General features: G+C 72.2%; 56 protein-coding genes (2 of these 56 only partly in view). 40 read left to right on the top strand and 16 right to left on the bottom strand.

What is annotated here, in order from left to right; genetic code table 11:
• The 16 genes from ACWGKT_RS22405 to ACWGKT_RS22330 all read left to right on the top strand — a co-directional run.
• Positions 1–981: the 3' portion of an MFS transporter gene (locus ACWGKT_RS22405; protein ID WP_356143895.1), read on the top strand. It extends 279 nt beyond the left edge of the window; the window shows 981 of its 1260 coding nt (coding positions 280–1260); its start codon lies beyond the left edge, outside the window; its stop codon occupies positions 979–981.
• Positions 982–990: 9 nt separating this feature from the next.
• Complete coding sequence (gene pafA, locus ACWGKT_RS22400; protein WP_453275064.1) at positions 991–2352, top strand: Pup--protein ligase; 1362 nt, start codon at positions 991–993, stop codon at positions 2350–2352.
• Between the two features lie 121 nt (positions 2353–2473).
• A complete protein-coding gene (locus ACWGKT_RS22395; protein ID WP_453275063.1) occupies positions 2474–3472 on the top strand; it encodes an FKBP-type peptidyl-prolyl cis-trans isomerase in 999 nt (332 codons plus the stop codon).
• Positions 3473–3565: 93 nt separating this feature from the next.
• A complete protein-coding gene (locus ACWGKT_RS22390) occupies positions 3566–3937 on the top strand; it encodes an FKBP-type peptidyl-prolyl cis-trans isomerase (protein WP_356143889.1) in 372 nt (123 codons plus the stop codon).
• Between the two features lie 145 nt (positions 3938–4082).
• On the top strand, positions 4083–5060 hold the full coding sequence (locus ACWGKT_RS22385) for a helix-turn-helix transcriptional regulator (protein ID WP_453275062.1): 978 nt from the start codon (positions 4083–4085) through the stop codon (positions 5058–5060).
• A 19-nt stretch (positions 5061–5079) separates the two neighbouring features.
• Entirely contained in the window at positions 5080–6135 is a 1056-nt protein-coding gene (locus ACWGKT_RS22380) for a helix-turn-helix transcriptional regulator (protein ID WP_453275061.1), read from the top strand.
• Positions 6136–6164: 29 nt separating this feature from the next.
• Positions 6165–6425 (top strand): hypothetical protein, encoded by a 261-nt coding sequence (locus ACWGKT_RS22375; RefSeq protein WP_453275090.1) that lies wholly within the window; start codon positions 6165–6167, stop codon positions 6423–6425.
• 10 nt (positions 6426–6435) lie between these two features.
• Positions 6436–6630 (top strand): hypothetical protein, encoded by a 195-nt coding sequence (locus tag ACWGKT_RS22370; RefSeq protein WP_235458138.1) that lies wholly within the window; start codon positions 6436–6438, stop codon positions 6628–6630.
• Positions 6631–6890: 260 nt separating this feature from the next.
• Positions 6891–7169: a Sec-independent protein translocase subunit TatA gene (gene tatA / locus ACWGKT_RS22365; protein ID WP_235458139.1), complete on the top strand. Its 279-nt coding sequence runs from the start codon at positions 6891–6893 to the stop codon at positions 7167–7169.
• Between the two features lie 49 nt (positions 7170–7218).
• Positions 7219–8169 (top strand): twin-arginine translocase subunit TatC, encoded by a 951-nt coding sequence (gene tatC / locus ACWGKT_RS22360; protein WP_356143880.1) that lies wholly within the window; start codon positions 7219–7221, stop codon positions 8167–8169.
• Between the two features lie 87 nt (positions 8170–8256).
• Positions 8257–11109: a DEAD/DEAH box helicase gene (locus ACWGKT_RS22355; RefSeq protein WP_356143878.1), complete on the top strand. Its 2853-nt coding sequence runs from the start codon at positions 8257–8259 to the stop codon at positions 11107–11109.
• Between the two features lie 409 nt (positions 11110–11518).
• On the top strand, positions 11519–13162 hold the full coding sequence (locus ACWGKT_RS22350) for a sensor histidine kinase (protein ID WP_453275060.1): 1644 nt from the start codon (positions 11519–11521) through the stop codon (positions 13160–13162).
• A complete protein-coding gene (locus ACWGKT_RS22345; protein WP_235458143.1) occupies positions 13159–13566 on the top strand; it encodes a roadblock/LC7 domain-containing protein in 408 nt (135 codons plus the stop codon). Before ACWGKT_RS22350 ends, ACWGKT_RS22345 begins: the two co-directional genes overlap by 4 nt.
• Positions 13563–13985, top strand: a complete 423-nt coding sequence (locus ACWGKT_RS22340; protein ID WP_453275059.1) for a DUF742 domain-containing protein — start codon at positions 13563–13565, stop codon at positions 13983–13985. Before ACWGKT_RS22345 ends, ACWGKT_RS22340 begins: the two co-directional genes overlap by 4 nt.
• Positions 13966–14586 carry a GTP-binding protein gene (locus ACWGKT_RS22335; protein WP_356143872.1) on the top strand — a complete coding sequence of 207 codons (621 nt, stop codon included), beginning with the start codon at positions 13966–13968 and terminating at the stop codon, positions 14584–14586. The genes ACWGKT_RS22340 and ACWGKT_RS22335 overlap by 20 nt, the downstream gene beginning before the upstream one ends.
• A 57-nt stretch (positions 14587–14643) precedes the next feature.
• A complete protein-coding gene (locus tag ACWGKT_RS22330; RefSeq protein ID WP_356143870.1) occupies positions 14644–16179 on the top strand; it encodes a cytochrome P450 in 1536 nt (511 codons plus the stop codon).
• Here ACWGKT_RS22330 and ACWGKT_RS22325 read toward each other — a convergent pair.
• The 3 genes from ACWGKT_RS22325 to ACWGKT_RS22315 all read right to left on the bottom strand — a co-directional run bounded on the left by ACWGKT_RS22325 (position 16173) and on the right by ACWGKT_RS22315 (position 19073).
• Positions 16173–17129 (bottom strand): RluA family pseudouridine synthase, encoded by a 957-nt coding sequence (locus tag ACWGKT_RS22325; protein WP_453275058.1) that lies wholly within the window; start codon positions 17127–17129, stop codon positions 16173–16175. The genes ACWGKT_RS22330 and ACWGKT_RS22325 overlap by 7 nt on opposite strands.
• Before the next feature lie 100 nt (positions 17130–17229).
• Positions 17230–18078, bottom strand: a complete 849-nt coding sequence (locus ACWGKT_RS22320) for a siderophore-interacting protein (protein ID WP_453275057.1) — start codon at positions 18076–18078, stop codon at positions 17230–17232.
• 74 nt (positions 18079–18152) lie between these two features.
• Entirely contained in the window at positions 18153–19073 is a 921-nt protein-coding gene (locus ACWGKT_RS22315) for a 5'-3' exonuclease (protein WP_453275056.1), read from the bottom strand.
• A 453-nt stretch (positions 19074–19526) separates the two neighbouring features.
• On the opposite strand from ACWGKT_RS22315, the gene ACWGKT_RS22310 reads away from it, so the two are divergent.
• Together ACWGKT_RS22310 and ACWGKT_RS22305 are read left to right on the top strand one after the other, a co-directional pair.
• On the top strand, positions 19527–20096 hold the full coding sequence (locus ACWGKT_RS22310) for a helix-turn-helix domain-containing protein (RefSeq protein ID WP_453275055.1): 570 nt from the start codon (positions 19527–19529) through the stop codon (positions 20094–20096).
• Positions 20096–20815: a helical backbone metal receptor gene (locus ACWGKT_RS22305; RefSeq protein WP_453275054.1), complete on the top strand. Its 720-nt coding sequence runs from the start codon at positions 20096–20098 to the stop codon at positions 20813–20815. The genes ACWGKT_RS22310 and ACWGKT_RS22305 overlap by 1 nt, the downstream gene beginning before the upstream one ends.
• Here the strand turns inward: ACWGKT_RS22305 and ACWGKT_RS22300 are convergent.
• The gene (locus ACWGKT_RS22300; protein ID WP_453275053.1) at positions 20727–21899 is read right to left on the bottom strand and encodes a TDT family transporter; all 1173 of its coding nucleotides are present in this window, start codon (positions 21897–21899) and stop codon (positions 20727–20729) included. The genes ACWGKT_RS22305 and ACWGKT_RS22300 overlap by 89 nt on opposite strands.
• Positions 21900–21969: 70 nt before the next feature.
• On the opposite strand from ACWGKT_RS22300, the gene ACWGKT_RS22295 reads away from it, so the two are divergent.
• A complete protein-coding gene (locus ACWGKT_RS22295; protein ID WP_235458152.1) occupies positions 21970–22890 on the top strand; it encodes a LysR family transcriptional regulator in 921 nt (306 codons plus the stop codon).
• A 467-nt stretch (positions 22891–23357) separates the two neighbouring features.
• Here the strand turns inward: ACWGKT_RS22295 and ACWGKT_RS22290 are convergent, their stop codons facing one another.
• Both ACWGKT_RS22290 and ACWGKT_RS22285 read right to left on the bottom strand, forming a co-directional pair.
• Positions 23358–24041 carry a gamma-glutamyl-gamma-aminobutyrate hydrolase family protein gene (locus ACWGKT_RS22290; RefSeq protein ID WP_453275052.1) on the bottom strand — a complete coding sequence of 228 codons (684 nt, stop codon included), beginning with the start codon at positions 24039–24041 and terminating at the stop codon, positions 23358–23360.
• A 52-nt stretch (positions 24042–24093) separates the two neighbouring features.
• Positions 24094–24831 carry a FadR/GntR family transcriptional regulator gene (locus tag ACWGKT_RS22285; RefSeq protein ID WP_356143856.1) on the bottom strand — a complete coding sequence of 246 codons (738 nt, stop codon included), beginning with the start codon at positions 24829–24831 and terminating at the stop codon, positions 24094–24096.
• Between the two features lie 85 nt (positions 24832–24916).
• Between ACWGKT_RS22285 and ACWGKT_RS22280 the strand changes: the two genes are divergently transcribed.
• Genes ACWGKT_RS22280 through ACWGKT_RS22265 form a run of 4 tightly spaced genes read left to right on the top strand, consistent with a single transcriptional unit; the run spans position 24917 to position 29717 of the window.
• Entirely contained in the window at positions 24917–26275 is a 1359-nt protein-coding gene (locus tag ACWGKT_RS22280; RefSeq protein ID WP_356143854.1) for a glutamine synthetase family protein, read from the top strand.
• A gap of 11 nt (positions 26276–26286) precedes the next feature.
• Complete coding sequence (locus ACWGKT_RS22275) at positions 26287–27660, top strand: aldehyde dehydrogenase family protein (protein WP_453275051.1); 1374 nt, start codon at positions 26287–26289, stop codon at positions 27658–27660.
• Complete coding sequence (locus ACWGKT_RS22270) at positions 27657–28448, top strand: 3-oxoacyl-ACP reductase (RefSeq protein WP_235458157.1); 792 nt, start codon at positions 27657–27659, stop codon at positions 28446–28448. The genes ACWGKT_RS22275 and ACWGKT_RS22270 overlap by 4 nt, the downstream gene beginning before the upstream one ends.
• Before the next feature lie 27 nt (positions 28449–28475).
• Entirely contained in the window at positions 28476–29717 is a 1242-nt protein-coding gene (locus ACWGKT_RS22265) for a haloacid dehalogenase-like hydrolase (RefSeq protein WP_453275050.1), read from the top strand.
• Between the two features lie 49 nt (positions 29718–29766).
• Here the strand turns inward: ACWGKT_RS22265 and ACWGKT_RS22260 are convergent, their stop codons facing one another.
• Positions 29767–30969 carry an amino acid deaminase/aldolase gene (locus ACWGKT_RS22260; protein ID WP_453275049.1) on the bottom strand — a complete coding sequence of 401 codons (1203 nt, stop codon included), beginning with the start codon at positions 30967–30969 and terminating at the stop codon, positions 29767–29769.
• Between the two features lie 594 nt (positions 30970–31563).
• Entirely contained in the window at positions 31564–31755 is a 192-nt protein-coding gene (locus ACWGKT_RS22255) for a hypothetical protein (protein WP_453275048.1), read from the bottom strand.
• A 967-nt stretch (positions 31756–32722) separates the two neighbouring features.
• Here ACWGKT_RS22255 and ACWGKT_RS22250 point away from each other — a divergent pair.
• Together ACWGKT_RS22250 and mycP are read left to right on the top strand one after the other, a co-directional pair.
• The gene (locus ACWGKT_RS22250; protein WP_453275089.1) at positions 32723–33535 is read left to right on the top strand and encodes a hypothetical protein; all 813 of its coding nucleotides are present in this window, start codon (positions 32723–32725) and stop codon (positions 33533–33535) included.
• Positions 33532–34695, top strand: coding sequence for a type VII secretion-associated serine protease mycosin (gene mycP / locus ACWGKT_RS22245; RefSeq protein WP_453275047.1), 1164 nt, complete (start codon positions 33532–33534; stop codon positions 34693–34695). Before ACWGKT_RS22250 ends, mycP begins: the two co-directional genes overlap by 4 nt.
• A gap of 44 nt (positions 34696–34739) precedes the next feature.
• On the opposite strand, the gene ACWGKT_RS22240 is transcribed toward mycP, so the two are convergent.
• On the bottom strand, positions 34740–35699 hold the full coding sequence (locus ACWGKT_RS22240; RefSeq protein WP_453275046.1) for a serine hydrolase: 960 nt from the start codon (positions 35697–35699) through the stop codon (positions 34740–34742).
• A gap of 169 nt (positions 35700–35868) precedes the next feature.
• On the opposite strand from ACWGKT_RS22240, the gene ACWGKT_RS22235 reads away from it, so the two are divergent.
• The gene (locus tag ACWGKT_RS22235; RefSeq protein ID WP_356143836.1) at positions 35869–36600 is read left to right on the top strand and encodes an SseB family protein; all 732 of its coding nucleotides are present in this window, start codon (positions 35869–35871) and stop codon (positions 36598–36600) included.
• A 36-nt stretch (positions 36601–36636) separates the two neighbouring features.
• Here ACWGKT_RS22235 and ACWGKT_RS22230 read toward each other — a convergent pair whose 3' ends face one another.
• Positions 36637–36993 (bottom strand): DUF1844 domain-containing protein, encoded by a 357-nt coding sequence (locus ACWGKT_RS22230; RefSeq protein WP_235460527.1) that lies wholly within the window; start codon positions 36991–36993, stop codon positions 36637–36639.
• 379 nt (positions 36994–37372) lie between these two features.
• Between ACWGKT_RS22230 and infC the strand changes: the two genes are divergently transcribed.
• From infC to ACWGKT_RS22180, 10 genes are all read left to right on the top strand, one after another.
• A complete protein-coding gene (gene infC / locus ACWGKT_RS22225; RefSeq protein WP_356143832.1) occupies positions 37373–38065 on the top strand; it encodes a translation initiation factor IF-3 in 693 nt (230 codons plus the stop codon).
• A 110-nt stretch (positions 38066–38175) separates the two neighbouring features.
• Positions 38176–38370: a 50S ribosomal protein L35 gene (gene rpmI / locus ACWGKT_RS22220; RefSeq protein ID WP_003977225.1), complete on the top strand. Its 195-nt coding sequence runs from the start codon at positions 38176–38178 to the stop codon at positions 38368–38370.
• Between the two features lie 112 nt (positions 38371–38482).
• Positions 38483–38866, top strand: coding sequence for a 50S ribosomal protein L20 (rplT, locus tag ACWGKT_RS22215; protein ID WP_055492778.1), 384 nt, complete (start codon positions 38483–38485; stop codon positions 38864–38866).
• A 98-nt stretch (positions 38867–38964) separates the two neighbouring features.
• A complete protein-coding gene (locus ACWGKT_RS22210) occupies positions 38965–39825 on the top strand; it encodes a TrmH family RNA methyltransferase (protein WP_235460529.1) in 861 nt (286 codons plus the stop codon).
• A 51-nt stretch (positions 39826–39876) separates the two neighbouring features.
• Positions 39877–41004, top strand: coding sequence for an ATP-binding protein (locus ACWGKT_RS22205; protein WP_453275045.1), 1128 nt, complete (start codon positions 39877–39879; stop codon positions 41002–41004).
• A 126-nt stretch (positions 41005–41130) separates the two neighbouring features.
• A complete protein-coding gene (gene pheS, locus ACWGKT_RS22200) occupies positions 41131–42252 on the top strand; it encodes a phenylalanine--tRNA ligase subunit alpha (protein WP_453275044.1) in 1122 nt (373 codons plus the stop codon).
• Positions 42252–44765: a phenylalanine--tRNA ligase subunit beta gene (gene pheT, locus ACWGKT_RS22195; RefSeq protein WP_453275043.1), complete on the top strand. Its 2514-nt coding sequence runs from the start codon at positions 42252–42254 to the stop codon at positions 44763–44765. Before pheS ends, pheT begins: the two co-directional genes overlap by 1 nt.
• Before the next feature lie 248 nt (positions 44766–45013).
• On the top strand, positions 45014–46123 hold the full coding sequence (locus ACWGKT_RS22190; RefSeq protein WP_453275042.1) for a PP2C family protein-serine/threonine phosphatase: 1110 nt from the start codon (positions 45014–45016) through the stop codon (positions 46121–46123).
• Positions 46124–46344: 221 nt separating this feature from the next.
• On the top strand, positions 46345–47685 hold the full coding sequence (locus ACWGKT_RS22185) for a transcriptional regulator (RefSeq protein ID WP_356143820.1): 1341 nt from the start codon (positions 46345–46347) through the stop codon (positions 47683–47685).
• Positions 47686–47752: 67 nt separating this feature from the next.
• Positions 47753–48289, top strand: a complete 537-nt coding sequence (locus ACWGKT_RS22180; protein WP_453275041.1) for an NUDIX hydrolase — start codon at positions 47753–47755, stop codon at positions 48287–48289.
• Here ACWGKT_RS22180 and ACWGKT_RS22175 read toward each other — a convergent pair.
• Positions 48286–48543: a hypothetical protein gene (locus ACWGKT_RS22175; RefSeq protein WP_356143816.1), complete on the bottom strand. Its 258-nt coding sequence runs from the start codon at positions 48541–48543 to the stop codon at positions 48286–48288. The genes ACWGKT_RS22180 and ACWGKT_RS22175 overlap by 4 nt on opposite strands.
• 192 nt (positions 48544–48735) lie before the next feature.
• Positions 48736–49611 (bottom strand): 3-hydroxybutyryl-CoA dehydrogenase, encoded by an 876-nt coding sequence (locus ACWGKT_RS22170; RefSeq protein ID WP_356143814.1) that lies wholly within the window; start codon positions 49609–49611, stop codon positions 48736–48738.
• Between the two features lie 170 nt (positions 49612–49781).
• On the opposite strand from ACWGKT_RS22170, the gene ACWGKT_RS22165 reads away from it, so the two are divergent.
• Positions 49782–51044, top strand: coding sequence for a glycoside hydrolase family 10 protein (locus ACWGKT_RS22165; RefSeq protein WP_453275040.1), 1263 nt, complete (start codon positions 49782–49784; stop codon positions 51042–51044).
• A 1-nt stretch (position 51045) separates the two neighbouring features.
• Here ACWGKT_RS22165 and ACWGKT_RS22160 read toward each other — a convergent pair whose 3' ends face one another.
• Entirely contained in the window at positions 51046–51249 is a 204-nt protein-coding gene (locus ACWGKT_RS22160; protein WP_453275039.1) for a DUF1918 domain-containing protein, read from the bottom strand.
• A 12-nt stretch (positions 51250–51261) separates the two neighbouring features.
• A complete protein-coding gene (locus tag ACWGKT_RS22155) occupies positions 51262–52179 on the bottom strand; it encodes a DMT family transporter (RefSeq protein ID WP_453275038.1) in 918 nt (305 codons plus the stop codon).
• On the opposite strand from ACWGKT_RS22155, the gene ACWGKT_RS22150 reads away from it, so the two are divergent.
• The 3 genes from ACWGKT_RS22150 (at position 52178) to ACWGKT_RS22140 (ending at position 54864) form a co-directional block, all read left to right on the top strand.
• Complete coding sequence (locus tag ACWGKT_RS22150) at positions 52178–53620, top strand: aminotransferase-like domain-containing protein (RefSeq protein WP_453275037.1); 1443 nt, start codon at positions 52178–52180, stop codon at positions 53618–53620. The two genes, ACWGKT_RS22155 and ACWGKT_RS22150, sit on opposite strands and share 2 nt — an antisense overlap.
• Before the next feature lie 75 nt (positions 53621–53695).
• Positions 53696–54133: a GNAT family N-acetyltransferase gene (locus tag ACWGKT_RS22145; RefSeq protein ID WP_453275036.1), complete on the top strand. Its 438-nt coding sequence runs from the start codon at positions 53696–53698 to the stop codon at positions 54131–54133.
• A 137-nt stretch (positions 54134–54270) separates the two neighbouring features.
• Positions 54271–54864: a histidine phosphatase family protein gene (locus ACWGKT_RS22140; RefSeq protein ID WP_453275035.1), complete on the top strand. Its 594-nt coding sequence runs from the start codon at positions 54271–54273 to the stop codon at positions 54862–54864.
• Positions 54865–54876: 12 nt separating this feature from the next.
• Here the strand turns inward: ACWGKT_RS22140 and ACWGKT_RS22135 are convergent, their stop codons facing one another.
• Together ACWGKT_RS22135 and ACWGKT_RS22130 are read right to left on the bottom strand one after the other, a co-directional pair.
• Complete coding sequence (locus tag ACWGKT_RS22135) at positions 54877–55320, bottom strand: DUF6314 family protein (RefSeq protein WP_453275034.1); 444 nt, start codon at positions 55318–55320, stop codon at positions 54877–54879.
• A 77-nt stretch (positions 55321–55397) separates the two neighbouring features.
• Positions 55398–55795, bottom strand: partial view of a carboxymuconolactone decarboxylase family protein gene (locus tag ACWGKT_RS22130; protein WP_453275033.1) — the 3' portion only. Its footprint extends 43 nt past the window's final position; 398 of the gene's 441 nt are visible here — the last part of the coding sequence; its start codon lies off the right edge, out of view; its stop codon occupies positions 55398–55400.

The following is a 55795-nucleotide window of genomic DNA, read 5'->3' as shown; positions in this document are numbered from 1 at the left end:
TTCGCCTTCGCCGGCACCGACCCGCTGCCCCTCGCCTACGCCGCTGTCGCGGCCGCCGGGCTGTTCGCCCCGCCCCTGGAGGGCGGCCTGCGCGCCCTGTGGTCGAGCGTCCTGCGCCGGGAGGAGCAGGTCCACACCGCGTACGCCATGGACGCCGTGGCGCAGGAAGTCATGTTCACCGTGGGCCCGTTGCTGGTGACCCTGTGCGCGTCGCTGTGGTCGGAGCGGGCGGCGCTGCTCGTGCTCAACGCCCTGGGCGTGCTCGGCGCACTCTCCGTGGTCGTGTCGGCGCCCTCGCGCGCGTGGCGTTCGGCGCCCCGTGAGGCCCACTGGCTGGGCGCGCTGAGGTCGCCCGGACTGCTGGCACTGCTCGCCTCGTTCTTCTTCGTGGGCACCGCGCTGGGCTCCATCACCGTGGCCTCGGTGCCGTACGCCGACGAGCACGGCGGCGACGCGGTGTACGGCTGGCTGATGGCGGCCCTGGGGCTCGGCGCGCTGCTGGGCGGGACCGTGTACGGGGCGCGGCAGTGGAGTGGTGTGCCGGAGCGGCGACTGAGGGTGCTGGTGGGCCTTCTGGCGGTGTGTTACCTGCCGCTGATGCTGATGCCGGGTGCGGTGGCCATGGTGCTGCTCACGGCGCTCGCCGGGGTGTTCCTGGCGCCCGCCATCGCCTGCGCCTTCGTCATCGTCGACCGGCACGCGCCGAGCGGGACGGTCACCGAGGCGTTCTCCTGGCTCGTGACGACGTTCACCGTGGGCGCGTCCGTGGGAACGGGCCTGGCGGGCCCCGTGGTCCAGGAGGGTGGCGCGCTGTGGGGCTTCGCCGTGCCCGGTGTGGCGGGCGCCGTGTCGTTGCTGGTTCTCATGGCCACCGGACGGGTCCTCGCAGCTCCCGCGGGGAGCGGGGTTGTTGCGGCTTCATCGGAAACTGATCCAAATCGTGCTGCCGAACCCCGTTTCAGCTCAGGGGATCGGGCGTAATGTTCAGTCATGGACCGCCGCATTTTCGGGCTGGAGAACGAGTACGGCGTCACGTGCACGTTCAGGGGACAGCGCCGCCTGTCGCCTGACGAGGTGGCGCGGTACCTCTTCCGCCGTGTCGTGTCATGGGGTCGTAGCAGCAATGTCTTTCTGCGGAACGGCGCCCGGCTCTATCTCGACGTGGGCTCACATCCGGAATACGCGACACCCGAATGTGACAATGTGATCGAACTGGTCACCCACGACAAGGCCGGAGAGCGCATTCTCGAAGGGCTTCTGGTGGACGCGGAACGACGCCTGCACGAGGAGGGAATCGCGGGCGACGTCTACCTCTTCAAGAACAACACCGACTCGGCGGGCAACTCCTACGGCTGCCACGAGAACTATCTGGTGGCACGGCACGGGGAGTTCTCCCGGCTCGCCGACATCCTCATTCCGTTCCTGGTGACCCGGCAGCTGCTGTGCGGCGCGGGCAAGGTGCTGCAGACACCGCGTGGTGCCGTGTACTGCGTCAGCCAGCGCGCGGAGCACATCTGGGAGGGCGTCTCCTCGGCGACGACCCGCTCCCGGCCCATCATCAACACGCGCGACGAGCCGCACGCGGACGCGGAGCGCTACCGCCGCCTCCACGTCATCGTCGGCGACTCGAACATGTCCGAGACGACGATGCTGCTCAAGGTCGGCGCCACCGACCTGGTGCTGCGCATGATCGAGGCGGGCACGGTGATGCGGGACCTGACCCTGGAGAACCCGATCCGGGCCATCCGCGAGGTCAGCCACGACATCACGGGCCGGCGCAAGGTGCGCCTGGCCAGCGGCCGGGAGGCCTCCGCCCTTGAGGTGCAGCGCGAGTACTACGAGAAGGCCGTGGACTTCTGCGACCGCCGCGGCATCCGCACCGGCACGGTCGAGCAGGTCCTGGAGCTGTGGGGCCGCACGCTGGACGCGATCGAGGCCGAGGACCTCGACCGCATCGGCACCGAGATCGACTGGGTGATGAAGTACAAGCTCATCGAGCGGTACCGGGCCAAGCACAACATGACGATGTCGCATCCGCGGGTCGCGCAGATAGACCTCGCCTACCACGACATCCACCGCCGTCGTGGCCTGTACTACCTGCTGGAGAAGAAGGGCCAAGCCACCCGGATCTGCAACGACTTGAAGATCTTCGAGGGCAAGTCGGTTCCGCCGCAGACCACTCGGGCCCGGCTGCGCGGCGACTTCATCCGGCGGGCACAGGAACAGCGCCGTGACTTCACGGTCGACTGGGTGCACCTGAAGCTCAACGACCAGGCACAGCGCACCGTGTTGTGCAAGGACCCGTTCCGTTCCGTGGACGACCGGGTGGAAAAGCTGATCGCCGGAATGTGATCCCGCCGTTCCGCCCAGGAACGCCACACGGGCGCCGTACGTTTCCCGTACGGCGCCCTTCTCACGCCGTAGAGTTGCGCGCACGCCATTCACAAGATCGATTGATTACGAGGCCCCCACCGTGCGCCGACGCTCACTCCTTCTAGCCGCCGTGCCCGCAGGACTCGCCACGATCGCCGGATGCGGCGACGACGACAAGTCCGCCTCCAGCAAGGCGAGCGCGTCGCCGTCGGTGTCCGCCGCGCCACCGCCGAAGATCGTGGAGGGCCCGCTGCCGGCCATCACGGCGGGCACGAAGTTCAACGAGAAGCCGACGGTCGCCAAGGGGACCGGGCAGCCGGCCGAGAACCTCGCGGTGAAAACGGTGATCGCGGGCAGCGGTCGCACGGTCGCCGAGAACGACTTCGTCCAGGCGAACTACCTGGGCCAGATCTGGGCCACGGGGAAGGTCTTCGACCAGTCCTACGACCGCAGCCCGCTGGTCCTGCAGCTCGCCAAGGGCAGTGTCATCGACGGCTGGCGCTACGCCCTGACGGGCAAGAAGGTCGGCAGCCGCGTCGAGATGGCGGTGCCGCCGACCTGGGGTTACGGCAAGGCGGGCAACGCGCAGGCGGGCATCAAGGGCACGGACACGCTCGTCTTCGTCGTCGACCTGCTGAACGCCTTCAATTCGAAGAGCTCGGCCACGGGCAAGCCCGTCCCGCAGACCGACACCGCGCTGCCGAAGGTGGGCACCAACACCGACGGCAAGGCCCCGTCCATCGACGTCCCCAAGGCCGACCCGCCGAAGAAGCTGGTGTCGAACTACGTCCTGGAGGGCGACGGCGCCGCCCTCAAGGCGGACCAGGCGATCCTGTGCCAGTTCAAGGGCGTGGTCTGGGACAGCGGCAAGCCGTTCGAGCAGACGTACACCACCGGGCGGCTGAGCCAGTTCTCGCTGGAGCAGATGCAGCAGATCGTCAAGGGACTGTCCCAGGGCCTCGTCGGCAAGAAGGTGGGCAGCCGGGTCATGATCGTCGTACCCCCGGAGCTCGGGTACGGGGACACCCCGCCGAGCGGCGGCGTCATCAAGAAGGGCTCCACGCTGGTCTTCTCCGTGGACATCCTGGCGGCGATGTAGCCGCGCCGCGCTGGCCGCCCGCGGCCTGCGAGAGTGCGGTGGGGATGAAAGACTGTCCGCGTTCCGTGTCGTACACAAGCAGGAGCTAGAGACGTGAGCATCGACAAGCCCGAGATCGACTTCCCGGGCGGCGAGCCCCCGGCGGACCTTGAGATCAAGGACATCTGGGAGGGCGACGGCCCGGTGGCGAAGGCGGGCGACACCGTCTCCGTGCACTACGTGGGCGTGGCCTTCTCCACGGGCGAGGAGTTCGACGCGTCCTGGAACCGCGGCACGCCGCTGCAGTTCCAGCTGGGTGTCGGCCAGGTCATCGCCGGCTGGGACCAGGGCGTGCAGGGCATGAAGGTCGGCGGCCGTCGTCAGCTGACCATCCCGGCGCACCTGGCCTACGGCGACCGTGGCGCCGGCGGCCGTATCAAGCCCGGTGAGACGCTGATCTTCGTCTGCGACCTGGTCGCCGTCTGATCGTCGGTCCGACCGCCGAAGGCTGATCGGATCCGATCATCCGGGGCCCATGCCTGTTCGGGCATGGGCCCTCGGCTTTTGCCGTGGTGCGGGGGAGCGGTACGGTCATCGATCGTAAGCACCATAAGGAAGGCGAAGGGCGTCGATGGCCATTGCCAAGGCCGAGCGGCTGATGAACCTGGCGCTGTGTCTGCTGGGGACACGGCGGCCGCTCAGCAAGCGCGAGCTGCGCGAGTCCATTGAGGCTTACGTCGAGGCCTTCGGCCCGGACCGGGGCGCGGCCGGTTCCGACGACTCCTTCAACCGGATGTTCGAGCGGGACAAGGACGACCTGCGCGAGCTGGGCCTGGTCATCGAGACCGTCGAGAACCTCGACGGCGAGGTCGGCTACCTGGCCCGCCGCGACAGCAACCGTCTCCCGCCGATCACCCTGGACGCCGAGGAGGCCGCGGCCCTGGGCCTGGCCGCCAAGGTGTGGCAGCAGGCCCGCCTCGCGGGCGCGGCCAGCGGCGCCCTGCAGAAGCTGCGTGCCGCCGGGCTGCCCGAGGACGTCGACCCGTACGAGGCGCACGGCGCCCTGGAACCGCGCATCCCGGTGCACGAGGCCGCGTTCGAGCCGCTGATGCTGGCCTGCCGCGACCGCCGCCCGGTCCTGTTCGACTACCGCAAGGCCTCCGCCGCCCGCCCCGAGCCCCGGCACGTGGAGCCGTGGGCGCTGGAGTGCTGGCGCGGTCACTGGTACCTCGCGGGCTGGGACCGCGACCGGGGCGCCGAGCGCGTCTTCAGGCTGTCCCGGATCACCGGCAAGGTCCGCTCGCGGGGCAGCGGCTTCACCGCCCAGGTGCCCGACGTCGTCACCGTGCGCGAGACCGTCGCGAGCTGGGCCGGCGAGATCGCCGACCGTACGGCGCTGATCCGGCTGCGTACCGGTTCTGGGTACCCCCTTCGGGCGAAGGCCACCTCGGTGCGGGAACTCGGCGACGGCTGGGACGAGTTGGAGATTCCGTACGGGCACGGCCTGGACGCGTGGCTGGTGGAGTTCGGGCCGGACGTGGTGGTCCTGGAGCCGGCCGAGCTGCGGTCGGACATGGTGGACCGGCTGCGTGCCGTGGCCAAGGGCTGAGGGGGAGCGGAGCAAGACAGTGGCAGGCAAACCGGTCAGGCCCGTGAACGCCATCGACCAGACCCGGCGGATGCTCTCCCTGGTGACGTATCTGCGCGAGCGCCCCGGCGCCCGGATCGCCGACGTCGCGCGCGCCTTCGGCATCACCGAGGAAGAGCTGGTCTCCGACCTCGACGTGCTGCCCATGTGCGGCACCAGCTTCCGTGGCGGCGATCTGCTCGACATCGACACCGACGGCGAGCGCATCTGGTGGCACAACCCCGCCGCCCTCGGGGCAGAGTCCGCCGCGCCGCTCAGGCTGGCCGCCGACGAGGCGACCGCGCTGCTGGTGGCCGCGCGGGCCGTGTCGACCCTGCCGGGCCTGCGCGAGGGCGACCGGCAGGCGCTGCTGCGGGCCACCGCCAAGGTCGAGGCCGCGGCCGGTGAGACGGCGGGGGCCAGTTCCCGGCTGTCGGTGACCTTCGAGTCCGAGGGCGGCGTCTTCGCCGACGTCGACCGGGCCATCTCCGAGCGCCGCCGCCTGTGGATCCGCTACTACTCGCCCGCCCGTGACGAGGTCACCGAGCGCGAGATCGACCCGATCCGCCTGGTCAGCGTCGGCCACACCTATGTGGAGGCCTGGTGCCGCCGCTCCGAGGCGCGCCGCACCTTCCGGCTCGACCGGGTCGCCGAGATCAAGATCCTCGACGAGCCGGCCGCGCCGCCGGAGATCGAGCTGCGGGACCTGTCCGAGGCGCTGGTGCAGCCGGCCGCCGAGGACCCGGAGGTGGTCGTCGAGGTCGGCCCGGGGGGCCGCTGGGTCGCCGAGTACTACCCGCACGACAGCGCGGATGAGCTTCCCGACGGCGGGCTGCGTATTACTCTGCGCACCCCCGATCCGGCGTCGCTGCGGCGCCTGGCGCTGCGGCTCGGCCGCGACGGGCGGATCGTCTCGCCGCCCGAGCTCGCCGACAGCGCCCGGCAGGCGGCCCGCGAGGCGCTGGAGGCCTACGACGGCGTCGCGCGGACGCCGGACGCACCGCAGGGTGCCGATGAGGTGCACGGCGTTCACGACAGGCAGGAGCGAGGGCTTTGAGCGAGTCCGCGGGTTCCGGTGCGAGGGAAATGACGGTGGCGGCCGCTTTCGCGGGGATGAAGAGAGTGGTCCCCGTGGTGTTCAAGGCCGGCTGCCCGGACTGCCGAGGCCGTTTCGAGCTCTCCGCGAGCGCCCTGCGGCTCGCCATCGGTGCCACGAGCCGGACGACGTTCTACTCCTTCACCTGCCCCGAGTGCGGCGCCGCCGTCCGCAAGCCCGCGGGCGAACGCATCGTCGAGCTGCTGAGCGGGGGCGGGGTCAGGACCTTGAGGCTGCACTCCACCGTCTAGGCTCGGCGGCATGTTCTGGGCGATGTTCGCGGTGGCGGTGGGTTTTCTGGGGCTTGTCGTCCTGGGTGTGCTGGGTGTCCGGGTCTTCGTGGAGGCGCAGCGGCTGGGCCGCCAGGTCTCGGACTCCGCCCGGCGCATCAACAGGGCGGCCGAGGATCTGGAGCGCGCCTCGGTGAGCGCGGCGAGGGCCGCGGACTCCCTGTGAGGCGTGCTGTGGGTGCCCGCTGATGAGGGCTTCTCAAGCGTTTTGCGTCACTTCGCCCTGTCACCTCGACCGTCCCGGCAGGTACGCTGCTGGTCACGGTGCGAAGAACGAGGCGCGTACCGATGACCGGGAGTACGTACGGGGATTGCCTCTCGTTTACCCCTGAGCGTTACGATCGCTGTCAGCACGATCAGTGGGACATATGTCCGACTGATCCGACGGCACCCCAACCAATAGCCTCGGTGAGAAGGTAAAGACTTATGTTCGGAAGGCTCGGCGCCCCCGAGATCATTCTCATCCTCGTCGTCATCATCCTGCTGTTCGGCGCGAAGAAGCTTCCGGACATGGCCCGCTCGCTCGGCAAGTCCGCGCGCATCCTCAAGAGCGAGGCCAAGGCGATGAAGGAAGAGAGCAACGCCCCCGCCCCGGCGCCCTCCTCCAACGAGCAGCCCCCGGCGCAGCGCACCATCCAGGCGTCCCCCGGCGACGTGACCAGCTCGCGCCCGGTCAACGAGCCGACGGACACCACCCAGCGCTGACGCAAGGCCGGACTGACCCCCGGCCTGCCGCACGAGATGAGGACGTGGGTTGCTTAAGTCTGCCCGCAAGCAGGAGAGGGATCCCGAGGGGCGCATGCCGCTCGCGGATCATCTTCGCGAGCTCCGCAACCGGCTCGCGAAGGCGATGTTGGCCATCGTCGTCGTGACGTGTGTGGCCGCCTTCTTCTACAACGACATCGTCAACTTCATCACCAAGCCGGTGCTGGACTCGGTCGGCTGCGCCCAGACCTTCGAACAGCTGGCGAAGTCGCACGACAAGACCCAGCAGTGCGCGCAGATCACGATCAACGGTCTGCTCACGCCGTTCACGCTGGCGCTGAAGGTGTCGCTGATGGCCGGTGTCGTGCTGGCCTCCCCGGTGTGGTTGTACCAGCTGTGGGCCTTCGTGGCCCCCGGCCTGCACCGCCACGAGAAGAAGTACGCCTACGGCTTCGTCGGGACGGGCGTCCCGCTCTTCCTCGGTGGCGCCTACTTCGCCTACAAGGTGCTGCCCACCACGGCGAAGGTCCTGATCGGGTTCACGCCCCACGGCGTGAACAACCTGCTCCCGCTCGACGACCTGCTGGATCTGGTCACCCGCATGGTGATCGTCTTCGGTCTGTCCTTCGAGCTGCCGCTGCTGCTGATCATGCTGAACCTGACCGGTGCCCTCACCGGTCGGCGCATGCTCGGCTGGTGGCGGGCCATGATCCTCGGCATCACCGTGTTCGCGGCCGTCGCGACCCCGAGCACGGACCCGCTGACGATGCTGGCGCTCGCCGGACCGATCTGGGTGCTGTACTTCGGAGCGGTGCTCTTCTCGATCCTCAACGACCGGCGCAAGCGCCGCCGCGATCTGGCAGGCCCCGCCGACGACGAGGCCTCGGACCTGGACCTCACCCCCGAGGACATCGGGGCGGTCGAGACGGTGTCCGCCAGCCGGTCGCTGCCCGAGCAGTCGAGCACGGACCGGGTCAACGGCTACGACGACGTGACCTGACCGGTCTTCCCGCCGTGAGAGGTGCCCGCGCCCCCAGGGGACGCGGGCACCTCTCGTTTCGTCGAGGGGCGTCCCATCTTCCGGTTAATGATCGTCCTGTTGTCAGTGCGGCCCGGTACGCTCGAAAGCACGATGACAGAGGACCTCTCACCGGCCGAGCGGTATGCGGCAGCCCGCAGGCGGGCAGCCGAGCAGGCCACCGCGCTCGCCTCCTTCCGCGAGATGTACGACTTCGGCCTCGACCCCTTCCAGATCGAGGCCTGCCAGGCGCTCGAAGCGGGGAAGGGCGTGCTGGTGGCCGCCCCCACCGGCTCCGGCAAGACGATCGTGGGCGAGTTCGCCGTCCACCTCGCCCTCCAGCAGGGCAGGAAGTGCTTCTACACGACGCCCATCAAGGCGCTGTCGAACCAGAAGTACGCCGACCTGTGCCGCCGCTACGGCAACGGCATGGTCGGCCTCCTCACCGGCGACAACAGCGTCAACTCCGATGCCCCCGTGGTCGTGATGACCACCGAGGTGCTGCGGAACATGCTCTACGCCGGCTCCCAGACCCTGCTGGGCCTCGGGTACGTGGTCATGGACGAGGTGCACTACCTCTCCGACCGCTTCCGCGGCGCCGTCTGGGAGGAAGTGATCATCCACCTCCCCGAGTCGGTGACCCTGGTGTCACTGTCCGCGACCGTGTCCAACGCCGAGGAGTTCGGCGACTGGCTCGACACGGTCCGCGGCGACACCGAGGTGATCGTCTCCGAGCACCGGCCCGTGCCGCTGTTCCAGCACGTGCTCGCCGGGCGCCGGATGTACGACCTGTTCGAGGAGGGCGAAGGCCACAAGAGGGCCGTCAATCCGGATCTGACCCGGCTGGCCCGCATGGAGGCCAGCCGGCCGTCCTTCCAGGACCGCAGACGCGGCCGCAGCATGCGCGAGGCCGACCGTGAGCGCGAGCGCAGACAGCGCGCCCGCGTGTGGACGCCGGGCCGCCCCGAGGTCATCGAGCGGCTCGACTCCGAGGGCCTGCTGCCCTCCATCACGTTCATCTTCAGCCGCGCCGCCTGCGAGGCCGCCGTCCAGCAGTGCCTGCACGCGGGGCTGCGCCTCAACGACGAGGAGGCGCGGGACAAGGTGCGCGCGCTCGTCGAGGAGCGCACCGCCTCCATCCCCACCGAGGACCTGCACGTCCTCGGTTACTACGAGTGGCTGGAGGGCCTGGAGCGCGGCATCGCCGCCCACCACGCGGGCATGCTCCCGACCTTCAAGGAGGTCGTCGAGGAGCTGTTCGTCCGCGGCCTGGTGAAGGCCGTCTTCGCCACCGAGACGCTCGCGCTGGGCATCAACATGCCCGCGCGCTCGGTGGTGCTGGAGAAGCTCGTCAAGTGGAACGGCGAGCAGCACGCCGACATCACCCCCGGCGAGTACACCCAGCTGACCGGACGCGCCGGGCGCCGCGGCATCGACGTCGAGGGCCACGCGGTCGTGCTCTGGCAGCGCGGCATGAGCCCCGATCACCTGGCCGGACTCGCGGGCACCCGCACGTACCCGCTGCGCTCCAGCTTCAAGCCGTCGTACAACATGGCGGTCAACCTGGTCGAGCAGTTCGGCCGGCACCGCTCGCGCGAGCTGCTGGAGACGTCGTTCGCGCAGTTCCAGGCCGACAAGTCGGTCGTCGGGATCTCCCGGCAGGTGCAGCGCAACGAGGAGGGCCTGTCGGGCTACAAGGAGTCCATGACCTGCCACCTCGGCGACTTCGAGGAGTACGCGCGACTGCGCCGGGAGCTCAAGGACCGCGAGACCGAACTGGCCAGGCAGGGCGCCTCCGAACGCCGTGCGGAGGCCGCCGTCGCCCTGGAGAGGCTGAAGCCGGGCGATGTCATCCACGTGCCGACCGGGAAGTACGCGGGGCTGGCCCTGGTGCTGGATCCGGGGCTGCCGGCGGGGCGTTCCAACGGCCACCGCGGCTTCGAGCACCACGACGGGCCGCGCCCGCTCGTGCTGACCGCCGAACGACAGGTCAAGCGGCTGGCGTCGATGGACTTCCCGGTGCCGGTGGAGCCGTTGGAGCGGATGCGGATCCCGAAGTCCTTCAACCCCCGCTCCCCGCAGTCCCGTCGGGACCTCGCCTCCGCGCTGCGTTCCAAGGCCGGGCACATCCCGCCGGAGCGGGCCCGCAAGAAGCGGTCCCAGGCCGCCGACGACCGGGAGATCGCCCGGCTGCGCACCGAGATCCGCGCCCACCCCTGCCACGGGTGCAACGAACGTGAGGACCACGCCCGTTGGGCCGAGCGCTACCACCGGCTGCTGCGCGACACCTCGCAGCTGGAGCGCCGCATCGAGGGTCGTACGAACACGATCGCGCGCACCTTTGACCGGATCGTGGCCCTGCTGACCGAACTCGACTATCTGCGCGGCAACGAGGTCACCGAGCACGGCAAGCGGCTCGCCCGGCTGTACGGCGAACTCGACCTGCTCGCCAGCGAATGCCTGCGGGAAGGCGTCTGGGAGGGACTCGGCCCGGCCGAACTCGCCGCGTGCGTCTCCGCCTTGGTGTACGAGGCCCGGGTCGGTGACGACGCGCTCGCGCCGAAGCTGCCCTCGGGCAAGGCCAAGGCCGCGCTCGGCGAGATGGTGCGGATCTGGGGACGGCTGGACGCCCTGGAGGAGGAGTTCCGCATCACGCAGACCGAGGGCGTCGGGCAGCGCGAGCCCGACCTCGGCTTCGCCTGGGCCGCGTACATGTGGGCCAGCGGCAAGGGCCTCGACGAGGTGCTGCGCGAGGCGGAGATGCCGGCGGGCGACTTCGTGCGCTGGTGCAAGCAGGTGATCGACGTGCTGGGGCAGATCTCGGCGGCGTCCCCGGTGGAGGGCTCGACCGTGACGAAGGCCGCGCGCAAGGCCGTTGATCAGTTGCTGCGGGGTGTTGTCGCCTACTCGTCGGTGGGCTGACCGTTTCGTGTGCGGGTGCGGGTGGGCTGCGGTCGGTCGCGCGGCTCCCCGCGCCCCTTCAGGGTGCTGCCCTCTTCCGCTCGGTTCCTGAGCTCTGCGCCGCCCCCGGCGCCCGAACTCACCTGTCACGGTGAGTCGTTTTCGTGCGCCCTTTCGCCGTCACCCACCGTGTTCGAATGTGGGCTGAGCGTATAAATGGGGCCGAGCGTACTCCTGTCACACAGGTGATTTCAGGTGCTTGCCGAATATGACACGGCGATGATCCGCTCGGACTAAGCTCGCCCGCGGCGCACCGAGTTGAGGTGAATTCGTGCGCTTGTTCCCAAAGGTCACGAAGATCCTGACTGCTCCATGACTCTTCCCCCCACAGCTCCCCCAACACCCAGCCGATACTTCTCAGAGGGCATCCATGGTGAGTGTTCAATCGCCTCCCGGTGGCCGTGAACTTCCCTATGCGCGGGCGCTGTTGTTGCCCGCCATATTGATGGCCGCGGCGACCGGAGCCGCCGTCGCCCTGGTGGCGGCACCGGCCCGGACCGCCGTCGGCTGGTGCGGAGCCGTCGCCACGGTGCTGGTGTCCGCGACAGCCGCCGAAGCGGTACGACGCGGCCGCCATCTTCGGGCACTGCGGACCGAGCACGCCCGTCACACCGCGTATCTGGAAGGGCGCCTCGCAGCCCACGACGAGGAGCTCATCCGGTTCGCGACGGAGATCGTGCCGACCGCGCTGTACCGGCTGCGCCACGGTGAATCCCCCAGAGAGGTGATTCACGCGGTCCTCGACTCCGACCCCGAACTGCGGCACATCCCCGAGGCGCAGCGCGACGTGCTGCGCACCGTGCTCAAGATCGTCGACGACGAGGAGGCCATGCGCGACTCGGTGCAGCGCTCCTTCGTCAACATCGCCCAGCGCGTCCAGGCGATCGTCCACCAGCAGGCCTCGGAACTGCGGGAGATGGAGGAGGACCACGGCCGCAACCCCGAGGTCTTCGACGACCTGCTGCGCATCGACCACGGCACCGCGCTGATCGGCCGCCTGGCCGACTCCATCTCCGTCATCGGCGGCGGCCGCCCCGGCCGCCAGTGGCCCAACCCCGTCGCCCTGTACAGCGTGTTGCGCGGCGCGATGTCGCGCATCCTGGAGTACCGCCGCATCGACCTGTCCTCCATCGCCAAGGTCAACATCAAGGGCACCTGCGTCGAACCGGTCATCCACGCCGCAGCCGAACTCCTCGACAACGCCACCCGCTACTCGCCGCCGAACACCAAGGTGCACGTCACCGCCACCGAGGTGCAGACCGGCGTGTGCATCGAGATCGAGGACGGCGGCGTCAGCCTCAGCGAGGAGTCCCGCGCCCGCGTCGAGAACATGCTGGAGCGCGCCAAGGCCGGCGTCGACCTCCAGGACCTCGGCGAGAGCCCCCGCCTCGGCCTCGCCGTCGTGGGCCGGCTCTGCTCGGCGTACAACATGCAGGTCTCGCTGCGCGCCTCGGCCTACGGCGGCGTCCGCGCCGTCCTCATCGTGCCCAGCAACATGATGACCGGCGAGCCCTCACCCGGACTCGCCCACGGCATCGGCGCCACCGCGGTGCCGAAGGCCGAACTCGGCGCCCTGGAGGGCCCCAAGCGGCCGCCGAAGAAGCGCCGCCCCACCAGCCCGCGCATCCCCGCCGGGGTCTCCATGGAGGACGACGTCCCCGAGGTCACCGAGTGGACGGCTGGCGGACTGCCGCAGCGCCGCAGCAAGGTCAAGACCTCGCTGACCCAGCGGATCGTCGAACAGGCCGCCATCGAGCGCGCCGAACGCGAGGGCAGGCCGACCATCTGGTCGCAGCACAAGCCCGAGCCCGAGCCGGAGCCCGAAGAGGACCCCGAGCGCAAGAAGCTGAACGAGCGCGAGCCGGGAATGTGGGTCGAGGCCTTCTGGGAGGGCCTCAAGGAGGGCAACCCGGGTGTCCACCCCACCGACTTCACGCGCAACCCCACCGCATACGTGCACCTGATCGAGCAGCCGGCCCGCAGCGAGGCCGACGACGAGGGGGACCTCAAGTGATCCAGCAGCGAGCGAACTTCGATTGGATGCTCAAGGATCTCGCCGACGGCGTGCCGGGCATCGAGATGATCGTGGTGCTCTCCGCCGACGGACTGCGCATCGCCCGCTACGGTGGCGACCCCGACTCCGCCGACCGCCTGGCCGCGGCCTGCGCGGGCGTGCAGAGCCTGGCGGGTGCCGTCGCCCAGGAACTCCCGGGCAGCAACGGAGACATGAAGCTGGTCGTCATCGAGATCAACGGCGGCTACTTCTACCTGATGGCCGCCGGCGCCAACGCCTACCTGGCCGTGCTCGCCGACGTGGTCTGCGAACCCGGCCGGATGAGCAACCGCATGCGCGACCTCGTCGTCAGAATCGGCGCCCATCTGACCAGTCCGCCCCGCCGCAACGGGCAGGCCGTATGACTCCTCCGCAACGCAAACGGCGACACCCCAAGGAGTACCCCCCTCCACCGCCGCCCCCGCCCCCCGTGGCGGTGGAGGGCAAGGGCGAGGGCGAGAAGAAGAACCCCGAGCGGCTGTACGTCATCACGGGTGCCGACGGCACGCGCGCCGAGTTGGACCTGGTGACGCTGATCGTGGCGCGCGCCGATTCACCGCCGTCCGTACCACCGGAACAGGCGGCGCTGCTCCGGCTCTGTATCGCCCCCCTGTCCGTGGCCGAGCTCTCGGCCTACCTCAATCTTCCGTTCAGCGCGATGACCGTGCTGATCACCGAGCTGATCTCGGCCGGACTGGTGCAGGCGCGCGCCCCGATCGTCCGCCAGGCGCTCCCCGACCGTTCACTCCTCGAAGCGGTGATGCATGGACTTCAAAGGCTCTGACACCATCCCCGGCCCACGTACCGAGGATCATCTGCCCCAGACGGCCCAGGCGGCGGTCAAGATCGTGATCGTGGGCGGCTTCGGTGTCGGCAAGACCACCATGGTCGGCTCGGTCAGCGAGATCAGACCGCTGACCACCGAGGAGACCATGACCCAGGCCGGCATCGGCGTGGACGACAACTACGGCTCCGAGACGAAGACGGCCACCACCGTGGCCATGGACTTCGGCCGCATCAGCATCACCGAGAAGCTGGTCCTCTACCTGTTCGGCACCCCCGGCCAGGAGCGCTTCTGGTTCCTGTGGAACGGGCTGTTCGAGGGAGCCCTCGGCGCGGTCGTCCTGGTCGACACCCGGCGCCTGGAAGTCAGCTTCGACGTCATAGGGCGTCTGGAGGAGCGCGGCGTGCCCTTCGTCGTCGCCATCAACTCCTTTCCGGACGCGCCCCGTTACCCCATCGAGGAACTGCGTACGGCACTCGATCTCGTCCCGGAGATCCCCATCATCGAGTGCGACGCGCGCCGCCGCGCCTCCAGCCGCGACGTCCTGATGACCCTGATGCGCTTCCTGCACTCGCTCGCCATGTCCGGCGCGCTCACCTGACCCCTGCCCGACCGACCCCCGTTACCTCGGACTGATCTCAGTTTCGGAGCGACCACTGTGACGCCTGAACCCCACTCCCTCACCGGTACGGACGACTCCGCCCTCGACCCGCCGCCCGGCTGCCCGGCGCACGGCCTCGGACCCGGGGGGCCGGCCCGGCTGTACGGCCCCGGCGCGGACGACCTGGAGGGCCTGTACGAGAAACTGCGGGAGGAGCACGGCCCCGTGGCGCCCGTCCTGCTCCACGACGACGTGCCGATGTGGGTGGTCCTCGGGCACGCCGAGAACCTGCACATGGTGCGCACCCCTTCGCAGTACACCCGGGACAGCCGCATCTGGACCCCGCTGCTCGAAGGCCTGGTCAAGCCCGACCACCCGCTCATGCCGCACATCGCCTGGCAGCCCATCTGCTCCCACGCCGAGGGCGACGAGCACCTGCGGCTGCGGGGAGCGGTCACCGGCGCCATGTCGACCATCGACCACCGCGGCATCCGCCGCCACATCGGTCGCCACACACAGCGCCTGGTCAACGCCTTCTGCGAGAAGGGCCGGGCCGATCTGGTCTCCCAGTTCGCGGAGCATCTGCCGATGGCGGTGATGTGCGAGATCCTCGGCATGCCCGAGGAGTACGGCGACCGGATCGTGCAGGCCGCCCGCGACATGCTCAAGGGCACCGAGACCGCCATCGCCAGCAACGAGTACATCATGGGCTGCCTGATGCGGCTCACCGCGCGGCGCCGGGCCCAGCCCGAGGAGGACTTCACCAGTCACCTCGTCAACCACCCGGCGCGCCTGACCGACGACGAGATCGGCCAGCACCTCAGAGTCGTGCTCATCGCCGCCTACGAGGCCACCGCCAACCTCCTCGCCAACGCGCTGCGCATGGTCCTCACCGAACCCGGCTTCCGCGCCCAGCTCAACGGCGGCCAGATGACGGTGCCGGAGGCGGTCGAGCAGTCCCTGTGGGACGAGCCGCCGTTCAGCGCCGTCCTCGGCTACTTCGCCAAGCAGGACACGGAGCTCGGCGGCCACCGCATCCGCAAGGGCGACGGCCTGCTGTTCGCCCCCGCCCCGGGCAACATCGACCCGCGGGTGCGCCCCGACCTGTCCGCCAACATGCAGGGCAACCGCTCGCACCTCGCCTTCGGCGGCGGCCCGCACGAGTGCCCGGGGCAGGACATCGGCCGCGCCATCGCCGACGTCGGCGTCGACGCCCTGCTGTCTCGGCTGCCCGACGTGCAGCTCGACTGCGACGAGGACGACCTGCGCTGGCGGGAGTCGATCTCCTCACGGCACCTGGTGGAACTCCCGGTGCGGTTCGGCCCGAAGCCGCAGCAGGACGTGCGGTCCAAACCCAGCCATACGCCCATCCCGCCGCAGCGCGCCACCTGGCAGGTCGGCACGACCGGACCGGCGCCCCATGCCGCGACCGTGCCCGCTCAGGCCGGCGCTCCCGGGCTCCTCGGCACCCCCGGGCCCGCCGTGCCCGAGCCGCGACCGGCGGCGCCCAGGCCCGCCGAGCCGGCACCGCAGCCGGCGAGCCATCCCCGGGGCGTGTGGCAGCGCCTGCGCCGCTGGTGGCGCGGTCACTGACCCGCGGCCCACCGGGCGTACGAGGACCAGGCCTCCAGCCTCCGCCCACTGCGGAACCTGTGCTCCGTCCCCGTGACCGGATCGGTGAACTCCAGCTCCCGCGCCAGCAGTTGCAGCGGGCGCCGGAAGTCGCCGGCCGGCACGGGGTCGGCCACCTCCGGGTACAGCGGGTCGCCGAGGATCGGCACGCCCAGGGCGTTCATGTGCACCCGCAGCTGATGGGTCTGCCCGGTGCCCGGGGTGAGCCGGTAGCGCCCCAGCCCGTCCGCCTCCCGGCGCTCGGCCAGTTCGACGAGGGTGACCGCGTTGGGCTCGCCCTCGACCTCCCGCGCCGCCAGCACCCCGCGCTCCTTCACGATCCGGCTGCGCACGGTCCGGGGCAGGGCGAGCGAGGGCTCGTACGGGGCGACGGCCTCGTACTCCTTGCGCACCCGCCGGTCGCGGAACAGTGTCTGGTACGCGCCGCGCTCCTCGGGCCGCACCGTGAACAGCACCAGTCCGGCGGTGAGCCGGTCCAGACGGTGCGCCGCGGAGAGAGCCGGGAGGTCCAGCTCCCGGCGCAGCCTCGCCAGCGCGGTCTCGGTGACGTGGCTGCCGCGCGGGGTGGTGGCGAGGAAGTGCGGCTTGTCGGCGACGACGAGGTGCGCGTCGCGGTACACGACCTCCAGCGGGAACGGCACCGGGACCTCCTCGGGCAGCTCCCGGTGGAACCACACGAACATCCCCGGCACGTACGGGGCGTCCGGCGCCACCGCCCGTCCGTCGGCCCCGACGATCATCCCCGCGTCGAGCATCGCCCGGACCACCCCGGGGCCGGCCCCGGACAGCCGCTCCACCAGATGCTCGCCGACGGTGGCCCAGGGCCCCTCGGCGGGCAGCCGCACCCGCACCGGGTCCACCCCGTGGCGCTGGGGGAGCGGGGAGGGCGGCGTGCGGGTCTTGCGTCTCATCGGCCCAGCGTAGGACGGCCGTGGCGACCGCGGCGAACGAGGCGAACGCGGCAGCGGCGGTCCCCTGACATCTGTTCAGGGGACCGCCGCTGTCGGTGTCTCACGCCGCCGCGGCCGTGCCGCCCTCCTGCTCCGCCTCGATGCGCGCGTTCCAGTCCCGCTTGGACGCCTGCCAGCCGTCCTCGTTGTGACCCAGGCGCCAGTAGCCGGAGATCGACAGGTCCTCGCGCGGAATCTGCCGCTCCACCCGCAGCAGCCGGCGCAGCTCCTTCACGAAGGCCGCCTCGCCGTGCACGAACGCGTGCAGCCGGCCCGCCGGGAACTCCAGCGCGCGGACGGCCTCGACCAGGGCCTCGCCGGCCGGCCGGTCCCCGCGGTGCAGCCAGACGACCTGCACGTCGGAGTCGATCTTCTGCTCCTCCTCGGGGCCGGAAACCTCCACGAAGGCAAAGGCCTTGGCGCCCGCGGGCAGCGCCTCCAGGGAACAGGCGATGGCGGGCAGCGCGCTCTCGTCACCGGCGAGCAGATGCCAGTCGGCGCTCAGGTCCGGCGCGTACGCCCCGCCCGGCCCCATGAAGCGGACGGTCTCGCCCGGCCGCACCCGCAGCGCCCAGGGGCCCGCCAGACCCTCGTCGCCGTGGACCACGAAGTCCAGGGTCAGCTCACGGCGTTCGGGATCCCAGGACCGTACGGTGTACGTCCGGGTCACCGGCCACTGCTCGCGCGGAAACTCCGCGCGGACGCGGTCGATGTCGAAGGGCTCCGGGTAGGTCACGCCCTCGGGGCCGAAGAGCAGCTTCACATAGTGGTCGGTGCAGGTGCCCGCAGAGAAGTCGGCCAGGCCGTCACCGCCGAGCACCACACGCTGCATGTGCGGGGTCAGCCGTTCGGTGCGGACGACCTGCGCGGAATGGGGCTTCCGCGGCTTCCGTGCCGGACGTTCTGCCATGACGGCCTCCCAGGATCCAAGCTTAGGTTTACCTAAGTTAGCACCTCTCCCTTTGCGTTTCACAAGAACGGGGGTCACGCGCCGAGTGTCGTCAGCAGCCGGTGCAGGGAACCGCCCAGTCCCCAGCGCACCGCCAGCCCGTCCAGGCCCGCCGAGTCGCGCGGGGTGCGCGGCAGCCTCGTGTCGACCTCGGGCAGCGGTACGTCGGCGGCGATCCGTACGACCTTCGGCGCGACGGCGACGTACGGGCGTGCCTCGTCCAGGCGCTTGCGCTGCGACGGCGTGAGCTTGGCCTTCGGGTCGTCGACCGCCGCCATGATCCCGGCCAGGTCGCCGAACTCGGCGAGCAGCTTGGCGGCGGTCTTCTCGCCGATGCCGGGCACGCCCGGCAGCCCGTCGCTCGGGTCGCCGCGCAGCAGCGCGAGGTCCGCGTACCCGCTCCCGTCGACGCCGTACTTCTCGCGCAGCAGCGCCCCGTCGGTCAGCTGCAGCGTGCCGACGCCCTTGAGCGGGTACAGCACCCGCACCCCGCGTGCGTCGTCCACCAGTTGGTACAGGTCGCGGTCGCCGGTGACGATGTCGACCGGGCCGTCGGCGCACGCGGTGAAGGTGCCGATCACGTCGTCGGCCTCGTACCCCTCGACCCCGACCCGGGCGATGCCGATCGCGTCCAGGACCTCCTCGATGACCGGCACCTGAGGGGAGAGCGTGTCCGGAACCTCCTCCTCGTCCGGCCCGCCTTCGTGCTCCTCGGCGACGCGGTGCGCCTTGTAGGAGGGGATCAGGTCGACTCGCCACTGCGGGCGCCAGTCGGCGTCCATGCAGGCCACCAGCCGGTCCGGCCGGTGGTCCTTGACCAGCCGGTCGATGAAGTCGAGCAGTCCGCGCACGGCGTTCACCGGCGTGCCGTCCGGCGCCTTCACGGAGTCCGGGACGCCGAAGTAGGCGCGGAAGTACAGGGAGGCGGTGTCGAGGAGCATGAGTCGTCCGGTCACGCTCGCATCATGCCGCACGCCACTGACAGCAACGGCGTCGCGAACCACCGGCGCCGCCGCGACGCGCCCCTCGCGCACCGAGCGACTCCCTGCGGAGGGTCCGCCCCGCGGGGTGTGCACAGGCTGGATCCGGCCAACCACATAGAGCTACGCCTTCACCCAAGCCTTGCCGCACCGCTGGTCGATGCGACCGGCCGCGTGTTCGATCAGCACCGACTCTCCGTGGCCTCGGCCCCTTCGTCCCGAAGGAGGGGCCCGCGCCCGCCGCGTCCGGAGCCCCCGTCCACTGGCGCGATCTGTGGGGGTCGACCTCGCGTGATGCGCCAGGGATGCGCCGGCGGCATGAAACGGTTTGCCGAACATGCGTAGGGTGCAGAGAACTCCTCAGGAGCGGTGTGCCCCACGGCGGGCACCCGGATCGTGGGGCGACGAGCGAAGGAGGGAGCCGGAGCGATGGGCGACCACAAAGAACAACAGCCCGTCCGGGTGGGCGCGGCCGTCCGGCGGCGACGCCGCGCGCTGGAGCTCACCCTCGCCGTCGTGGCCGAGCGCAGCGGACTGTCCGTCCCCTTCCTGAGCCAGATCGAGAACGACCGGGCCCGCCCCAGCACCAGCTCCCTGGAGAAGGTGGCCGACGCCCTGCGTACCACGGCCGTCGAGCTCCTCGCCGCCGGCGACCCCGCGTGCAGCGTCGACCTCGTACGCTTCGAGACCACCGAACAGGACTTCACCCCCCGGGTGCGGACCCTCGTGCGCGGTCACCACCAGTTGCACGCCTCGGAGTTCACCGGCGACCACGACGCCGGCCGCGAATTCCAGCACCGCAACGACGAGTTGATGTATGTCGCCGACGGCGCCGTGGAGATCGAGGCGGAGGGCCGCGCCTACCGCCTCGGCCGCGGCGACACCCTCTACCTGACCGGCGGGGTCCGCCACCGCTGGCGCGCCACCGTGCCCGACACCCGGGTGGTCATCGTCGCCGTCGCCGAACACATCGAGGCCGTCCAGGACCGTCCCCGCTGATGCGGGTCGTGTCCCTGGTGCCGTCGCTCACCGAGGCGGTGGCCGTGTCCGTACCGGGCGTTCTGGTCGGTGCCACGGACTGGTGCGGCCATCCGGTGGGTCTGGACGTGACCCGGGTGGGCGGCACCAAGAACCCCGGGCTCGACCGGATCGCCGCCCTCGCCCCCGACCTGGTGATCGCCAACGAGGAGGAGAACCGCGCCCCCGACCTCGACGCCCTGCGCGCGGCGGGCCTGAACGTCCTGGTCACCGAGGTGCGCACGGTGCCGCAGGCTTTCCGGGAACTGACCCGGGTGCTGGCCGCGTGCGGCGCGGCGAGGCCGCCGCGCTGGTTGGCGGAGGCGGAGCGTACCTGGTCGACGCTGCCGGAGCCCGGGCGCCGCCGGTCGGCCGTCGTACCGATCTGGCGCCGCCCCTGGATGGTCCTGGGCCGGGACACCTTCGCCGGTGACGTCCTGACCCGTCTGGGCGTGGACCACCTGTACGCGTCCCGTCCGGACCGCTACCCCCGCATCCCCCTCGACGAACTGCGGGCGGCCGGCCCCGACCTGGTGGTGCTCCCGGACGAGCCGTACCGCTTCACCCCCGACGACGGCCCCGAGGCCTTCCCCGGACTGCCCTGCGCGCTCGTCAGCGGACGGCATCTGACCTGGTACGGGCCGTCCCTGACCGAGGCGCCACGGGTGCTGTCCGAGGCCCTGCGAGCAACTCACCCCTGACCAGTCCGCGCACCGTGCCCGCGGCGGCCGCGAGCCAGGCGGCGACGAGCACGCCGTACAGCGCGACCGTGAGCCCGTCGTAGACGGCGAGGCCCGTGTGCCGGGCGAGTGCCGCGGAACCGGTGACACAGGTGCCCACCGGGAACGTGAACGCCCACCACGTCATCGCGAACCCCATCCCGCCCCGCCGGGCCCGCGCCACCAGGGCGCCGGCGAGCCCGAGCCACAGCAGCGCGAAGCCCATCACCGGCACCCCGTACAGCACGGCGAGCATGCCGAAGCCCTGCGCGTAGGGCGCGGGCACGACCCCGGGCGCGGTGTCCGCGAACGCGCCGACGGCGGTGGTGGACTGCCCGAGCGGCCCCAGCACCAGGAACAGCGTCGGGGCGAGCGCGAGGGGCAGCGGGCCGGAGGTGATCAGTCGGGCGAAGACGAGCGGCAGCATCAGCAGCGTCGCGAGCAGACTCAGCCCGAACAGCGCGAAGCAGGCGAGCAGCAGCGTCTGACGGGGCTGCCCGGCCGGCAGGCGCGGCACCAGGGCCGGCCCGAGGGCGGCGGACACCATCGGCGCGACCAGCGGCAGCAGCCACACGGGCGTGGCCTGCCCCGGCTCGATCCGATGCCGTACGGCCATGAGGTAGGGGACGGTGACGGCGGCCGCCAGCCCGACGACCGTCCCGGCGACGAACAGCACGGAGTCGAGGGCGACCGCGGCCGTCGTGCCGATCCAGTCGCGGCCCACGGTCAGCGCGCCGCCGCCCACGGCCAGCAGGGCCATGGACAGGCAGCCGTAGAACGGGGCCGTGCCCGGGTCGAGGAGATCGGCGCGGGCCTGGTCGCGGTGGTGGGTCCAGTGCAGGGCGCGGGCGGCCAGCAGGGTCACGAGCAGCAGCAGCGACAGCGCCCACAGGCCGGTGCCGGCCATGCGCACACCTTCCGGGTGCCCGGGGAGCACGACGCCGGTGGATCCCAGGGCGGCGGTGCCCATGACGCAGGCGTACCAGTTCGGGCCGAGGTGGCGGACGGCGGCGGCGCGCCGGCGCGGCACGGTCGGGAGGGACAGGGGCTGGGCTGCGGTGACCATGACCCCACCGTCGCCCGGGACGGGGGCCGCGACCAGGGAGTACGCGTCTATGAGGACATAATCTGGGCTTATGAGCGAGCCACAGCAGCGACAGGGGCCCGGATCGCTGGCCCACCGGGTGCCCGACCTCGGGGCGCTGGAACTGCTGCTGGCGGTGGCGCGACTGGGCAGTCTCGGGGCGGCGGCCCGGGAGGTCGGCATCACGCAGCCGGCCGCCAGCAGCAGGATCCGTTCCATGGAACGCCAGCTCGGCGTGGCCCTGGTGGACCGCTCGCCGCGCGGCTCCCGGCTCACGGACGCGGGCGCGCTGGTGACGGACTGGGCGCGGCGGGTCGTGGAGGCGGCGGAGGCGTTCGACGTGGGGGCGCAGGCGCTCCGCGACCGCCGCGACTCGCGGCTGCGGGTCGCCGCCAGCATGACGATCGCCGAGTACCTGCTCCCCGGCTGGCTCCTGGCCCTGCGCGCCGAGCGCCCCGACACGGCGGTGTCGCTGCTGGCCGGCAACTCGGCGGCGGTGGCGGAGCGGCTGCTCGCCGACGAGGCGGACCTGGGCTTCGTGGAGGGCCTGACGGTGCCGCCCGGCCTGGACTCCGCGGTGATCGCCCACGACCGGCTGATCGTCGTCACGGCCCCCGCGCACCCCTGGGCCCGCCGCCGGCGCCCCCTCGCGTCCGCCGAGCTGGCGGCCACGCCGCTGATCCTGCGCGAACGCGGTTCCGGCACCCGCCAGGTCCTGGACGCGGCCCTGGGCGGCCTGGCGCGGCCGCTCATCGAGCTCTCCTCCACCACGGCGGTGAAGGCCTCGGCGGTCAGCGGCGCGGGCCCGGCGGTCCTCAGCGAGCTGGCGGTCCGCGAGGAACTCTCCCTGCGCCGCCTGGTCAGCATCCCGGTCGACGGCGTGTCCCTGGCCCGGGCCCTGCGCGCCGTCTGGCCGACGGGCCACCGTCCGACCGGCCCCGCCCGGGAACTGCTGTCACTGACGCGAGGGTGAGCGGGCTGCGGCCCAGGGGGCTCCGGCGAGGGGGCCCCGACGAGTGGGCTGCGGCGGGCGGGCTCCTGCGGGCGGGCCCCGGCGAACGCCCCGATGAGCTGGCTGCGGCGTGCGGGCCGTGGCGAGCGGGCTCCCGCGAGTTGGCTGCGGCGGGCCGCGGCGCGCGGGCTCCTGCGAGTGGGTCCCGAGGCGCATGCTGCGGCACGCGGGCCGTGGCGCACGAACCCCGCGAGTTGGCTGCGGCGGGCTGCGGCGGGCGGGCTTCTGCGAGTGGGTCCCGAGGCGCATGCTGCGGCACGCGGGCCGTGGCGCACGAACCCCGCGAGTTGGCTGCGGCGGGCTGCGGCGGGCGGGCTCCTGGGAGTGGGCCCCGAGGCGCATGCTGCGGCACGCGGGCCGTGGCGCACGAACCCCGCGAGCTGGCTGCGGCGGGCCGCGGCGCGCGGGCTCCTGCGAGTGGGCCCCGATCAGGAGGCCGCGCGCACCAGCTCGCGCATCACGCGTACGTCCTCGCCCATCTCGGGATGCCACTGGACCCCGACGACCCATCCGTCGCTCTCCGGCAGCTCGATCGCCTCCACCGTGCCGTCCTCGGCGTAGGCGGACGCGGCGAGCCCCTTGCCGAGCCGGTCGACCGCCTGGTGGTGGTAGGTCGGCACGGACGTCTCCTCGGGGACGGCCGCCGCGTACAGCGTCCCCGGTACCGGCTTGACGCTGTGCCGGCCGAAGATCCCCACCCCGTCCGCGTGCCCGTCGATGTGCTGCACGAGCGTGCCGCCGAGGGCGACGTTCAGCAGCTGCATGCCCCGGCACACGCCGAGCAGCGGCACCCGCGCCGCCAGCGCCGCCTCGATCAGGGCGAGTTCCCAGGTGTCCCGCTCCGGCGCCGGCGGACCCGTGAGCGGCGAGCGCTCCGCGTCGTACCGGGACGGGTCCACGTCCGGGCCGCCCGCGACCACCAGCCCGTCGATCCGCGCCACGGCCGCCGCCGCCCGCTCCGGCGTGTCCGGGGGCAGCATGACGGCCAGGCCGCCGGCCCGCTGCACCAGCCGCGGGTATCCGGCCGGCAGCAGCACCGCCTCCATGTCCCACACGCTCCACTGCGCCCCGGCCAGGTACGTACTCATGCCGATCAGCGGCTGTCCGGCCACACGGTCCTCCCAGGCATTCAAAGGTGCTCGCACATACCTTTGCAGAATGCGCTCATGCCAGGAAGCCCCGCAACAGTGCCGCCGTGCCCGCGCAGTGCTCCCGCATCATCTCCCGCGCCCCGTCGGCGTCCCCGTCCAGCACCGCCTCGACCAGCGCGATGTGCTGGCGCTGCGAGTGCTCCAGATTGCGGACGAGCAGCGGGATGCAGTCGAGCAGGTCGTTCACCGTCGCCCGGACCGCCGCGTACTGCGCGGTCAGCGACGGCGAGCCGCACAGCTCGGCCAGGGTGAGGTGGAGCAGGGTGTCGAGCCGGCGGTACTCGCTCAGCGGCGCGTCGTGCGTGCGGGCGAGCGCGTCCCGCAGCTGTCCCGCCTGCTCCTCGGTCAGCCCGTGCGCCGCGCACAGTCCCGCCGCCCCGACCTCCAGGACCTCCCGGAAGCGCAGCATGTCCTCGATGTCGACCTCGGCGATCCGTCGGCGCAGCTCGTCCTCGCCGCCCGCGTCCGCCCGCGGCAGCACGAACGTTCCGCCGTACCGCCCGCGCCGCGACTCGACCAGCCCCTGGTCCTGCAGCACCCTGAGCACTTCGCGCAGCGTCACGCGGCTGACGCCGAGCCGCTCCGCCAGCTCCCGCTCGGCGGGCAGCCGCTCGCCGCCGGGCACCAGGCCCAGCCGTACGACCTGCAGGATCTGCTCCAACGCCTCCTCGAAGCCGTTGCCCGCCCGCACCGGCCGGAGCACCGGCGTGAGGCGGTCCTCCAGCCTTCCGGGTCCCGTGTCCCGCGACATCCGGCCGCACCCCCTTCCCAAGCAATGGTTCTCCGCAATACCTTATGGCTCCCGGCTGACCGAAGAAGCCGAAGGAGGCTCTCCCGTGGCAGACCGCACACCCCCACTCAGTGTCGAGGAGCTGCATGCCCTCGTCACGAGCGGTGAGATCGACACTGTTGTCCTGGCGTTCCCCGACATGCAAGGGCGTCTGCAGGGCAAGCGGTTCGCCGCACGCTTTTTCCTCGACGAAGTCCTGCACCACGGCACCGAGGGCTGCAACTACCTCCTCGCCGTCGACGCCGAGATGAACACCGTCGACGGCTACGCCATGTCCTCCTGGGACCGCGGATACGGCGACTTCGCCATGCACCCCGACCTGGCCACCCTGCGCCGCGTCCCCTGGAACGCGGGCACGGCCATGCTCGTCGCCGACCTCGCCTGGAACGACGGCTCCCCGGTCGTCGCCGCCCCCCGCCAGATACTGCGCCGCCAGCTGGAGCGCCTCGCGGAGCTCGGCTACACCGCACAGGTCGGCACCGAACTCGAATTCATCGTCTTCAAGGACACCTACGAGCAGGCCTGGGACGCCCACTACCGGGGCCTGACGCCGGCCAACCAGTACAACATCGACTACTCGGTCCTCGGCACCGGCCGCATCGAGCCGCTGCTGCGCCGCATCCGCAACGAGATGGCGGGCGCCGGCCTCACCGTCGAGTCCGCCAAGGGTGAGTGCAACCCCGGCCAGCACGAGATCGCCTTCCGCTACGACGAGGCCCTGCGCACCTGCGACCAGCACGCGATCTACAAGACCGGCGCCAAGGAGATCGCCGCCCAGGAGGGCATGTCCCTGACCTTCATGGCCAAGTACAACGAGCGCGAGGGCAATTCCTGCCACATCCACCTCTCGCTCACGGACGCCGACGGCACCAACGTCATGGCCGGACCCGAGGGCATGACCGAGATCATGCGGCACTTCCTCGCCGGACAGCTCGCCGCCCTGCGCGACTTCTCCCTCCTGTACGCCCCCCACATCAACTCCTACAAGCGGTTCCAGCCGGGCTCGTTCGCCCCGACCGCCGTCGCCTGGGGCCACGACAACCGCACCTGCGCCCTGCGCGTCGTCGGCCACGGAAAGTCCCTGCGCTTCGAGAACCGACTGCCCGGCGGCGACGTCAACCCGCACCTCGCCGTCGCCGGCCTGGTCGCGGCGGGCCTGTACGGCATCGAGCAGAAGCTGGAACTGCCCGAGCCCTGCCCCGGCAACGCCTACGCCGCCGACTTCGCACACGTCCCCACCACCCTGCGCGAGGCCGCCGAGCTCTGGGAGAACAGCCCGATCGCCAAGGCCGCCTTCGGGGACGAGGTCGTCGCGCACTACCGCAACATGGCGCGCGTCGAGCTGGAGGCCTTCGACGCCGCGGTCACCGACTGGGAGCTGCGCCGCTCCTTCGAACGCATGTGAGGGGCCCTTCCTTGTCGAACGAGCTGGAACTCCAGGTACTCAACCCGGCCACCGAGGAGATCGTGGCCACCGTCCCCGCCGCGACCGCCGCCGACGTGGACGCCGCCGTCGCACGGGCCGAGCGGGCGCAGACGGCCTGGGCCGCCGTCGCGCCCGCCGACCGGGCCCGGCTGCTGCGCCGCTTCGCCGACACCGTCGACGCCCACGTCGAGGAACTCGCGCAGCTGGAGGTCCGCGAGGCCGGCCACCTCCTCGGCAACGCCCGCTGGGAGGCCGGCAACGCCCGCGACCTCCTGCTGTACGCGGCCGGCGGCGCCGAACGGCTCCTCGGCAAGCAGATCCCCGTGCCCGGCGGCTGGGACGTCACCTTCCAGGAGCCCCTCGGGGTCGTCGGCGTGATCGCCCCCTGGAACTTCCCGATGCCCATCGCCGCCTGGGGCTCCTTCCCGGCGCTCGCCGCGGGCAACGCCGTCGTCCTCAAGCCGGCCGAGACCACGCCGCTCACCGCGCTGCGCCTCGCCGAACTCGCCCTGGAGGCGGGCCTGCCTCAGGGGCTGTTCCAAGTCCTCCCCGGGTACGGCCACATCGCCGGCCGCGCCCTGGTCGACCACCCCGACGTGGCGAAGATCGTGTTCACCGGCTCCAGCCGCACCGGCCGCGAGGTCATGGAACGCTGCGCCCGGCAGGTCAAGCCCGTCACGCTCGAACTCGGCGGCAAGAGCCCGAACATCGTCTTCGCCGACGCCGACCTGAAGACCGCCGTCGACCCCTTCTCCTTCCTGGACAACTCCGGCCAGGACTGCTGCGCCCGCACCCGCATCCTCGTCCAGGAGTCCGTCTACGACGAGGTCCACGCGTTCCTCGCCGACGCCCTGTCGGCCGTGGTGGTGGGCGACCCCGCCGACGAGAAGACCCAGATGGGCCCGCTGATCTCGCGTCAGCAGCTCGACCGCGTACGGTCCTTCGTGCCGGACGACGCCCGGGCGCTGCGCGGCAGCGCGCCCGACGGACCCGGCTTCTGGTTCGCGCCCACCGTGCTCACGGGGGAGCGGCCCGACTCCGAGGCGGCCCGCGAGGAGATCTTCGGCCCGGTCGCCGTCCTGCTGCCCTTCACCGACGAACAGGACGCGGTCCGCCTCGCCAACGACACCCCGTACGGGCTGGCGGGTTCCCTGTGGACCCGCGACCTGGGCCGCGCCCTGCGCGTCTCCCGGGCCGTCCGGGCGGGCAACCTGTCCGTCAACTCCCACTCCAGCGTCCGCTACTGGACCCCGTTCGGCGGCTTCAAGCAGTCCGGCCTGGGTCGCGAGCTGGGCCCGGACGCCCTGACCGCCTTCACCGAAACCAAGAACGTCTTCATCAGCACGGAGGGCCCCGCACTGTGACCTCTCAGACCTCTGCCCCCATCTGCCGCCGCCTGGTCGGCCGCACCGCCGTCATCACCGGAGCCGGCAGCGGCATCGGCCTCGCCACTGCGCGCCGGCTCGCCTCCGAGGGCGCCCACATCGTCTGCGGCGACGTCGACGAGGCCCGCGGCAAGGCCGCCGCCGACGAGGTCGGCGGGATCTTCGTGAGGGTCGACGTCACCGACCCCGAGCAGGTCGAGGCCCTGTTCAAGACGGCCTACGACACCTACGGCAGCGTCGACATCGCCTTCAACAACGCCGGCATCTCCCCGCCCGACGACGACTCCATCCTGGAGACCGGCCTGGAGGCCTGGAAGCGCGTCCAGGAGGTCAACCTCACCTCCGTCTACCTGTGCTGCAAGGCAGCCATCCCCTACATGCGCCGCCAGGGCCGGGGCTCCATCATCAACACGGCGTCCTTCGTGGCCCGGATGGGCGCGGCGACCTCGCAGATCTCCTACACGGCCTCCAAGGGCGGCGTGCTCGCCATGTCCCGCGAGCTCGGCGTGCAGTTCGCCCGCGAGGGCATCCGGGTCAACGCCCTGTGCCCGGGCCCGGTCAACACCCCGCTCCTGCAGGAGCTGTTCGCCAAGGACCCCGAGCGTGCCGCGCGCCGCCTCGTGCACATCCCGCTCGGCCGGTTCGCCGAGGCCGAGGAGATCGCCTCCGCCGTCGCCTTCCTGGCCAGCGACGACTCCTCCTTCGTGAACGCCACCGACTTCCTGGTCGACGGCGGAATCTCGGGCGCGTACGTCACGCCCCTGTAGAAGGACGAACGGTACGGTTCGGGTCGTATGCGACTGCCTCTCGCGTGGACCCTGGTCGCGGCCGCCGCCCTGGCGGCCGCACCCACCGCACCGGCCACCGGCGCACCCGCCCGCTGCCCCCGGCTGACCGGCAGCTGGCAGGGCGACAACCGCGCCCACCTCCAGCAGGTCATCGACGACCACGGCACCTGCGCCGGCCCCGACCGCCGGCCCCGCCCGGTCGCGGCCTTCGACTGGGACAACACGGTCACCAAGAACGACGTCACCGACGCCACCCTGTCCTGGGCCCTGCGGCACGACGCACTCCTGCGCCCCGCCCGCTGGAAGGACACCAGCGCGTGGCTCACCGACGCGGCCGACCGGGCCCTCACCGAGGCCTGCGGCACCGGCGTCCGCGCGCCCCTGCCCACCTCCACCCGGCCCCGCTGCACGGACGAGATCCTCGAAATCCGCGAGAACGCCACCACCATGAGCGGCGCCCCGGCCTTCGCCGGCACCTGGAACCACCGGCGCACCGTCCCGCAGTACGCCTGGATCCCGCAGCTCTTCGCGGGCCGCACCCCCGCCGAACTCTCCGCCTACGCCCGAGCCGCCCGCCGCGAGGCCCTGGCCGCCCCCGTCGGCGCGACCCGCGTCCTCGGCACCCACACCGTTCCCGCCTACGTCCGCTACTACGACCAGATGCGCGACCTGATCCGCACGCTGCGGCGGGCCGGAATCACGGTCTACATCGTCTCCGCCGGCGCCGAACCGATCACCGAGGTCTGGTCCCGCGGCCTCGGCATCGACGCGGCGCACACCGTCGCCATCCGCTCGGTCCTCGACCGCCACGGCCGCCTCACCACCCGCACCGAGGGCTGCGGCGGCCTGCCGGCGACCCGCGGCGAGGCGATCCCGTACATCGACGGCAAGCGCTGCTGGATCAACCAGGAGGTGTACGGCATCCACGGCGCCGCGGCCTGGCAACGCCGGCCCCGGACGCGGCGGCCGGTCCTCGCCGCCGGCGACGCCGACACCGACGTCACCTTCGTCGGCGACGCCACCGCCGCGCATCTGGTCGTCAACCGGAACAAGCCCGAGCTGATGTGCCGGGCCTACGAGGACGCCGACGGACGCTGGCTGGTCAACCCGATGTTCATCGACCCGCTGCCGCGCAGGACCGACCCGTATCCGTGCTCCACCTCGGCCTACACGGCCCCGGACGGCACCCACGGACCGCTCCGGCATCCGGACGGCTCGGTGCTGCCGGACCTCTTCGACGCCGGGTAGGTCCAGGTGGGCCGGACGGGGCGGGCGTGGCCGGCGGCCGCGCTCGGGCTCAGAGGAAGGTCTGCCCCTCACCCCGGTAGGTGGGCACGGTCGCCGTCACCGCGTCCCCCTCGATCAGGTGCAGCGTGTCGAAGCGCTCGCACAGCTCACCGGCCTTGGCGTGCCGGAACCACACCTTGTCGCCGATGAGCAGGTCGTCGGCGGGCGAGCCGAGCAGCGGCGTCTGCACCTCGCCGGGGCCCTCCTGCGGGTCGTACCGCAGCCCCTCCGGGAGGTACGGCACCGGCAGCCGGTCGGCTCCGGCCGCGCCGGAGGCGGGGTAGCCGCCGCCGAGCACGGTCACGACGCCCACCCCCGGCCGTCGCACGACGGGCTGGGCGAACAGCGCGGCGGGCCGCCCCTTGAAGGACGTGTAGGTGTCGAAGAGCCGGGGCACGTAGAGCCCGGAACCGGCCGCGATCTCGGTGACGGCGTCCTCGGCCGCGGTGTGCTGCACACTGCCCGTGCCGCCGCCGTTGACGAACTCCAGGTCCGGCGCCACGGCCCGGACCGCCCGCACCACGGCGGCACGGCGCTCGGCCAGCTCACGGCGGGCGGTCGCCTGCATCAGCCGTATCGCCCGCGACCGCAGCGGCCGGCCCGCCAGGCTGTCCCCGACACCGGCGACGTGCCCCTCGTACGCCATGATCCCGACCAGCCTGAACCCGGGCCGCCGCGCCACGGTCCGCGCCAGGTCGGCGACCTGGGCGGGGGAGTGCAGGGGCGAACGACGCGCTCCCACGCGCACGCGCCCGCCGAACAGCTTCAGCGAGGTGTCCAACTCCAGGCAGACACGGACGACCTCACGGCCGCCGGAGCGGGAGGCGTCGATGAGGTCGAGCTGGGCGGGGTCGTCGATCATGACGGTGAGCGCGGCGGCGAGCTTGGGGTCGGCGGCCAGTTCGCCGAAGCCGGACCGGTCGGCGGACGGGTAGGCGAGCAGCACGTCCTCGAATCCCGAGCGCGCGAGCCACAGGGACTCCGCGAGCGTGAAGGACATGATCCCCGCGAAGCCCTCCTTGGCCAGGACCCGTTCGAGCAGGGCCCGGCAGCGGACGGACTTGCTCGCGACCCGGACCGGCTTGCCGCCGGCCCGGCGGACGAGATCGTCCGCGTTGGCGTCGAAGGCGTCCAGGTCCACGATCGCGACAGGAGCGTCGAGATGGGCGGTGGCCCGGTCGTAACGGGCCCGGGCGGCGGCTCGCGCAGTCATGAACGCAGCCTGCCAGACAGGATTACCGCAGGGTAGGGGGACGTTCCGGGCAGATGCCCCGGCGTCGCGGACCGGTTCCCGTTCGCCGGGCGACAACCCGTAGAGTGACGCGCACGCACGACGGAACGACTCCGGCCGCCTGCCCTGCGCCGGGATGCGGTTCCGCGTGTGCGGGTATGGCTGCCACACCGGCTCCGGCCGACGACCAGGACGACCCGTGTACGAGGAAACGGCCCGGGCACGAGGAAACGGGGGGTGCATGAGCACGGAATCCCGCCACGCCCCCGGCCCTGAGCAGGGCCCGACGAATCCCGAGTTCGGCTCCCCGACGGCTGAGGAAGCCGGGTCCGGGGGGCGTGCGGCCGGGGTGGATTCTTCGGCGGGGCGGCGTGTGGCGGGGCGGGATGTTCCGGCGGGCCGGGGTGCGGCCGCGGCGGATGCTCCGGGTGACTGGCGTGCGGCTGGGCCGGATGTTCCGGGTGACTGGCGTGCCGCTGGGCCGGGGGTCTCGGCGGGCCGGAGTGCCTCTGGGCCGGACGTTCCGGTGAGTCGGCGTGCGGCCGGGCCTGATGTCGATGTTTTCGGGGGGATCCGTCAGGGTCGGGTGGACGCCCCGCTGAGCAGCCGTGCCGTCGGTGTGGACAGGGACGCTTCCTCGGGGGTGCGGGTGTCGGACGGGTCGGTGCGGGCGGATTCCGGCAGGTCCGTGGCACCGCGCGGCGGGAGCGGCGGCGAGGCCGACGGGGCCCGTGCCGTGCCCGGTGCCCGGGACTCCCGTGCTCGCATTCCCCACCTCCGCCCGTCCCGCGTGCCGCAGGGCACCGCGCCCACGTCTCCGCCACCGCCGCCGGCCTCGGCCCGCTTCCCGGACGCGCCGCCCGCCACGGGGGCGCGTGGCGAGAACGCCGACCGGGTCACTCCCGGTGCCACACCGCCCAGGCCGGACCAGGCCCCCAGGGTGTCGTTCCTGCGTCCCTACGCCCCGGCCGAGCCCCGCCCGGAAACGACCGCCGGCCTGAGCCCGACGCCGCCCACGACGAACCCCGAGCCGCCGACTCGCCGCGCCTCCCCACCGACGGTCCCTGCCACGCGCCAGGGCTCCGCCGGCATACCCCCCAGACCGACCACGCCGCCGACGGCACCCACCGCGCGCCCCACGCGCACGGATTTCGGCCGCCGCGCCGACGCCGAGCGACTCACCGATTCCGGCCGCCTCACGGATGCGGACTGGCGCGGGGACGTCGACGGCCGTACGGATGCCGGCCGGCGCGGGGGCGGCGACCGGCGGGCGGATGCCGACGGGCGCCCTGACGCGGACCGGCGTACCGACTCCGGCCGGAACTCCGATTCCGCCACCCTGCCGCAGTCCGGCCCCGCCGGAACCGTGCCCGAGGCGCGGACCACACCGGCTCCCACCGCACCTCGTCGTCCTGCGTCCAGCACGACGCCCGGCGAGCCGCGCCAGGCCGCTACTCCGTCGGCGCCGCCCTCGGCACCGCGCCCGGCCGGCCCCCCGACATCGTCGCCGGTGACCTCCGTGCCGTCGCGACCTGCCGTTCCTCCGGCGCCTCCCGCGGCGAATGCCGCGCCGCCGCGCCCGACCATGCCCCCGGCCGCGCCCTCGGCGAGCCCCACCCCCACCACCCCCTCGCGGCCCGGTGCATCCGCGTACCCATCGCCCGGTGCCGCACTGTCCCCGGACCCGGCTCTTTCCTGGAGCGCGGGTACGGAGTCGGGTTCGGCGCGGCCCGTGGTGTCGTTCGCCGAGGTCGAGGGGTACGACGAGCGGGGGCGGGCCCGGCCGTTGGGGATGCGGGGGCGGTCCCGGGCCGCTGCCGCCGGTGCCTGCGTGGTGCTCGGGCTCGGGCTGATCGGCGGCGCCGTGGCCGGGAGCTGGCTCTCCGGTGACCACGGGGGACCGGGCGCCGGCGACAAGTTCGCCACGGCCGGCACCCTGTGGCACAGCGTCCCCGTGGACGACCTGTTCCCGCCCGTCGTCAACGGACAGGGCGCCGGCCCCGGCGGAGCCGACCGCACCTGGACGCGCATCGCCGTCGCCGAGGACAGCGGCTGCGCCAACGCCTTCGACCCGCTGCTGCGCAAGGCCCTCGCCCCCGTCGGCTGCCAGCGCCTGCTCCGCGCCGCCTACACCGACGCCACCCAGAGCTACGTCACCACCGTCGGACTGCTCTTCACCAAGGGCGACTCCGCCGCCATGTCCTCCCTCGCCGCCCGCTTCAAGGCCGAGGGCCTGGACCGCCGTACCGACTTGGTGCCCCGCCCGTACGCCGCGAAGGGCACCGTCGCCGCCGCCTTCGGGAGCAGACAGCGCGCCTCCTGGACCATCTCCGTCCTGACCGACGCCCCGGTCGTCGCCTACGCCGTCTCCGGCTGGGCGGACGGACGGACCGTCGACACGCCGCAGCCGGCCGCCGACGCCAGTCAGTCCGGCGCCACCACGCCCCCCGCCCAGGCCGGCCTCGGCCAGGAGGCACAGGGCCTGGCCGACCGCGTCGTACGGCGCCTGCGCACGACCGTCGGCTCGGCCACGGAGCAGCCCTCATGAAGCGCATCGCCCGCTCCGCGGCCCTGAGCCTGCTCCTCGCCGGCTCCGTCGCCCTCCTGCCCTCCACCACCGCGTACGCGGACAGCATTCGCGCCCAGCAGTGGGCCCTGTCCGCCATGCACACCCAGCAGGCCTGGCAGACCACCAAGGGCAAGGGCATCACCGTCGCCGTCCTGGACACCGGCGTCGAGGCCGACCACCCCGACCTCGACGGCAACGTCCTGCCCGGCAAGGACCTGATCGGCTTCGGCGCGAGGCGCGGCGACCGCGCCTGGGCCCGGCACGGCACGGCCATGGCCGGCATCATCGCCGGTCACGGCCACGGCCCCGGTGACTCTGAGGGCGTCCTGGGCATCGCCCCGGAGGCCAAGGTCCTGCCCGTCCGGGTGATCCTCGAAGACGGCGACACCGCCCGCGGCAAGGCCCGCTCCACCCGTGGCAACGCCCTCTCCGAAGGCATCCGCTGGGCCGCCGACCACGGCGCCGACGTCATCAACCTCTCCCTCGGCGACGACTCCGCCTCCGCGCACCCGGAACCGAGTGAGGACGAGGCCGTGCAGTACGCCCTCAAGAAGGGCGCCGTCGTCGTCGCCTCCGCCGGCAACGGCGGCGAGAAGGGCGACCACATCTCCTACCCGGCCGCCTACCCGGGCGTCATCGCCGCCACCGCCGTCGACCGCTACGGCACCCGCGCCTCCTTCTCCACCCGCCGCTGGTACGCCACGGTCAGCGCACCCGGCGTCGACGTCGTCATCGCCGACCCGGACCACCGGTACTACCAGGGCTGGGGGACGAGCGCCGCCTCCGCCTTCGTCTCGGGCGCGGTGGCCCTCGTCAAGGCGGCCCACCCGGGGCTGACCCCGGCCCAGATCAAGAAGCTCCTGGAGAAGACCGCCCGCAACGCCCCGAGCGGCGGCCGCGACGACTCCCGCGGCTTCGGCTTCATCGACCCCGCCGCCGCCATCAAGGCCGCCGGCCGCCTCGCACCGAAGGGCCTGCACTCGGCCGCCTACGGCGACAAGTACTTCGGCTCCGGCCCGGACGCCCAACGGGCCGACGGCGACCCCGCCGGCTGGGCGGGCGCCCTCGCGGGCGGTTTCGGCGGCGTCCTGCTGGTCGCGGCGGTGCTCCTGTGGAGAGGCCGCAGACGCACCCACTGAGGGACACGGACGGTCGACCTACGGCCCCGCCGAGGGACGGTGCCCTACGGCGCCGACGTGAACGACTCCACCGCCGCCCTCGCCGCCTCCTCCACCAGCGCGATGCCCTTCGCCTGCGTCGCGTTGCCGTCCGACAGCACGGCCACCAGATAGCCGGCGCCGTCCACCGTCACCCGCCCGATGCTGTTGACGACCCACAGCCCGGTCGTGCTGCGCGGCAGCCACCCGTTCTTCAGGGCCCACGCGGAACCGTCCGCCGCGGCGGAAACACCCCACCGCTGATCGGACTCGATGCTCGTCATCAGCCCCCGCAGATACGCCCGCGAGGCCTCGCTCAGCTCGGAGTCCTCCCCGAACACCTGCCGCAGCAGCGTCAGTTGATCGGCCGCCGTGGTCCGGGTCAGCCCCCACAGCCCGCCCTCGCCGCCCGTCGTGTCCGTGAGCCCCAAGCGCCGGTTCGCCGCGTCGAGCCCGTCGGCCCGGCCGATGGTGTCCCACAGCGCCGACGCGGAGGCGTTGTCGCTGCTCTCGATCATCTTCGTGGCGTACGCCTTCTCGGCCGCGGTGAGGTGCCGCCCCGCGTCCTGCGCCCGCAGCAGCAGCGCCGCCAGGATGTCGACCTTGACGATGCTCGCCGTGTCGAAGGCCCCCGCACCGCGCACGGCGCTCTCCCCGGAGTCCAGGTCGAGGACCGCCGCGGACACCTTGGCCCCGGACGGCACGGTCACCGACGCCATGGCCTTCGTCAGCAGCGCGCCGCGGTCCACCGCCGGCTCCGTCACCGGCTCCACGGATTCCACGGACTCCACCGCTTTCCTCCCCCTCGCCGACGGTGACGCCGCCGAGGATACGGCGCCCGTGCCGGAGTGCGCCCGCGCCTTGACGTACACGGTCCCCGCGGCCGTCACACCGACCATGGCGACGGCGGCGAGCGCGAGGAGGACGAGCGGCCGGCGCCGGGAGGGGCGCGTACGGCGGCGACGGCGGACGCTGGGGGACTCCATGTCCGCGATGCTCGAAGAGGGAACTGTGCGTGCCGTGGGACGGACGTGAGAAGAGGCTCAGGCCGGGCTGAGATTCCGGTGAAAGCGGTGTTCCCGGTGTTCCCGGTGCCGGCCGCGTTCCGGGGGCCGCGCGAGCCCCTCGGCATCCCCGCCGATAAGGTCGGTGACCGTGGCGAACAAGAACATTCCCGACCCCGGTTTCTCCGACGACGACGGCTCCGCCGACCCCCGGCTGAGCGCCGCGCTCGCCGCCTGGGCCGAGGACCGTACCGCCGTGGGCCCCGTTCTGGAGGCGCTCAAGGGCGCCCGGCTGCTCGTCCCGGTCGTGGCCGTACTCGGCGAGGTCGAGGAGGACGAGAACGGGCTGCGCCGCGAGAAGACCAGCGACATGGCCGTACCGACCCTCAAGGCCGGCCACCGCACCGCGCTGCCCGCCTTCACCTCCACGGACGCGCTGGCCCTCTGGGACCCCGACGCCCGCCCGGTCGCCGTACCGCTGCACCAGGCGCTCCAGGCCGCCGCGCACGAGAAGGCGGACACGGTGGTGCTGGACATGTCCGGTCCGGTGCCGTTCGAGCTGACCGGGCCCGCGCTGCTCGCGCTCGCCGAGGGCCGCACCACGACCGACCCGCTCGCCGACCCGGCCGTCCTCGGGGCCGTACGGGCCGCCGTGGCCGCCGAGCCCGCCGTGCTGCGCGCCCACCTCGGCCCCGGGGAGGCGGACGGCACCCTCGCCCTCGTCCTGGACCCGGCCGCCGCGCCCGGCGAGGCCGCCCGCGCCCTCGCCCAGCGCCTCGCCGCCGACGAGACACTCAGGGCCCGCCTGGTGCGCGGCCTCGACCTGGCACTTCTGCCGGCCGGGACGACGCCTCCGGGCGAGCCCTTGTTCGTACGGGATTGAGGCGGCCGTACACGCCGCGCGGGCGAGGGGAAGCGACTAGCCGTAGATCGGGCCGGTGTACTTCTCGCCCGGGCCCTGGCCCGGCTCGTCCGGGACGATCGAAGCCTCGCGGAACGCCAGCTGGAGCGACTTCAGACCGTCGCGCAGCGGCGCCGCGTGGAAGGAACTGATCTCGGTCGCGCTCGCGTCCAGCAGACCGGCCAGGGCGGTCACCAGCTTGCGGGCCTCGTCCAGGTCCTTGTACTTGTCGCCCTCCTCGGTCAGACCGAGCTTCACGGCCGCGGCGCTCATCAGGTTGACGGCGACCGTCACGATCACCTCGACCGCCGGGACCTCGGCGATGTCGCGGGCCATGGAGTCGAAGTCGGGATTCTCAGGAGGGGTCTCACTCATGCCCCACACGATAGGTGCACCGCCCGGCCACCTCTCACCTAGCCCCCAGCGTCCCAATTAGCCCTTCCCCGCCGTTGCTGCTAACCTTGTGTGACGACCGGCCGGACAGGCATGCCGCACGGCTAGCAGGCCCGGCCCACAAGTGGAGGCTCCGATCTCCCACCTGACCGTCCTCCGGGACGGCGGGTCACCCCGGTCAGGCGGCCACCACCGTTCCGTACGGACGGTGGAGTCGCCCGAAAGCGCGCCCCGCGATCTTCGCGGCGGTGCTCCGGCAGTGTTTTTGGAGCCCCGCCTGTGATCGTCCGGGGCATTTTTTGTGCTTCGGCGCGGTTAGGTCTTACGAACAGAGACATACGCGGCTGTCCGCCAGACCGCCGTGTGGTGCTACCGAGGAGGATCCATCAGCGCCGAGCCCCGCATCAACGACCGGATTCGCGTTCCCGAGGTGCGACTTGTCGGTCCCAGTGGCGAGCAGGTGGGCATTGTCCCGCTGGCCAAGGCACTGGAGCTTGCGCAGGAGTACGACCTGGACCTGGTCGAGGTCGCGGCGAACGCCCGTCCGCCTGTGTGCAAGCTCATGGACTACGGGAAGTTCAAGTACGAGTCGGCCATGAAGGCCCGTGAGGCGCGCAAGAACCAGGCGCACACGGTCATCAAGGAGATGAAGCTCCGGCCGAAGATCGACCCGCACGACTATGACACCAAGAAGGGTCACGTCGTCCGGTTCCTCAAGCAGGGCGACAAGGTCAAGATCACGATCATGTTCCGTGGTCGCGAGCAGTCCCGGCCCGAGCTGGGCTACCGACTGCTGCAGCGTCTCGCGGAGGACGTCCAGGACCTCGGTTTCGTCGAGTCGAACCCGAAGCAGGACGGCCGGAACATGATCATGGTTCTCGGTCCGCACAAGAAGAAGACCGAGGCCATGGCCGAGGCCCGTCAGGCGCAGGAAGCCCGCAAGGCGGAGGCGAAGGCCAACCCGGGCCGTTCGCAGAACGCCGCGGACCTCGAGGACGCCGAGATCGCCGAGGCTCCGGCCGAGGCCCCTGCCGAGGCATCCGCCGAGGCGTGATCCCGGGGGACGTGAGTCCCCAGGAAGTAATCGACACAAGAGCGACGCTCCACCGTGCCCGGTTTCACGACCGGGCATCGGAGCGCCACCGACGAGGAGATAACGGCGCTATGCCGAAGAACAAGTCGCACAGCGGTGCCAGCAAGCGCTTCAAGATCACCGGCTCCGGCAAGGTGCTCCGCGAGCGCGCCGGCAAGCGCCACCTGCTCGAGCACAAGTCGTCCCGCGTGACGCGTCGCCTCACCGGCAACGCCGAGATGGCCCCGGGCGACGCCGCGAAGATCAAGAAGCTTCTCGGCAAGTGACGCACCGGCGCGCCTGATCGTCCGAACGATCCGCGCCCTACGTCAGGACCGGGACCCAATCGTTTCCGGGCCGCGTGAAGACAACCGCGGCCCCGCTACAAGGAGTTAAAAAGTGGCACGCGTCAAGCGGGCAGTCAACGCCCACAAGAAGCGCCGGGCGATCCTCGAGCAGGCCTCCGGCTACCGCGGTCAGCGTTCGCGCCTGTACCGCAAGGCCAAGGAGCAGGTCACCCACTCGCTGGTCTACAACTACAACGACCGCAAGAAGCGCAAGGGCGACTTCCGTCAGCTGTGGATCCAGCGCATCAACGCCGCTGCCCGCGCCAACGGCATCACGTACAACCGCTTCATCCAGGGTCTGAAGGCCGCGAACGTCGAGGTCGACCGCAAGATCCTGGCCGAGCTGGCCGTCAACGACGCGGGTGCCTTCGCCGCCCTCGTCGAGGTCGCGCAGAAGGCCCTGCCGGCGGACGTCAACGCCCCCAAGGCTGCCTGACACCCCACCGGCCCCAGGCCGACGTGACTGTACGGACCCGCAGGCTTTCCGGCCTGCGGGTCCGTTGCGCTGTGAACGTACTCCTGAAGGTGAAGAGAATGCCCCCGGCCACCCCAGAACTCATCTCTCCTCGCTCCGCGCGCGTCGCCGCCGCTCGTCGGCTGGCCAAGCGGAACTTCCGGGGCAAGGACCGGCTGTTTCTCGCGGAGGGACCGCAGGCCGTGCGCGAGGCGGCCGGGCACCGGACCGGCGGGACGGACACGCTGGTCGAGCTGTTCGCCACCGTCGAGGCGGCCGAGCGGTACGCCGACATCATCGGCGACGCCCGCGGCGCGGGCGCACGGGTGCACCTCGCCTCCGAGGAAGTGATCGCCGACATCTCCACCACCGTCACCCCGCAGGGGCTCGTCGGGGTGTGCCGGTTCCTCGACACACCGTTCGAGGAGATCCTCGCGGCCCGCCCCAAGCTCGTCGCCGTCCTCGCCAACGTGCGGGACCCCGGGAACGCCGGCACCGTCCTGCGCTGCGCGGACGCCGCCGGCGCCGAGGCCGTCGTACTGACCGACGCCTCCGTGGACCTCTACAACCCCAAGGCCGTCCGCGCCTCCGTCGGCTCCCACTTCCACCTGCCCGTCGCCGTCGGCGTCCCGGTCGACAGGGCCGTCGAAGGGCTCAAGGCCGCCGGGGTGCGCATCCTCGCCGCCGACGGGGCGGGCACCGACGACCTCGACGACGAACTCGACAAGGGCACCATGGGCGGACCCACGGCGTGGGTGTTCGGGAACGAGGCCTGGGGGCTCCCGGAGGACACCCGCGCGCTGGCGGACGCCGTGGTGCGCGTCCCGATCCACGGGAAGGCCGAGAGCCTGAACCTCGCCACCGCGGCCGCCGTATGTCTCTACGCGTCGGCCCGTGCACAGCGCGCCTCCGGAGGGTGCCGCTCCGTCACCGAGAGCTAGTAGGGTGACCAGCTCGGGGGGCCTGCTCCGACGGAGAGGTGGAGTACGGGGATGAGCGTCGGCACGAGCAGTGCGCAGGGAGACCGGGACGCGCGTTGCGTGCCCGCGCCCCGCCACGGTGACCTCGCCGAACTCGGCATCGGCCCCGACGAACTGCCCGACGGCCTCGTCGTCGCGGACGAGCACGGGCACGTCGTCTGCTTCAACGCGGCCGCCGCCCGCATCACCGCCGTGTCCCCCGCCGAGGCCCTCGGCCGGCGCCTGGAGAAGGCGCTGCCCCTGGAGGACCTGGAGGGCCGACGCTGGTGGCAGCTCACCGATCCGTACGGGGGCCTGGCCATCCGGGCCGGCCAGCCCGAGCGCAATCTGCTGCTGCCCGGCGGCCGCGAGGTCCTCGTGTCGGCCCGGTACATCCGCAGCTACCCCACCGGACCCGTCCGCCGCGTCGTGGTGTGCCTGCGGGACACCGAGGCCCGGCGCCGCACCGAGCGCAGCCACGCCGAGCTGATCGCCACCGTCGCCCACGAGCTGCGCTCTCCGCTCACCTCCGTCAAGGGCTTCACCGCCACCCTGCTGGCCAAGTGGGAGCGGTTCACGGACGACCAGAAGCGGCTGATGCTGGAGACCGTCGACGCCGACGCCGACCGCGTCACCCGGCTCATCGCCGAGCTCCTCGACATCTCCCGCATCGACTCCGGACGCCTGGAGCTGCGCCGCCAGCCCGTCGACATCGGCGCGGCCGTCGGCCGGCACATCCAGGCCTACGTCGCCGCCGGTCAGCCCGCCGACCGGTTCCTGCTGCGCATCGAGCAGCCGCTGCCCGCGCTCTGGGCCGACCCGGACAAGATCGACCAGGTGCTCAGCAACCTCATCGAAAATGCCGTGCGGCACGGCGAGGGAACCGTCACCATTGACATCACGACCACGGCCACCGCGGCCAACACCGCCACGTCGGTCACGGTGAGCGACGAGGGGCCCGGCATCCCGGAGGAGTCCATGAACCGCGTCTTCACCCGCTTCTGGCGGGGCAGCAAGCGCGGCGGCACCGGCCTCGGGCTCTACATCGTCAAGGGCATCGTCGAGGTCCACGGCGGCACCATCACGGTCGGCCGCGCCGCCGGCGGCGGCGCCGAGTTCCGATTTACGTTGCCCGTGGGCGCCCCGGCGTATCTCGCCTGACGGCCCACGGGCGCATTCGCACACCCCCACCCCGTTAGACTCGGCCTTTGGCACCTTTGTGTCCTGCACACGGCCCTGAACCGGTCACGGGGACCATCCGCCAGCCAATCGGAAGCACGGGAAGAGATGTCGGCACCGAATAAGTCGTACGACCCTGTCGAGGTCGAGGCGTTGAAACCGGAAGAGATCGAGCGCATGCGGGACGAGGCGCTCGCCGCCTTCGCCGCCGCGGACTCCCTCGACGCGCTCCAGGAGGCCAAGATCGCCCACGCCGGCGGTACGTCTCCGCTGGCCCTCGCCAACCGCGAGATCGGCGCGCTGCCCCCGCACGCCAAGGCCGAGGCCGGCAAGCGTGTCGGCCAGGCCCGCGGCGCCGTGAACAAGGCCTTCGCCGCCCGCCAGGCCGAGCTGGAGGCGGAGCGTGACACCCGCGTCCTGGTCGAGGAGTCGGTGGACGTCACGCTGCCCCACGACCGCGTGCCGGCCGGGGCCCGCCACCCGCTCACCACCCTGTCCGAGCGCATCGAGGACGTCTTCGTGGCCATGGGCTACGAGGTCGCCGAGGGCCCGCAGGTCGAGGCCGAGTGGTTCAACTTCGACGCCCTCAACATCGGCCCGGACCACCCGGCCCGCGGCGAGGCGGACACCTTCTTCGTGCAGGGCGAGAACGGCGGCACCGAGTCCGGTGTCGTGCTGCGCACCCACACGTCGCCGGTCCAGATCCGTTCGCTGCTCGACCGCGAGCTGCCGGTCTACGTGATCTGCCCCGGCCGCGTGTACCGCACCGACGAGCTGGACGCCACGCACACCCCGGTCTTCCACCAGGTCGAGCTGCTCGCCGTGGACGAGGGCCTGACCATGTCCGACCTCAAGGGCACCCTGGACCACATGGTCCAGTCCCTGTTCGGCGAGGGCATGAAGACCCGGCTGCGGCCGAACTTCTTCCCGTTCACCGAGCCGTCCGCCGAGATGGACATGGTGTGCTACGTCTGCCGCGGCGAGTCCGTCGGCAACCCCGACCGCCCCTGCCGCACCTGCTCCTCCGAGGGCTGGATCGAGCTGGGCGGCTGCGGCATGGTCAACCCCAAGGTGCTGACCGCCTGCGGCGTCGACCCGGAGAAGTACAGCGGGTTCGCCTTCGGGTTCGGCATCGAGCGGATGCTGATGTTCCGCCACAACGTCGAGGACATGCGAGACATGGTCGAGGGTGACGTCCGGTTCACCCGGCCGTTCGGGATGGAGATCTGATGCGGGTCCCGCTTTCTTGGCTGCGGGAGTACGTCGACCTGCCGGCGACTGAAACCGGCCGTGACGTGCAGGCCAAGCTCATCGCGACCGGCCTGGAGGTCGAGACGGTCGAGCAGCTCGGCGAGGGCCTCAAGGGTCCCCTCGTCGTGGGTCGCGTGCTGACGATCGAGGAGCTGGAGGGCTTCAAGAAGCCGATCCGCTTCTGCACCGTCGACGTCGGCACCGCCAACGGCACCGGCGAACCCCAGGAGATCGTCTGCGGCGCCCGCAACTTCGCGGTCGGCGACAAGGTCGTCGTGGTGCTGCCGGGCGCCGAGCTGCCCGGTGGGTTCTCGATCAGCGCCCGCAAGACGTACGGCCGGACGTCCCACGGCATGATCTGCTCCAGCGACGAGCTGGGCATGGGCGACGACGGCACCAAGGGCATCATCGTGCTGCCGCCGGAGACCGAGGTCGGCAAGGACGCCATCGAGCTGCTGGAGCTCGTCGACGAGGTCCTCGACATCGCCGTCACCGCCAACCGCGGCGACTGCCTGTCGATCCGCGGCGTCGCCCGCGAGACCGCCATCGCCTACGGCCTGGCCCTGCGCGACCCGGCCCTGATCGACGTACCGGGCCCGAACGCCTTCGGCTACCCGGTCGAGGTCTCCGCGCCGGCCGGCTGCGACCGCTTCACCGCCCGCACCGTCACCGGTCTCGACCCGGAGGCACGCTCCCCGATCTGGCTGCGGCGCCGGCTGCAGAAGGTCGGCATGCGCCCGATCTCGCTCGCCGTCGACATCACCAACTACGTGATGATGGAGCTCGGTCAGCCGCTGCACGCCTACGACCGGCGGTTGGTCCAGGGCACGATCGGCGTGCGCCGCGCCGAGGAGGGCGAGAAGCTCGTCACCCTCGACGGCACCGAGCGCCGGCTGCACGCCGAGGACCTGGTGATCACCGACGAGCGCGGACCGATCGGCCTGGCCGGCGTCATGGGCGGCGCGAACACCGAGATCGCCGACCACGAGGACGTGGAGAACGCCACGACCGAGGTCGTCATCGAGGCCGCGCACTTCGACCAGATCTCCGTCGCGCGCACGGCCCGCCGCCACAAGCTGTCCTCCGAGGCGTCCCGGCGCTTCGAGCGCGGTGTCGACCCGCAGGCCGCGGCCGCCGCCGCCCAGCGCACGGTGGACCTGCTGGTGCTGCTGGCCGGCGGTACCGCCGACGCCGGCGTCACCGAGGTCGTCGCGCCGTCCGCGCCGCACATCATCACCGTCCCCGCCGACCACCCGGACAAGGTGGCGGGCGTGGAGTACGGCCGCGAGACGGTCGTCCGCCGCCTCCAGGAGATCGGCTGCGACGTGTACGGGCAGGACGAGCTCATCGTCACCGTCCCGTCCTGGCGTCCCGACCTCGCCGAGGCGAACGACCTGGCGGAGGAGGTCATCCGCCTGGAGGGCTACGAGGACCTGCCCTCCACGCTGCCCAAGCTCCCCTCGGGCCGCGGCCTGACCCACCGCCAGCGGCTGCACCGCCGCGTCGGCCGCGCGCTGGCCGGCGCCGGGTACGTCGAGGCGCCGAACTATCCGTTCATCGGCGAGCAGGTCTTCGACCAGCTCCTGCTGGAGGCCGACGACCCGAACCGTCGTGTCGTGAAGCTGGCCAACCCGCTCAACGACGAGGAGCCCGCGCTCCGTACGTCGCTGCTGCCGGGCCTGCTCGGTGCGCTGCGGCGCAACGACGGCCGGGGCGCGCACGACCTGGCGCTGTTCGAGACGGGTCTGGTGTTCCACCCGCGGGAGGAGCGGAAGGCCGCCGCGAACCTGCCGGTCGACCGGCGTCCCACCGACGACGAGCTCGCCGAGCTGAACGCCGCGCTGCCCGACCAGCCGCGGCACGTCGCGGCCGTCCTCGCGGGCGCCCGCGAGCAGGCCGGCTGGTGGGGCAAGGGCCGCCCGGGCGACTGGGCCGACGCCGTGGAGGCCGCCCGCGCGGTCGCCCGTGAGGCCGGTGCCGAGCTGATCGTCCGCAAGGGCCAGTACGGTCCGTGGCACCCGGGCCGCACCGCCGAGCTCGTGGTCGTCGCCGACGGCACCGAGCAGGTCGTGGGCCACGCGGGCGAGCTGCACCCGCGCGTCGTCAAGGCACTGGGCCTGCCCCCGCGCACGGCCGCGATGGAGCTGAACCTGGACGCCCTGGAGCAGGTCGGCGACGGCGCTCCGCAGGCGCCGAGCATCTCCTCCTTCCCGGTCGCCACCCAGGACGTTGCCCTCGTCGTCGACGAGTACGTTCCGCACGCGGACGTCGAGGCCGCGCTGCGCGAGGGGGCCGGTGAACTGCTGGAGTCCATCCGGCTGTTCGACGTGTACGAGAACGCCGAGCAGCTGGGCGACGGCAAGAAGTCGCTGGCCTACGCGCTCCGCTTCCGCGCGAAGGACCGCACGCTGACCGTCGACGAGGCCTCGGCGGCCCGCGACACGGCGGTGGCCCTCGCGGGCGAGCGCACGGGGGCCGTGCTGCGCGGCTAGTCGCCGCGGGAGACCGCGCGGTCGATCGGGGGCAGGTCGCCCCTGGCCGACCGCGCGGTCTCCCGCGTTCCGGCGAGCCACTTCAGGCGCCTCACCTGCATAAATGCACGTGTTCTGACATGGCTCACTCATTTGGGTGAGAACTACCGGTGAACCTGCCTTTTCGGGGCAGGCCGTCGACAGAATCGGACCGGCCTTTCGGGGCCGGTCCGTCTGCTCTGTCTGGGCCTCCATGGGGGAACATCGGCATGATCCGTATCAAGGCACGGGCACCCACCCGACGGGTTTTCGTCCGCGGGCCGCACCGCCGATCACGGCGGCGCGCGCTCGCCCTGGCGCTCCCCACGGTCTGGGGCGCCGTGGCGGTGACCTACAAACTGGCCTGCCCGCTCGCCCAGCAGACCGGGCTCGGCGCCCGGATCGCCACCAGTGCCGTGTTCTTCGCGGTCGGGACCGGGCTGGTGTTCCAGGTCCGCCGGGCACTGGTCCGCGAGTTGAGGCAGGTCCGCAAGGTCGCGGGCGCCGCCCAGCGCGTGCTGTTGCGGCCCCTGCCCCCGCGCCTCGACGGCCTGGCCCTCGCCGCCGCCCAGCTCGCCGCCGACCGCGGCGCGGTCATCGGCGGCGACCTGTACGAGGTGATCGCCACCGAACACGGCGTACGTGTCGTGATGGGCGACGTACGCGGCCACGGCCTGGCCGCCATCGGCACGGTCGCCGCCCTCCTCGGCAGCTTCCGCGAGGCGGCCCACGACGAGCCCGGACTGGAGCGCGTCCTGTGCCGTCTGGACCGCGCCCTCGCCCGGCACCTGCGCGAACGCAGCCGCGCGGAACACCCGGCGGGCGGCCAGGAGCCCGAGCACCCGGTCGCCGAGGAGTTCGCCACCGTACTCCTCCTGGAGATCCACCCGGACGGCGAACTGCACGCGCTGAACTGCGGCCATCCCTGGCCGTACCTGATCGGCGCGCACGGCGTCGAGGCCCTCGCCGGGGCCGAACCCCTGCCGCCGCTGGGCCCGTTCCCGCTGCCCCGCGATCTGGAGGTCATACGCTGCGGCCATCTGCTTCCCGGTGAGTCGCTGGTCCTGTACACGGACGGCGCGGCGGACGCGAGGGACGCGCACGGCAGCTTCTTCTCCCTCCCGTCGGTGCTGCGTCGGACGGTGGACGACCGGCCGGTGACGCCGCAGGCCGTCCTGCGTACGGTCTTCACCGCACTGCGACGCCACATCGGTGGCAGGCCGACGGACGACATCGCCCTCCTGGTCCTGCGCAACGAGCGCCGGCACACCCATGCCCTGGGGGCGCGGGGAACCGCGCGGCACGCCCCCACGGACCCGCAGCCGACACCCCATCGGTAGGCACCGCTTCTCGGCCGACCCGGCCGAGTCCGACGGCCGGGCCACCGCACTGTTCGAGGGGGAGCCGGCGGCCCGGCCGGCCTCTTGCGAGGCATTTCAGTCAACCGGCTGCAAACTCTGCGCGACAGTGCGCGCACCGTGCGGATTCGCGTACTCCGTTCACACCCCGTGTGAACGGGCCCGCACTAGTCTGGCGGCACCAGGCCACTCGGGGGGCACACATGCAGCCCAACTCTCTGCTCGACGCGATCCTGGACGAGGCCGGCATCTCGCATGCCGGTCTCGCCGCCCACGTCAACCAGGTGGGCCGTACGCGAGGTCTCGCGCTGCGCTACGAACACACCGCCGTGGCGCGGTGGTTGAAGGGACAGCGGCCACGCGGCCAGGTGCCCGACCTGATCTGCGAGGTGCTCGCGGCCCGGCTGCACCGGCCCGTCACGCTCGACGACATCGGCCTCGGCGTCCCGGGCGAACCCTCGGCCCCGCACACCACCTCGCTGTCCGGCTTCGTCGAACGTGCCACCGCCCTGTGGCGCTCCGACGAGCAGCAACGCCCGCACATACTGGGCGCGCCCGCCGTCACCGGCACCCCCGCCGTCATGCCCGTGTGGGAGTGGGAGAACCCGCCGGAGGACGTGGACGTCTCCCGCGGCGGCCGCCACCGGGTCACCTCGGCCGACATCGAGATGCTCCGCTCCGCCCGCGCCCACTACGAGCAGATGTACCGCAAGGCCGGTGGCATAGCGACCCGCACCCGCATAGTCGGCTTCCTCAACGCCGAGGCGGCCCCGCTGCTGCGCGGCAGCTACACCGACGCCACCGGCCGTCAACTGCACCGCGCCACGGGCGGGTTGGTGGCGATCGCGGGCATCTGCGCGTACGACTCCGACGCGCACGGACTCGCCCAGCGCTACTTCCACCAGGCCCTGCGCCTGGCGAAGGCCAGCGGGGACCGGGGACTTGGGGCGTACGTGATCGCGCTCCTGGTCAACCAGGCGCTGTTCATGCGGGAGTACCGGCAGGCGGTCGCCTTCGCCGAGGCCGCGCTGCGCGCCGCCGGCAAGCACATCACCCCCGCGCTCGCCTCGGACCTGTACGCGATGCAGGCCAAGGCGTACGCCCACCTCGGCGACGGTACGAGCGCGCTGTCCTGCATACGGCGTGCCGAGGCGGCCGCCGAACGCATCCGGCGCGGATACGAGCCCGACGAGACCGGCTATGTCCAGCCGGGACTGGTCAACGTCCAGGTGGCCGAGGCGCTGCTCAGCCTCGGCGAACTCGCGGCCGCCCGCGAGCACGCCGCGGCGGCCGTGGACAACCCCGCCCACGACCGGGGCCGGGTGCACCGGCTCGCCATGCTGAGCACGATCGAACTCCGCCAGGGCAACGCCGACAAAGCGGTGGCCACGGCGGTGCAGATGGCCGAACAGGCCCGCGGGATGGAGTCCCGCCGACTGCGCGACAGACTCCGCGCGGTACGCGAACACCTGGTGCGCAGCGGCTGTGCCGGAACCGCTGAAGCCGCCGAACTCATCGACGGAGCACTGCGCGTACCGCTGTAGGCGCCCTGTGGGCCTGAGGAGTCCCTGCTGCGATATTGCCACTTACTCGGCGGAAGGTGGCAGAACCGTGCAGTGGACGAAACTGAACGAACAAACTGTGTACGCAAACCGCTGGTTCAGCGTCAATCTCGCAGATGTCGAGCTGCCGGACGGCCGGCATCTCGACCACTTCCTGATACGGCTGCGGCCGGTGGCCGTGGCCACGGTGGTGAACGAGGCCAACGAGGTCCTCCTCCTGTGGCGCCACCGTTTCATCACGGACAGCTGGGGGTGGGAACTGGCCGCGGGCGTCGTCGAGGACGGCGAGGACATCGCCCGCGCGGCCGCCAGGGAACTGGAGGAGGAGACCGGCTGGCGGCCGGGGCCCCTGCACCACCTGATGAGCGTGGAGCCGTCCAACGGCCTCACGGACGCTCGGCACCACATCTACTGGGCCGACGAGGGCGAGTACGTCGGACATCCCGTGGACGACTTCGAGTCGGACCGCCGGGAATGGGTCCCCCTCAAGCTCGTCCCCGACATGATCGCCCGTGGGGAGGTCCCGGCCGCCAACATGGCGGCCGCGTTACTCCTGCTGCACAACCTCAGGCTCGCCGATGATTAGTGGGCCAGCGCCTGCCAGACCGTCACGACAAGCGCTCCCAGTGCTGTGAGCGCGGCGACCGAGGGCAGCGGCCAGCGTGCGTGTTCCAGCGAGACCATCCGGGTGTTCAGCTCGTCCAGCTCCTTGGCGGTCTCCTTCGTGCGATGACTGAGCAGGGCCAGTCCTCCCTCGACACGGGCGTACGCCACATCGAGGCGGCGACGTAACTCTGCGAGTTCTCCATGGACCACGGGATGCTCGGGATCGGCGGTCACGGGTCCGCTCCTTTCCGTAGTTGTCTCTCGTCACTTGCATGCGCATCAGGAGTCAACTCGCCTGGTGGGCGCGTGGGGAGCGTGTGCGAAGGGCATATGCGTGCCCGGCGTGCACACGGTGTGTGAAAGGCGCGGGCCCGGCACCGAAAGTCGGTGCCGGGCCCGTGTGAACCGGTGAACTACCGTGTGTAATCAGCCGTAGGTGTAGAAGCCCGAGCCGGTCTTCCGGCCCAGCCGGCCCGCCTCGACCATGCGCTGGAGCAGCGGGGGAGCGGCGTACAGCGGCTCCTTGTACTCCTCGTACATGGAGTTGGCGATGGAGACGATGGTGTCCAGGCCGATCAGGTCGGACAGCCTCAGCGGACCCATGGGGTGGGCGCAGCCCATCTCCATCCCGTTGTCGATGTCCTCGCGGCCCGCGATGCCCGACTCGAACATCCGGATGGCGGACAGCAGGTAGGGCACGAGCAGCGCGTTGACGACGAAGCCGGAGCGGTCCTGGGCGCGGATGGCGTGCTTGCCGAGCAGCTTCTCGGCGAACGTCTGGGCCCGGCCGAGCGTGGTCTCGGAGGTGGTGAGCGCCGGGATCAGCTCTACCAGCTTCTGCACGGGGGCCGGGTTGAAGAAGTGGATGCCGACGACGTGGTCGGGCCGCGAGGTGGCGACCGCCAGCTTCACCAGCGGGATGGAGGAGGTGTTGGAGGCCAGGATCGCGTCCGGCCGCGTCACCACCTGGTCGAGCACCTGGAAGATCTCCGTCTTCACCTGCTCGTTCTCCACGACGGCCTCGATGACCAGGTCGCGGTCGGCGAACTCGCCGAGGTCGGTGGTGAAGCTGAGCCGCTCCAGGGTGGCGTCCCGCTCCTCCGCGCTGATCTTGCCGCGCTCGGCGGCCTTGGCCAGGGAGTTGAACAGCCGGGTACGGCCGATCTCCAGGGCCTCGCCGGTGGTCTCGGCGACCTTCACGTCCAGTCCCGAGCGGGCACACACCTCGGCGATGCCCGCTCCCATCTGGCCGCAGCCCACGACTCCGACGCGTGCGATGTCTCCCGCCGGGATGTCCGTCACATCGGCTCCTTCGCTGATCTTCGGCTGCTCTGACAGGTCCGCTGGTTCGGAGCCTGCTCCGATCGTGCACGTTACTCCCAAGTATCGATGATCGATCGTCCGGGTGGGGGCATCCTGGGGCGCGAGACGATCCGTGACGGAGCGGATCCGCAACGTACGGGGTGTGCCGGATGGGGCGACTGTCACGCAGGGCGCTCGCCGCGGCGGCCCTGGCCACCCTCGCTCCGGTGCGGGGCGCGGCCTCGGAGCCCGGAGGGCCGACCGAGCGCCGGGGCCTGGTCTCGGCACGGGGAGGGCCGCGTGCGCCGACCGAGATGCGGGGCGTGTGGCTGGCGACCGTCGACAACCGCGACTGGCCCTCGCGGACCGGCCTGTCCGCGGCCGAACAGCGCGCCGAGCTGATCGCCCACCTGGACCGGGCGGTCCGCGACCGCCTCAACACGGTGATCTTCCAGGTGCGACCCACGGCCGACGCCCTGTGGCCCTCGCCCTTCGAACCGTGGTCCGGTTTCCTCACCGGGACCCAGGGCACGGCGCCGGGCTGGGACCCGCTGGGCACCGCCGTGACCGAGGCCCACGCCCGGGGCCTGCGGCTGCACGCCTGGTTCAACCCGTACCGGATCGCCAACCACGCGGACCCGACGCGGCTCACCGCCGCGCACCCGGCCCGCGTGCACCCCGAATGGGTGGTGCGCTACGGCGGTCGGCTCTTCTACAACCCCGGCCTGCCCGAGGTCCGAGCCTTCGTCCAGGACGCGATGCTCGACGCGGTGGCGAAGTACCCCGTCGACGCCGTCCACTTCGACGACTACTTCTACCCCTACCCGCTGGCCGGCCAGACCTTCGACGACGACGCCGCGTTCGACAAGTACGGCGCCGCCTTCGCCAACCGGGCCGCCTGGCGGCGCGACAACATCGACAAGCTGGTGACCGAGATCGCCGCCCGGATCAGGAAGCTCCGGCCCGGCACCCGGTTCGGCATCAGCCCGTTCGGGGTGTGGCGCAACGCCTCGAACGACCCCCTGGGCTCGGACACCCGGGCCCTCGTGCAGACGTACGACGACCTGCACGCGGACACCCGCCGATGGGTGCGCGAGCACTGGATCGACTACGTCGTGCCCCAGATCTACTGGCACATCGGCTTCGCCGACGCCGACTACGCCCGCCTCGTGGACTGGTGGGCACAGGTGGCGAACGGCACGCAGACGAGGTTGTACGTGGGGGAGGCGCTCTACAAGGCGGGTGCGGCGGGACAGCCCTCGGCCTGGCAGGACCCGGTGGAGTTGTCCCGGCACCTCACCCTCGCCGCCGGCCACCCGCAGGTGCGCGGGCACGTGTTCTTCGCCGCCAGGGACGTGGCGAAGGACCCGGTCGGGGCGATGGCGCGGGTGATCGCCGACCACTACGGGCAGCCGGCGACTGCCCCGCGCTGACCTACTGCGTGCGGGCCCGCTGTTCCCGGTGCTTGACCTCGCAGTCGGGACCGGGGGCCATCACGGCCTCGTGCCCGTCCGGGAAGCGGACGCGGTACGGCGGGTTGCCTTCCGTACCCATCACTTCGACGACTTCGCTGACCTGGTCGTGTTGGCCGACCACCCTGCCGTGCTGGACAAGCTGGTCGCCCACGGTTGCGCGCATCTGTGGGCCTCCTCACGAACGCGATCGTTGGGTGACGGCGATGCACACGAGCACGGCCGCGGCGGCCAGGGGAGCGGCCGCCGTGAGGTGTTCGCCCAGCAGCAGCACCGACCACACCAGTGTGAGCAGCGGCTGGGCCAACTGCAACTGGCTGGCCTTCGGAACTCCGACGGCCGCCATGCCCCGGTACCAGACGACCAGACCCAGGAACTGCGAGCCCGCCGCCACCCACAGCACACCGGCCACGGAGTGCGCCGTCAGCCGCACGGGTTCGTACGACAGCGCCAGCGCGGCGGCCGGCACGGTCAGCGGCAGACACAGCACCAACGCCCAGCCGATGACCTGCCAGCCCGGCATGACCCGGGCCAGCCGGCCGCCCTCGGTGTAGCCGGCCGCGCACACCAGCAGCGCCGCGAACAGGTAGCCGTCGGCGGCCGTGAGCGCGCCGCCGCTCTGCTGCACGGTGAAGGCGAGCACGGCGGCCGCGCCCGCCAGGGCCGCCACCCAGAAGGTGCGGGAGGGGCGGGTGCCCATGCGCAGGGCGGAGCAGATCGCCGTGGTCAGCGGAAGCAGGCCGACCACCACGGCCGCGTGGGCGGTGGTGGACGTCTCCAGGGCGAGCGTGGACAGCAGGGGGAAGCCGAGCACCACTCCGGCGGCAACCACGGCGAGGCCTAGCCGGTGCCCGCGCTCGGGCAGCGGGATCCGCAGGGCGAACAGACAGCAGCCCGCGATCGTCGCGGCGAGGACGCTCCGTACGGCCACCAGCGCCCAGGGCCCGAAGCCCTCCAGACCCCACGCGGTAGCCGGGAAGGTGAGGGAGAAGGCGACGACACCGAGAGCGGCCTGCAGGGTGCCCAGGCCGGGACGCTCTCGGGGCAGGGTGACCGCTATCGGGCTTGCGCTGGTAGCGCTACTCTGTGCTCTCATGCACGAGAGTAGCAGTGTCACCGAACTGGCGAACCGACTGCGACAGGAACTCCACCGCTACTCACCTGGTGGAAAGCTCCCGTCGAGCCGGACCCTCGTCGAGCGGTTCCGGGTGAGCCCGGTGACCGTCTCGCGCGCCCTGGGACAGTTGGCCGCCGAGGGCCTCGTGATCACCCGGCCCGGCGCCGGCGCCTTCCGCGCGCACCCGCGCGCCGCGGCGGCACCCGCCGGGGACACCTCCTGGCAGGAGGTCGCGCTCAGCGCCGAGGGCGCCGCCGACCTCGTACCGCGCACCGTGGACGCCTCCGGGGTCACGGTCTCGCTCGCCGCCCCGCCGCCCGGCGTGCTGGAGCTCAGCGGCGGCTATCTGCACCCCTCGCTCCAGCCCGAGCGGGCCATGGCCGCCGCGCTCGCCCGCGCCGGGCGGCGCCCCGGCGCCTGGGGGCGGCCGCCCATGGAAGGACTGCCGGAGCTGCGGGAGTGGTTCGCGCGGAGTATCGGCGGCACCGTCGGCGCGGCCGAGGTGCTGGTCTCCGCGGGCGGCCAGGTCGCGCTCGCCACCGCGCTGCGCGCACTCGCCCCGCCGGGCGCGCCGGTGCTCGTCGAGTCGCCCACCTACCCGGGCATGCTGGCGATCGCCCGCGCGGCCGGACTGCGCCCCGTGCCCGTGCCCGTGGACCCCGACGGGGTGCGGCCCGATCTGCTGGCCGATGCCTTCCGGGCCACCGGCGCCCGGGTGTTCGTCTGCCAGCCCCTGTTCCAGAACCCGACCGGCGCGGTCCTCGCCCCAGCCCGGCGCGTCGAGGTGCTGCGCATCGCCCGCGAGGCGGGGGCCTTCGTGGTCGAGGACGACTTCGTCCGCCGGCTGGTGCACGCGGACGCCGGTCCGCTGCCGCGCCCGCTGGCCGCCGAGGACATCGAGAACGCCGACGGAGTCGTGGTGCACGTCGGCTCGCTGACCAAGGCGACCTCGCCCAGCTTCCGGGTGTGCGCCCTGGCCGCCCGCGGCCCGGTCCTGGAGCGGCTGCGCGCCATCCAGGTGGTCGACACCTTCTTCGTCCCGCGCCCCTTGCAGGAGGCGGCGCTCGAACTGGTCGGCTCACCCGCCTGGCCCCGCCATCTGCACACCGTCTCCGCCGAGTTGAAGACCCGCCGCGACGCCATGACGACCGCGCTCCGGCTGCACCTCCCCGAGCTCGCCCTGTCGCACGTCCCGTCCGGCGGTTACCACCTCTGGCTCCGCCTCCCCGACGGCACCGACGACACCGCGCTGACCGGCGCCGCCCTGCGCGCGGGCGTCGCGATCACTCCCGGCCGCCCCTACTTCAGCGCCGAACCCCCGGCCGCCCACATCCGGTTGAGCTTCGCCGCGGTCGCGGGAACGGGGGAGATCGCGGAGGGGGTACGGCGGCTGCGGGCGGCGTGCGACGAGGTGCTTTAGCAACCGGGCGCCGTGGGGACGCGCCGCCGGGGAAACCGTTCGACGCGGGCCCGAGCCGCCTGCGAGCATCCCCGCATGAGCGACGCACCTGACCTTCCCGAGGGCTACGAGATCTCCACCGACCCCGAGCGCATCGACATCGCCCGCGTCCACGGGTGGCTGTCGACCGACGCGTACTGGGCGATGGACCGCCCCCGCGAGCAGCACGAGCGCGCGGCCGCGGCCTCGCTGAACTTCGGGGTGTACGACAAGGCGTCGGGGGAGCAGGTGGCCTACGCGCGCGTGGTGACCGACCATGCGCTGTTCGCCTGGCTGTGCGACGTGTACGTCGACCCCTCGGTGCGCGGCAAGGGCGTGGGCACGGCCCTGGTCGGAGGCGTGCGCGAGCACCTGCGGCCGTACGGGGTGCGACGCGTCCTGCTCGCCACGGCGGACGCGCACGGGGTCTACCGGAAGCTCGGCTTCGCCCCGCTGGCGCGGCCGGACCAGTGGATGGCGCTCATGTTCGAGTGACCTCGGGGTGCCGTGCGCATGGCCTTTCGGGTGACTTGTCCGGCAAATCCTTACCTTCGAGTAAGGTTTCGCGCACCTCAGGTAACGCACAGGCGGCGACCCTTGACCTGAACACTTGAGCGTCACACCATTCCCGCATGCAACTTCGGGTCACGTTCGTCGCCGCGGCGCGCAGCTCCCCGCGGCTCGCCGAGCGCTTCGAGGACGACCGGCCGCTGGATCAGGCGGGCTGGGACGAGGTGCAGCGTCTCGCGGGGGATCTGCTGCCTCTTGGCGCGGCCGAGCTGCGCTACTGCTCCCCGACGCCGCGCAGCCGCGCGACCGGGGACGCCCTGGGCTTCGCCCCCCTGGTGCAGCTCGCCCTGCGGGACTGCGACATGGGCCGCTGGCGCGGGCTCACGCTCGGTGAGGCGATGGCCCGGGAACCGGCGGCCGTGGACGCCTGGCTCGCCGACCCGCGCTCCACTCCGCACGGCGGCGAGTCGCTGCTGTCCTTCATCTCCCGGGTGGGCGGCTGGCTCGACACCCGCCCCGGCGACGACGGCGGCCGGATCGTCGCCGTCGCGGAACCGTCCGTGATCCGCGCCGCCCTCGTGTACGTCCTGAAGGCGCCGCCCTCGACGTACTGGAACATCGACGTCCGCCCCCTGTCGACGACCACCGTCACCGGCCACAGGGGTCGCTGGAACCTCCGCTTCGACGGCGCGTCCGCCCAACGCACCCGCGCGTAGGGGGAGTCCCCCTCAATTCACGCGTGTGTACTCGGTCGTGAGCACCAGGTGCTTCGCGGGTCCGCCGACCCGCCACACCGTCCGCCAGTGGTCCCGGTCCAGGACGGTGAACTCGCCCCGGTAGAGGTCCGCCGCGCAGGGGTGGTCGGCGACGTACCGGCCGGAGGCCAGGTCCAGGTCGTGGAAGGGCCGACCGTCCGCGAACCGGACGTCCGCGGTGCCCGGCGCCGCGCCCGGCAGGAAACGCAGGGTGCGCTCGGCCGGCCGCGCGACGCCCCGCCAGGTGAACGTGCCCGACTCCTCGTGCAGCAGGCCGCCGCCCACCAGGGGGCCGAAGACGGTGACGCCCTCGAAGCGGCCCTCGTCGCCGCTCGCCAGGTCCCGCACGCTCCGCTCCACGCGCCAGCGCCCGGCCAGATGGGCCAGGGCGTCCGGCACGGGCCAGAACTCGCCCATCGTCACCCCTTCCGCTGCTGTCCCGATGGCGCCACCGTCGACCCTACGTCCCGTCGACCCGATCGCCTTCCCGCGGATCAGGCGGAGGCGGCCGCGGCGCCCTGGGCGGGCTGCTCCCCGAGCGGCAGCAGCCCGCGCTCGGCGAACACCTTCTTCGCGGCGAAGGTGGCGTTCAGCGCCTTCGGTATGCCGCAGTAGACGGCGGAGTGCAGCAGCGCCTCGACGATCTGCTCCGCCGTGAGCCCCACGTTCAGTGCCGCGTTGACGTGCACGTCCAGCTGGGCCTCGCAGCCGCCGAGCGCCGTGAGCATGCCCAGCGTCACCAGCTGGCGGTCGCGCGGGGCGAGGCCGGACCGGTCGTAGATGTCGCCGAACGCCCAGGCGACGATCTGGTGGCCGAGCTCCGGGCTGATGTCGGCGAGCGAGTCGACGACCCGCTGCCCCGCCTCGCCGTCGACCTTCTTCAGGACCTCCA

This window comes from Streptomyces sp. NPDC054794, assembly GCF_053611585.1.
This window is presented reverse-complemented; position numbering and strand designations above follow the sequence as displayed.

Coding starts and splice junctions, on each gene's coding strand:
- pafA (WP_453275064.1), top strand. CDS start 991: ATGGACCGCCGCATTTTCGGGCTGGAGAACGAGTACGGCGTCACGTGC.
- ACWGKT_RS22385 (WP_453275062.1), top strand. CDS start 4,083: ATGGCCATTGCCAAGGCCGAGCGGCTGATGAACCTGGCGCTGTGTCTG.
- ACWGKT_RS22375 (WP_453275090.1), top strand. CDS start 6,165: ATGACGGTGGCGGCCGCTTTCGCGGGGATGAAGAGAGTGGTCCCCGTG.
- ACWGKT_RS22370 (WP_235458138.1), top strand. CDS start 6,436: ATGTTCTGGGCGATGTTCGCGGTGGCGGTGGGTTTTCTGGGGCTTGTC.
- tatA (WP_235458139.1), top strand. CDS start 6,891: ATGTTCGGAAGGCTCGGCGCCCCCGAGATCATTCTCATCCTCGTCGTC.
- ACWGKT_RS22355 (WP_356143878.1), top strand. CDS start 8,257: ATGATCGTCCTGTTGTCAGTGCGGCCCGGTACGCTCGAAAGCACGATG.
- ACWGKT_RS22350 (WP_453275060.1), top strand. CDS start 11,519: ATGGTGAGTGTTCAATCGCCTCCCGGTGGCCGTGAACTTCCCTATGCG.
- ACWGKT_RS22340 (WP_453275059.1), top strand. CDS start 13,563: ATGACTCCTCCGCAACGCAAACGGCGACACCCCAAGGAGTACCCCCCT.
- ACWGKT_RS22335 (WP_356143872.1), top strand. CDS start 13,966: ATGGACTTCAAAGGCTCTGACACCATCCCCGGCCCACGTACCGAGGAT.
- ACWGKT_RS22325 (WP_453275058.1), bottom strand. CDS start 17,129: ATGAGACGCAAGACCCGCACGCCGCCCTCCCCGCTCCCCCAGCGCCAC.
- ACWGKT_RS22320 (WP_453275057.1), bottom strand. CDS start 18,078: ATGGCAGAACGTCCGGCACGGAAGCCGCGGAAGCCCCATTCCGCGCAG.
- ACWGKT_RS22310 (WP_453275055.1), top strand. CDS start 19,527: ATGGGCGACCACAAAGAACAACAGCCCGTCCGGGTGGGCGCGGCCGTC.
- ACWGKT_RS22305 (WP_453275054.1), top strand. CDS start 20,096: ATGCGGGTCGTGTCCCTGGTGCCGTCGCTCACCGAGGCGGTGGCCGTG.
- ACWGKT_RS22300 (WP_453275053.1), bottom strand. CDS start 21,899: ATGGTCACCGCAGCCCAGCCCCTGTCCCTCCCGACCGTGCCGCGCCGG.
- ACWGKT_RS22295 (WP_235458152.1), top strand. CDS start 21,970: ATGAGCGAGCCACAGCAGCGACAGGGGCCCGGATCGCTGGCCCACCGG.
- ACWGKT_RS22285 (WP_356143856.1), bottom strand. CDS start 24,831: ATGTCGCGGGACACGGGACCCGGAAGGCTGGAGGACCGCCTCACGCCG.
- ACWGKT_RS22265 (WP_453275050.1), top strand. CDS start 28,476: ATGCGACTGCCTCTCGCGTGGACCCTGGTCGCGGCCGCCGCCCTGGCG.
- ACWGKT_RS22260 (WP_453275049.1), bottom strand. CDS start 30,969: ATGACTGCGCGAGCCGCCGCCCGGGCCCGTTACGACCGGGCCACCGCC.
- ACWGKT_RS22255 (WP_453275048.1), bottom strand. CDS start 31,755: ATGCGAGCACGGGAGTCCCGGGCACCGGGCACGGCACGGGCCCCGTCG.
- mycP (WP_453275047.1), top strand. CDS start 33,532: ATGAAGCGCATCGCCCGCTCCGCGGCCCTGAGCCTGCTCCTCGCCGGC.
- ACWGKT_RS22240 (WP_453275046.1), bottom strand. CDS start 35,699: ATGGAGTCCCCCAGCGTCCGCCGTCGCCGCCGTACGCGCCCCTCCCGG.
- ACWGKT_RS22230 (WP_235460527.1), bottom strand. CDS start 36,993: ATGAGTGAGACCCCTCCTGAGAATCCCGACTTCGACTCCATGGCCCGC.
- rpmI (WP_003977225.1), top strand. CDS start 38,176: ATGCCGAAGAACAAGTCGCACAGCGGTGCCAGCAAGCGCTTCAAGATC.
- ACWGKT_RS22210 (WP_235460529.1), top strand. CDS start 38,965: ATGCCCCCGGCCACCCCAGAACTCATCTCTCCTCGCTCCGCGCGCGTC.
- ACWGKT_RS22205 (WP_453275045.1), top strand. CDS start 39,877: ATGAGCGTCGGCACGAGCAGTGCGCAGGGAGACCGGGACGCGCGTTGC.
- pheS (WP_453275044.1), top strand. CDS start 41,131: ATGTCGGCACCGAATAAGTCGTACGACCCTGTCGAGGTCGAGGCGTTG.
- pheT (WP_453275043.1), top strand. CDS start 42,252: ATGCGGGTCCCGCTTTCTTGGCTGCGGGAGTACGTCGACCTGCCGGCG.
- ACWGKT_RS22190 (WP_453275042.1), top strand. CDS start 45,014: ATGATCCGTATCAAGGCACGGGCACCCACCCGACGGGTTTTCGTCCGC.
- ACWGKT_RS22185 (WP_356143820.1), top strand. CDS start 46,345: ATGCAGCCCAACTCTCTGCTCGACGCGATCCTGGACGAGGCCGGCATC.
- ACWGKT_RS22165 (WP_453275040.1), top strand. CDS start 49,782: ATGGGGCGACTGTCACGCAGGGCGCTCGCCGCGGCGGCCCTGGCCACC.
- ACWGKT_RS22160 (WP_453275039.1), bottom strand. CDS start 51,249: ATGCGCGCAACCGTGGGCGACCAGCTTGTCCAGCACGGCAGGGTGGTC.
- ACWGKT_RS22150 (WP_453275037.1), top strand. CDS start 52,178: ATGCACGAGAGTAGCAGTGTCACCGAACTGGCGAACCGACTGCGACAG.
- ACWGKT_RS22155 (WP_453275038.1), bottom strand. CDS start 52,179: ATGAGAGCACAGAGTAGCGCTACCAGCGCAAGCCCGATAGCGGTCACC.
- ACWGKT_RS22145 (WP_453275036.1), top strand. CDS start 53,696: ATGAGCGACGCACCTGACCTTCCCGAGGGCTACGAGATCTCCACCGAC.
- ACWGKT_RS22140 (WP_453275035.1), top strand. CDS start 54,271: ATGCAACTTCGGGTCACGTTCGTCGCCGCGGCGCGCAGCTCCCCGCGG.
- ACWGKT_RS22135 (WP_453275034.1), bottom strand. CDS start 55,320: ATGGGCGAGTTCTGGCCCGTGCCGGACGCCCTGGCCCATCTGGCCGGG.